Annotated in this window: 53 protein-coding genes (1 of these 53 only partly in view); 23 read left to right on the forward strand and 30 right to left on the reverse strand. The window is 54.7% G+C overall.

The window, feature by feature from the left end; genetic code table 11:
* Both betC and betI read right to left on the reverse strand, forming a co-directional pair.
* Positions 1–505: the beginning of a choline-sulfatase gene (gene betC / locus IEX10_RS16135; protein WP_188677710.1), read on the reverse strand. It extends 1004 nt beyond the left edge of the window; only the first 505 of its 1509 coding nucleotides appear in the window; its start codon is at positions 503–505; its stop codon lies beyond the left edge, outside the window.
* A gap of 8 nt (positions 506–513) precedes the next feature.
* Entirely contained in the window at positions 514–1101 is a 588-nt protein-coding gene (gene betI / locus IEX10_RS16140) for a transcriptional regulator BetI (protein WP_188677712.1), read from the reverse strand.
* A gap of 202 nt (positions 1102–1303) precedes the next feature.
* Between betI and IEX10_RS16145 the strand changes: the two genes are divergently transcribed.
* A complete protein-coding gene (locus IEX10_RS16145) occupies positions 1304–1852 on the forward strand; it encodes a peroxiredoxin (protein WP_188677715.1) in 549 nt (182 codons plus the stop codon).
* A gap of 446 nt (positions 1853–2298) precedes the next feature.
* Here IEX10_RS16145 and IEX10_RS16150 read toward each other — a convergent pair whose 3' ends face one another.
* The 3 genes from IEX10_RS16150 to IEX10_RS16160 form a co-directional block, all read right to left on the reverse strand.
* Positions 2299–3732, reverse strand: coding sequence for an NAD(P)(+) transhydrogenase (Re/Si-specific) subunit beta (locus IEX10_RS16150; protein ID WP_188677718.1), 1434 nt, complete (start codon positions 3730–3732; stop codon positions 2299–2301).
* 15 nt (positions 3733–3747) lie between these two features.
* Complete coding sequence (locus IEX10_RS16155) at positions 3748–5322, reverse strand: Re/Si-specific NAD(P)(+) transhydrogenase subunit alpha (RefSeq protein ID WP_188677720.1); 1575 nt, start codon at positions 5320–5322, stop codon at positions 3748–3750.
* 371 nt (positions 5323–5693) lie between these two features.
* Complete coding sequence (locus IEX10_RS16160) at positions 5694–6434, reverse strand: YebC/PmpR family DNA-binding transcriptional regulator (RefSeq protein WP_188677723.1); 741 nt, start codon at positions 6432–6434, stop codon at positions 5694–5696.
* A gap of 165 nt (positions 6435–6599) precedes the next feature.
* Between IEX10_RS16160 and IEX10_RS16165 the strand changes: the two genes are divergently transcribed.
* Complete coding sequence (locus IEX10_RS16165) at positions 6600–7196, forward strand: LysE family translocator (protein ID WP_188677726.1); 597 nt, start codon at positions 6600–6602, stop codon at positions 7194–7196.
* 85 nt (positions 7197–7281) lie between these two features.
* Positions 7282–9060 (forward strand): SLC13 family permease, encoded by a 1779-nt coding sequence (locus tag IEX10_RS16170; protein ID WP_188677729.1) that lies wholly within the window; start codon positions 7282–7284, stop codon positions 9058–9060.
* A 12-nt stretch (positions 9061–9072) separates the two neighbouring features.
* Here IEX10_RS16170 and IEX10_RS16175 read toward each other — a convergent pair whose 3' ends face one another.
* The 5 genes from IEX10_RS16175 to IEX10_RS16195 all read right to left on the reverse strand — a co-directional run bounded on the left by IEX10_RS16175 (position 9073) and on the right by IEX10_RS16195 (position 14518).
* Positions 9073–10851: an SLC13 family permease gene (locus IEX10_RS16175; protein ID WP_229678598.1), complete on the reverse strand. Its 1779-nt coding sequence runs from the start codon at positions 10849–10851 to the stop codon at positions 9073–9075.
* Between the two features lie 92 nt (positions 10852–10943).
* Positions 10944–11759: a TIGR00282 family metallophosphoesterase gene (locus IEX10_RS16180; protein ID WP_188677732.1), complete on the reverse strand. Its 816-nt coding sequence runs from the start codon at positions 11757–11759 to the stop codon at positions 10944–10946.
* A gap of 38 nt (positions 11760–11797) precedes the next feature.
* Positions 11798–12361, reverse strand: a complete 564-nt coding sequence (locus IEX10_RS16185; protein ID WP_188677735.1) for a 5-formyltetrahydrofolate cyclo-ligase — start codon at positions 12359–12361, stop codon at positions 11798–11800.
* 297 nt (positions 12362–12658) lie between these two features.
* The gene (locus IEX10_RS16190; protein ID WP_188677738.1) at positions 12659–13228 is read right to left on the reverse strand and encodes a carboxymuconolactone decarboxylase family protein; all 570 of its coding nucleotides are present in this window, start codon (positions 13226–13228) and stop codon (positions 12659–12661) included.
* 393 nt (positions 13229–13621) lie between these two features.
* The gene (locus IEX10_RS16195; protein WP_188677741.1) at positions 13622–14518 is read right to left on the reverse strand and encodes a LysR family transcriptional regulator; all 897 of its coding nucleotides are present in this window, start codon (positions 14516–14518) and stop codon (positions 13622–13624) included.
* Between the two features lie 134 nt (positions 14519–14652).
* On the opposite strand from IEX10_RS16195, the gene IEX10_RS16200 reads away from it, so the two are divergent.
* The 4 genes from IEX10_RS16200 to IEX10_RS16215 all read left to right on the forward strand — a co-directional run bounded on the left by IEX10_RS16200 (position 14653) and on the right by IEX10_RS16215 (position 18110).
* On the forward strand, positions 14653–15204 hold the full coding sequence (locus IEX10_RS16200; protein ID WP_188677743.1) for a carboxymuconolactone decarboxylase family protein: 552 nt from the start codon (positions 14653–14655) through the stop codon (positions 15202–15204).
* A gap of 84 nt (positions 15205–15288) precedes the next feature.
* Entirely contained in the window at positions 15289–15765 is a 477-nt protein-coding gene (locus tag IEX10_RS16205; protein ID WP_188677746.1) for a nuclear transport factor 2 family protein, read from the forward strand.
* An 18-nt stretch (positions 15766–15783) separates the two neighbouring features.
* On the forward strand, positions 15784–16410 hold the full coding sequence (locus IEX10_RS16210) for a glutathione S-transferase family protein (protein WP_188677748.1): 627 nt from the start codon (positions 15784–15786) through the stop codon (positions 16408–16410).
* A gap of 59 nt (positions 16411–16469) precedes the next feature.
* Positions 16470–18110 (forward strand): FAD-binding oxidoreductase, encoded by a 1641-nt coding sequence (locus IEX10_RS16215; protein ID WP_188677751.1) that lies wholly within the window; start codon positions 16470–16472, stop codon positions 18108–18110.
* Positions 18111–18159: 49 nt separating this feature from the next.
* Here the strand turns inward: IEX10_RS16215 and IEX10_RS16220 are convergent, their stop codons facing one another.
* Positions 18160–19536 carry an aminotransferase-like domain-containing protein gene (locus IEX10_RS16220; RefSeq protein ID WP_188677754.1) on the reverse strand — a complete coding sequence of 459 codons (1377 nt, stop codon included), beginning with the start codon at positions 19534–19536 and terminating at the stop codon, positions 18160–18162.
* A 336-nt stretch (positions 19537–19872) separates the two neighbouring features.
* Here IEX10_RS16220 and IEX10_RS16225 point away from each other — a divergent pair, with 336 nt between their 5' ends.
* The 8 genes from IEX10_RS16225 (at position 19873) to IEX10_RS16260 (ending at position 25425) form a co-directional block, all read left to right on the forward strand.
* Positions 19873–20883, forward strand: coding sequence for an AraC family transcriptional regulator (locus IEX10_RS16225; protein WP_188677756.1), 1011 nt, complete (start codon positions 19873–19875; stop codon positions 20881–20883).
* A 251-nt stretch (positions 20884–21134) separates the two neighbouring features.
* Positions 21135–21449, forward strand: coding sequence for a hypothetical protein (locus IEX10_RS16230; protein WP_188677758.1), 315 nt, complete (start codon positions 21135–21137; stop codon positions 21447–21449).
* Positions 21450–21618: 169 nt separating this feature from the next.
* Positions 21619–22476, forward strand: coding sequence for a cysteine hydrolase family protein (locus IEX10_RS16235; protein ID WP_188677761.1), 858 nt, complete (start codon positions 21619–21621; stop codon positions 22474–22476).
* Between the two features lie 37 nt (positions 22477–22513).
* Positions 22514–22999, forward strand: a complete 486-nt coding sequence (locus IEX10_RS16240) for a YHS domain-containing (seleno)protein (protein ID WP_188677764.1) — start codon at positions 22514–22516, stop codon at positions 22997–22999.
* A 106-nt stretch (positions 23000–23105) separates the two neighbouring features.
* Positions 23106–23492: a DoxX family protein gene (locus IEX10_RS16245; RefSeq protein ID WP_188677767.1), complete on the forward strand. Its 387-nt coding sequence runs from the start codon at positions 23106–23108 to the stop codon at positions 23490–23492.
* Positions 23493–23594: 102 nt separating this feature from the next.
* Complete coding sequence (locus tag IEX10_RS16250) at positions 23595–24077, forward strand: acyloxyacyl hydrolase (RefSeq protein ID WP_188677770.1); 483 nt, start codon at positions 23595–23597, stop codon at positions 24075–24077.
* 125 nt (positions 24078–24202) lie between these two features.
* Complete coding sequence (locus IEX10_RS16255) at positions 24203–24604, forward strand: SRPBCC family protein (protein ID WP_188677773.1); 402 nt, start codon at positions 24203–24205, stop codon at positions 24602–24604.
* The gene (locus tag IEX10_RS16260) at positions 24601–25425 is read left to right on the forward strand and encodes an RNA polymerase sigma factor (RefSeq protein ID WP_188677776.1); all 825 of its coding nucleotides are present in this window, start codon (positions 24601–24603) and stop codon (positions 25423–25425) included. The genes IEX10_RS16255 and IEX10_RS16260 overlap by 4 nt, the downstream gene beginning before the upstream one ends.
* 231 nt (positions 25426–25656) lie before the next feature.
* Here the strand turns inward: IEX10_RS16260 and IEX10_RS16265 are convergent, their stop codons facing one another.
* Positions 25657–29793, reverse strand: a complete 4137-nt coding sequence (locus tag IEX10_RS16265) for a Calx-beta domain-containing protein (RefSeq protein WP_188677778.1) — start codon at positions 29791–29793, stop codon at positions 25657–25659.
* 737 nt (positions 29794–30530) lie between these two features.
* Here IEX10_RS16265 and IEX10_RS16270 point away from each other — a divergent pair.
* Positions 30531–30983 carry an MmcB family DNA repair protein gene (locus tag IEX10_RS16270; RefSeq protein WP_188677781.1) on the forward strand — a complete coding sequence of 151 codons (453 nt, stop codon included), beginning with the start codon at positions 30531–30533 and terminating at the stop codon, positions 30981–30983.
* 220 nt (positions 30984–31203) lie between these two features.
* On the opposite strand, the gene IEX10_RS16275 is transcribed toward IEX10_RS16270, so the two are convergent.
* The 14 genes from IEX10_RS16275 to IEX10_RS16340 form a co-directional block, all read right to left on the reverse strand.
* Positions 31204–32847 (reverse strand): FAD-binding dehydrogenase, encoded by a 1644-nt coding sequence (locus IEX10_RS16275; RefSeq protein WP_188677785.1) that lies wholly within the window; start codon positions 32845–32847, stop codon positions 31204–31206.
* 103 nt (positions 32848–32950) lie between these two features.
* Positions 32951–35140 carry a calcium-binding protein gene (locus IEX10_RS16280; protein ID WP_188677788.1) on the reverse strand — a complete coding sequence of 730 codons (2190 nt, stop codon included), beginning with the start codon at positions 35138–35140 and terminating at the stop codon, positions 32951–32953.
* Positions 35141–35333: 193 nt separating this feature from the next.
* Positions 35334–36521, reverse strand: coding sequence for a type III PLP-dependent enzyme (locus IEX10_RS16285; protein WP_188677790.1), 1188 nt, complete (start codon positions 36519–36521; stop codon positions 35334–35336).
* 291 nt (positions 36522–36812) lie between these two features.
* Positions 36813–37592: a succinate dehydrogenase iron-sulfur subunit gene (locus IEX10_RS16290; RefSeq protein ID WP_188677793.1), complete on the reverse strand. Its 780-nt coding sequence runs from the start codon at positions 37590–37592 to the stop codon at positions 36813–36815.
* A 114-nt stretch (positions 37593–37706) separates the two neighbouring features.
* Positions 37707–38036 carry a hypothetical protein gene (locus tag IEX10_RS16295; RefSeq protein WP_188677796.1) on the reverse strand — a complete coding sequence of 110 codons (330 nt, stop codon included), beginning with the start codon at positions 38034–38036 and terminating at the stop codon, positions 37707–37709.
* Entirely contained in the window at positions 38033–38320 is a 288-nt protein-coding gene (locus IEX10_RS16300; protein WP_188677798.1) for a hypothetical protein, read from the reverse strand. Before IEX10_RS16300 ends, IEX10_RS16295 begins: the two co-directional genes overlap by 4 nt.
* 28 nt (positions 38321–38348) lie before the next feature.
* Positions 38349–38660, reverse strand: coding sequence for a hypothetical protein (locus IEX10_RS16305; RefSeq protein ID WP_188677801.1), 312 nt, complete (start codon positions 38658–38660; stop codon positions 38349–38351).
* A gap of 9 nt (positions 38661–38669) precedes the next feature.
* Positions 38670–40475: a succinate dehydrogenase flavoprotein subunit gene (gene sdhA, locus IEX10_RS16310; protein WP_188677804.1), complete on the reverse strand. Its 1806-nt coding sequence runs from the start codon at positions 40473–40475 to the stop codon at positions 38670–38672.
* A 15-nt stretch (positions 40476–40490) separates the two neighbouring features.
* Positions 40491–40871, reverse strand: a complete 381-nt coding sequence (gene sdhD / locus IEX10_RS16315) for a succinate dehydrogenase, hydrophobic membrane anchor protein (protein WP_188677807.1) — start codon at positions 40869–40871, stop codon at positions 40491–40493.
* Between the two features lie 12 nt (positions 40872–40883).
* Complete coding sequence (sdhC, locus tag IEX10_RS16320) at positions 40884–41270, reverse strand: succinate dehydrogenase, cytochrome b556 subunit (RefSeq protein ID WP_188677810.1); 387 nt, start codon at positions 41268–41270, stop codon at positions 40884–40886.
* A gap of 314 nt (positions 41271–41584) precedes the next feature.
* Positions 41585–42619: a MaoC family dehydratase gene (locus IEX10_RS16325; RefSeq protein WP_188677813.1), complete on the reverse strand. Its 1035-nt coding sequence runs from the start codon at positions 42617–42619 to the stop codon at positions 41585–41587.
* A gap of 1 nt (position 42620) precedes the next feature.
* Entirely contained in the window at positions 42621–42824 is a 204-nt protein-coding gene (locus IEX10_RS16330; protein WP_101654712.1) for a DUF1737 domain-containing protein, read from the reverse strand.
* A complete protein-coding gene (locus tag IEX10_RS16335) occupies positions 42821–43393 on the reverse strand; it encodes an NnrU family protein (protein ID WP_188677816.1) in 573 nt (190 codons plus the stop codon). Before IEX10_RS16335 ends, IEX10_RS16330 begins: the two co-directional genes overlap by 4 nt.
* Positions 43394–43404: 11 nt before the next feature.
* Positions 43405–44277, reverse strand: coding sequence for an HpcH/HpaI aldolase/citrate lyase family protein (locus IEX10_RS16340; protein ID WP_188677867.1), 873 nt, complete (start codon positions 44275–44277; stop codon positions 43405–43407).
* Between the two features lie 353 nt (positions 44278–44630).
* Between IEX10_RS16340 and IEX10_RS16345 the strand changes: the two genes are divergently transcribed.
* Both IEX10_RS16345 and mdh read left to right on the forward strand, forming a co-directional pair.
* Positions 44631–44942: a hypothetical protein gene (locus IEX10_RS16345; RefSeq protein ID WP_188677818.1), complete on the forward strand. Its 312-nt coding sequence runs from the start codon at positions 44631–44633 to the stop codon at positions 44940–44942.
* Between the two features lie 277 nt (positions 44943–45219).
* The gene (gene mdh / locus IEX10_RS16350) at positions 45220–46182 is read left to right on the forward strand and encodes a malate dehydrogenase (RefSeq protein WP_188677821.1); all 963 of its coding nucleotides are present in this window, start codon (positions 45220–45222) and stop codon (positions 46180–46182) included.
* A gap of 472 nt (positions 46183–46654) precedes the next feature.
* On the opposite strand, the gene IEX10_RS16355 is transcribed toward mdh, so the two are convergent.
* A complete protein-coding gene (locus tag IEX10_RS16355; RefSeq protein WP_188677824.1) occupies positions 46655–48238 on the reverse strand; it encodes a winged helix-turn-helix domain-containing protein in 1584 nt (527 codons plus the stop codon).
* Between the two features lie 133 nt (positions 48239–48371).
* Here IEX10_RS16355 and IEX10_RS16360 point away from each other — a divergent pair, with 133 nt between their 5' ends.
* On the forward strand, positions 48372–49427 hold the full coding sequence (locus IEX10_RS16360; protein ID WP_229678600.1) for a PLP-dependent cysteine synthase family protein: 1056 nt from the start codon (positions 48372–48374) through the stop codon (positions 49425–49427).
* Positions 49424–50890, forward strand: coding sequence for a pyridoxal phosphate-dependent decarboxylase family protein (locus IEX10_RS16365; RefSeq protein ID WP_188677830.1), 1467 nt, complete (start codon positions 49424–49426; stop codon positions 50888–50890). The genes IEX10_RS16360 and IEX10_RS16365 overlap by 4 nt, the downstream gene beginning before the upstream one ends.
* Positions 50891–50992: 102 nt before the next feature.
* Here IEX10_RS16365 and IEX10_RS16370 read toward each other — a convergent pair whose 3' ends face one another.
* Genes IEX10_RS16370 through IEX10_RS16380 form a run of 3 tightly spaced genes read right to left on the reverse strand, consistent with a single transcriptional unit; the run spans position 50993 to position 54001 of the window.
* Complete coding sequence (locus tag IEX10_RS16370) at positions 50993–52000, reverse strand: ABC transporter substrate-binding protein (protein ID WP_188677833.1); 1008 nt, start codon at positions 51998–52000, stop codon at positions 50993–50995.
* A complete protein-coding gene (locus tag IEX10_RS16375; protein WP_188677837.1) occupies positions 51979–53343 on the reverse strand; it encodes a sensor histidine kinase in 1365 nt (454 codons plus the stop codon). The genes IEX10_RS16370 and IEX10_RS16375 overlap by 22 nt, the downstream gene beginning before the upstream one ends.
* Complete coding sequence (locus tag IEX10_RS16380; protein ID WP_188677839.1) at positions 53333–54001, reverse strand: response regulator transcription factor; 669 nt, start codon at positions 53999–54001, stop codon at positions 53333–53335. Before IEX10_RS16380 ends, IEX10_RS16375 begins: the two co-directional genes overlap by 11 nt.
* Before the next feature lie 107 nt (positions 54002–54108).
* Here IEX10_RS16380 and IEX10_RS16385 point away from each other — a divergent pair, with 107 nt between their 5' ends.
* The 3 genes from IEX10_RS16385 (at position 54109) to IEX10_RS16395 (ending at position 57153) form a co-directional block, all read left to right on the forward strand.
* Positions 54109–55095 (forward strand): tripartite tricarboxylate transporter substrate binding protein, encoded by a 987-nt coding sequence (locus IEX10_RS16385; protein WP_188677842.1) that lies wholly within the window; start codon positions 54109–54111, stop codon positions 55093–55095.
* Positions 55096–55157: 62 nt separating this feature from the next.
* A complete protein-coding gene (locus IEX10_RS16390) occupies positions 55158–55640 on the forward strand; it encodes a tripartite tricarboxylate transporter TctB family protein (RefSeq protein ID WP_188677844.1) in 483 nt (160 codons plus the stop codon).
* A gap of 1 nt (position 55641) precedes the next feature.
* On the forward strand, positions 55642–57153 hold the full coding sequence (locus IEX10_RS16395) for a tripartite tricarboxylate transporter permease (protein ID WP_188677847.1): 1512 nt from the start codon (positions 55642–55644) through the stop codon (positions 57151–57153).
* Positions 57154–57481 lie beyond the last annotated feature (328 nt).

Below are 57481 nucleotides of genomic sequence, written 5' to 3' on the forward strand. Positions count from 1 at the left end.
TATAGGCGACCTCATCGTCGTATTCCATCTGGTTAGAAATTTCGGCCACGCCCGCCCCTGTGACCGAACCCATGTTGTGATACCACCAATCGATCCGCTCTCCGGGTTTGCGATAATCCGGTGTCCAGCCGAAATCCGCAGGATAGATGTCAGTGGTCAACCGCTCTTCAAACCCGTGCATCTGGTCAGGCCCGACAAAGTGCATTTTGCCAGAGAGACAAGTCTGATAGCCCGCCCGACGCAGGTGGTGGGCATAGGTTGGAATGTCGGATGCAAATTCGGCCGCATTGTCATAAACCCGTGTGCGGCTGGGCAGTTGGCCGGACATGAAAGACGCCCGCCCCGGTGCACAAAGCGGCGATGCGGTATAGGCATTTTTGAACCGTGTGGAGCGTGCTGCCAGCTTTTTTAGGTTTGGCGCGTGCAACCAGTCAGCAGGACCATCCGGAAACAGGGTGCCGTTCAACTGATCCACCATGAAAATGAGAATGTTCGGTTTGTCCATGATATTTCCTAATTTCCGCTATTTTGCAGCTGTTGCCGCAGGTATTCGTCAACCATTGCCATTACTTCTACACGGGCCGGTGCTTTCTCCTGCAAGGCGTGCCGGATGTAAAACCCGTCAATCATCGCCGCGAGCCCCTGCGCCACATGATTGGCCCGAGACCCGTCCATAAGCTGGGACAGGTTGAAGACCAGATTGGAATGCAGTCGCCGCCCGTAGATATCGAGCAGCCGTTTCGCCTCGGGGACGGTGCGGGCATAGACGTAGAAATTCAGCCACGCCGAGACGACTTCTTCGGCAAAGTTCAGGGGATGAAAGCTGACCGCGATAATCGCGTCGAGCCGTTCTTTCGGCCCCTCTACCAGCTGCAATTCGGAACGGATGTGCTCCCCGTAGGACCGCAGGATATGGCGCATGGCGGCCACGAAAATCTGTTCCTTACTGCCAAAATAGTGATGCGCCAGACCGCTCGACATACCGGCACGTTTGGCAATCTGGCTGACCGTCACGCTCAGCGATCCCGCCTGCCCGATCTCGGCAATCGTTGCATCAATCAACGCCTGACGGCGGACCGGTTCCATTCCAACTTTGGGCATTAAAGACTCAGATCTGTTACCGGCCCAATCTGGAGGTTTTATATTGACTGGTCAATCAACAAAAACCGGAAGGCATTGACTACATGCAAAACTATGGCGCGAAAAGACGCACCCCCTACATACTGTTCTTGTGCGATTGGAACTTTTTAGAAGAGAGGTTAAAAGCCCGTTCGCACTGATTCACTAGAAGAAAGCAAGACCCATGAAACTAGGTTCGAAACTCCCCGAAGTCACTTTTCACAACCGTGTCCGCGATGAATCCATCGGCGGTGAAAATCCCTTCCGTTGGCAGGATCAGACCACTTCAGAGCTGTTCGCGGGCAAAAACGCCCTTCTGATCGGCCTGCCCGGTGCCTTTACACCAACTTGTTCCACCCGCCAGCTGCCGTCCTTCGACGAACTGGCCGAAGAATTTGCGGATGCCGGTATCGACACGATCTACTGTGTATCCGTGAACGATGCCTTCGTGATGTACCAATGGGGTAAATCGCTCGGCTTGAAAAACATCCGCATGATTCCGGATGGGTCCGGCCACTTTACCCGCCAAATCGGCATGCTGGTGAATAAGGACAATCTGGGCTTTGGCCACCGGTCCTGGCGCTATGCTGCCGTTGTGCGCGACGGTGTTGTAGACGGTTGGTTTGAAGAAGCTGGTCGTTGCGACAATGCGGCAGACGACCCTTATGCCGTTTCCACACCAGAGACTGTTCTGGATTGGCTGCGCGGTCAAACTGCTGAAAAAGCGGCCTGATCTGCCCCTTACACTTGCCACATCCGCCCCTGCAACGGGCGGATGTTCGCAGGGCCAGCCCTGCCTTCACCGCCTAACCGGTGCTCTTTTCCAAAAAACACGCAATTCGCTGCTTAAATGTCACGCAAAGTGGCAGCTTACCCCTTGGGCGCTGCGCAAGGCAGCCTCATTCCTGACACATTCACACCTCAATTCTGAACGCCTGAGAGTTATTGAAAACAACCTGATTTAAGTAAGGGCTGAGATATGAATTTTCTGATTGGAATGGCGATCGGCGGCATGGTCGCATGGCTTGTTATCGCCGTGCTGGAAACCACATGGGACGATATCTTCCCCGAGCAGTAGCACGCCTGTCCCAACACCCATACCCCATAAAAAAAGCGCCTGTAGATCGTAATCCACAGGCGCTTTTGTTTGAGTAGGGCGGATTTTCACCCGCCCCGGCTTTAGGAAATATTCGCCAGAAGCTGGTTCACACTGTCCTTGGCATCACCGTAAAGCATCCGTGTGTTCTCTTTGAAGAACAGCGGGTTCTCGATGCCGGAATAGCCTGTCCCCTGCCCGCGTTTGGACACGATGACGTTCTTGGCTTTCCAGACCTCCAGTACCGGCATCCCCGCGATAGGGGAGTTCGGATCCTCTTGTGCAGCTGGATTAACGATGTCGTTGGAGCCGATGATCATAACCACATCCGTTTCAGGGAAGTCGTCGTTGATTTCATCCATCTCCAGCACGATGTCGTAAGGCACCTTAGCCTCGGCCAGCAGCACGTTCATGTGGCCCGGCAAACGCCCTGCAACAGGGTGGATACCAAAACGCACGTTCTTGCCTTTTGCCCGCAGACGATTGGTCAGTTCCGATACGGCTTGCTGGGCTTGCGCCACCGCCATGCCATAGCCCGGAACGATGATCACAGAGTCCGCATCATCCAGCTGTGCAGCAACAGTTGCAGCATCAGTTGCGATCTGCTCACCCTCAACAGCCATTTGTTCACCGGCAGGACCACCAAAGCCCCCAAGGATCACGCTGATGAAAGAGCGGTTCATCGCCTTACACATGATGTAGGACAGAATCGCACCCGAAGAACCAACCAACGCACCGACCACGATCAGCAGATCGTTGCCAAGGCTGAAACCAATCGCCGCAGCTGCCCAACCGGAGTAGCTGTTCAACATGGACACAACCACAGGCATATCCGCGCCGCCGATCCCCATGATCAGGTGATACCCGATAAACAAAGCTGCCAGTGTCATGATCGCCAGCGGGACAAAACCACCGGTGTTGAAGTACCAGACCAGACAGATCAGCGACAGCAGTGCTGCCCCTGCGTTCAGCATATGACCACCCGGCAGTTTCGTTGCAGCACTGCCCACACGGCCCGCCAGCTTGCCATAGGCAATAACCGAACCTGTAAACGTGACCGCACCGATAAAGATGCCAAGGAAGACTTCAACCCGCAGGATGGAAATCTCCAGCGCGTCTTTCTTGGCCAGCAGGGCTGCGAAACCCTCTAGGCTTTTCTTGGCGGTGTCATCCATCGCCAATACGTTGCCCATTTCTATATGCGCGTTAAAGCCTACAAAGACCGCCGCAAGCCCCACGAGAGAGTGCATCGCCGCAACCAGTTCCGGCATTTGTGTCATCTGCACGCGGTTGGCCAGTTGCCAGCCGATCACGCCGCCACCGGCGATCAGGACCAAAGACAGCAGCCACAGCCCCGAACCGGGGCCGACCAGCGTTGCAAAAACAGCCAGCGCCATCCCTGCAATGCCATACCAGACAGCGCGTTTTGCGCTTTCCTGACCGGACAATCCGCCCAGTGACAGGATGAAAAGAACAGCCGCAACAACGTAAGCGGCGGTGGTAAATCCAAATTCCATAGTACCTTCCTCCGATTACGATTTCTGGAACATGGCGAGCATTCGCCGTGTCACCATGAAGCCGCCAAAGATGTTAATACCGGCCATAAAGACCGAGAGTGCCGCCAGCAGGATCACAAGGAAACTCCCCGATCCGATCTGCATCAAAGCGCCCAGAATGATGATCGACGAAATCGCATTCGTGACCGCCATCAGTGGTGTGTGCAGGCTGTGCGCCACGCCCCAGATGACCTGAAAGCCGACAAAGACCGCCAGAACAAACACGATAAAGTGCTGCATAAAGCTCGCCGGAGCCACAAGGCCCACGCCAAGGATCAACGCACCGCCAACCGCCAGCAGAGTAACCTGATTGCGGGTCTCGGTCCGGAACGCAGCCGCTTCTGCAGCCTTTTTCTCTTCCGCTGTCAGTTCTTTGACTGCTTCCTTGGGCTTTTGCGCCGCGATCGCCTTTACCTTCGGCGGCGGTGGCGGGAAGGTGATATCGCCTTCAAAGCTCGCCGTGGCCCCTCGGATCACATCGTCTTCCATGTTGTGATTGACCACACCGTCTTTTTCCGGTGTGAGATCAGTCATCATGTGACGGATATTGGTGGAATAAAGGGTCGAAGACTGCGCAGCCATACGCGATGGGAAATCCGTGTAACCCACAATGGTCACACCATTTTCCGACACGATCTTTTCATCAGGAACTGTCAGGTCACAGTTGCCGCCCCGCTCTGCTGCAAGGTCGACCACCACGGAACCTGCCTTTTGCAAGGCCACCATATCGGCGGTCCACAGCTTGGGCGCATCACGGCCCGGAATAAGCGCGGTAGTGATGACGATGTCCATCTCCGGCGCCAGTTCGCGGAACTTGGCAAGCTGGGCCTCGCGGAATTCGGGGCTGGAGGGGGCCGCATAGCCGCCAGTCTCAGCACCGTCCTTGGCGTCCTCCTCAAATTCAAGGAACACAAATTCTGCGCCCATGGATTCAATCTGTTCGGCCACTTCGGGGCGCACGTCAAATGCATAAACCTGTGCGCCAAGCGACGTCGCAGCACCAATTGCCGCCAGACCGGCCACACCGGCACCGACAACCAGAACCTTGGCAGGCGGAACCTTACCCGCAGCTGTCACCTGACCGGTAAAGAAACGGCCAAAGTTGTTACCCGCTTCCATCACCGCCCGGTAGCCCGCGATATTGGCCATAGAGGACAGCGCGTCCATCTTTTGCGCCCGCGAAATACGTGGAACCATGTCCATCGCAATCACATGAGCACCTTTTTTATTGGCCGCTTCCAGCAGTTCGGTGTTCTGCCCCGGATAGAAGAAAGAAATCAGCGTCTGACCCTTGCGCAGACGTTTCAGTTCGATCTCCTCTGGGGGGCGAACCTTGGCGACAATATCGGCCGTTTTATACAGCGCCGCAGCGGTTTTCACCACTTCCACGCCAGCCGCTTTGTAATCCTCGTCAGAGAAACGCGCCTTTGCGCCCGCCCCTGCTTCGATGACACATTCATAGCCAAGCTTTTGCAACTGTCGTGCAGAGTCCGGCGTCATTGCCACTCTTGCTTCGTTCTCGAAAATCTCTTTGGGAGTTCCGATGCGCATGACAAACCTCCTTTGTTCAAGCGTTGCGACCGGGTCTCCGCCCCGAACGGGCAAAACCGGCGCACATTTATACATCACTGAATTTGGATAACAGGATTCGATCACGAGTACATGCGGCAATCTGCCCGAAAACCCCATATATCTCCCTAATTTCTGCATAAATAACGGGCGAATCCCCAGCAAAGCCAAAACGCAGAGTTCTAACGTTACGTCGTGAATTGCGTAGACACCTTAAAATTTATGCAAAGAAACCGACCAACAAGGGAAATATTGTTAGGCAGCGAATCAAAAATACGCGCAACCTTCTCACGAAAAAAGGCCACGGAGTCCTCCGCAGCCCTGTTTCAATGTTCCAAAAATACTCAGGAAACTTACAGCTGTTCCATGATCTCGTCAGAGATTTCAAAGTTCGCTGTCACGTTCTGAACATCATCATCGTCTTCCAGCGCAGAAATCAGACGCATTAGTTTTTCTGCCCCTTCAAGATCCAGTTCGGTCGTGGTTGTCGGCTTCCAGATCAGTTTGGAGGATTCAGATTCTCCCAGCTTTTCTTCCAGCGCATTACTGACTTCGTTCAGATCGGTGAACTCGCAGTAGATTTCATGGCCTTCTTCCGTGCTTTCCACATCTTCCGCGCCCGCTTCGATTGCAGCTTCGAAAACAGTATCCGCATCGCCCACCGCAGCAGGATAAGCCACCAGCCCTTTACGCTCGAACATGAAGGAGACGGCGCCGGTTTCAGCCAGATTGCCACCGGATTTTGTGAAGGTGGAGCGCACGGTTGATGCGGTGCGGTTTTTGTTGTCGGTCATGGCTTCGACAATTACGGCGACACCAGCGGGGCCATAACCCTCGTAGCGGATTTCCTCGTAATTCTCGCCGTCTTGTGCCGACGCCTTGTTGATAGCGCGATCAATCACGTCCTTGGGGACGGATTTACCTTTGGCTTCTTTTACAGCCAACCGCAGACGCGGGTTTTTCTCGGGATCGGGGTCGCCCATCTTGGCGGCAACGGTGATCTCTTTGGCCAGCTTTGAAAACAGCTTGGAGCGCACAGCGTCCTGACGTCCCTTGCGGTGCTGGATATTTGCCCATTTGGAATGGCCTGCCATGTTTCCTCCGGCGTAAAATATGTCTTTGGGGTGTCTATAAATGCTCCCCCGTAAAGGGGCAAGCGCCTCGACAAACTTGCAAAACACCCCTTTTTGGGGGTCGCAACGGCTTTGCGCAGATATTACCCGTTTCCCCTCAGCGCTATTCCAGCAATAAAGCACCTTATGGATTACGCATTAATACCCGCTTTGGCCGGTTTCGCCTTTGTCTCCTCGATCACACCGGGGCCAAATAACTTGATGCTAATGGCATCCGGGGCCAACTTCGGTTTTGCGCGGTCTATTCCCCATATGCTGGGGATCGGGATCGGGTTTACCGTGATGATCCTACTGGTGGGTCTGGGGCTGATCGGTCTGTTTGATCTGTTTCCGCTCTCCTACACTCTGCTGAAAATCTTCAGCATCGCTTATCTGTGCTGGCTGGCCTGGAAGATTGCCAATGCAGCCCCGCCAAAGGCCGGAGAGTCCGGCGGCGTTCCGATGACTTTCATTCAGGCGGCGCTGTTCCAATGGGTTAATCCCAAAGCGTGGTCCATGGCCCTGACGGCAATCACGGCCTACGCGCCAGAGCGCACGGTCGGGTCCATCGTGCTGGTCGGGCTGGTGTTCGGGATTATTAACCTGCCTTGTGTCAGCACATGGACCGTCATGGGTCAGCAAATCCGCCGCATACTAAATCGGCCCCGCTGGCTGCGGGCATTCAATATCTTTATGGCGCTGTTGCTGGTGCTCTCTGCCCTTCCCGTTTTGTTGATAAAGTAGACTCACTGCGCTCCGCGCGGGGATATTTGGGGAAAATGGCGCCGAAAAGGATGACCTCCCGTGGATCGGGAGCTAAGTCTTGAGTATGACCACTGATCAAATCCTGCTGTTCGTCATCTTTGCCTGTGTCTTCGGCCTGCTGCTTTGGGGGCGGTATCGCTATGATCTTGTCGCCTTTGGCGCCCTGCTGGTCGGGGTATTGATCGGCGTTGTCCCCGCAAACGAGGCGTTTTCCGGTTTTGGCCATCCCGCGACACTGGTGGTGGCCTTGGTGCTGATTGTGTCCGCAGGTTTGGTCAATTCAGGCGCAGTGGGGCTGATCACCCGGGCGCTGGTGGACAGCTCTCGCGGGCTTGGCGCACATATTGCGATCATGGGAAGCGTGGGTGCGGTTCTGTCGGCTTTTATGAACAATGTCGCAGCGCTCGCCCTGCTGATGCCGGTCGATCTGCAAACTGCGAAAAAGGCCAAGCGGGCGGCGCGTTTGTCGCTGATGCCCCTGTCTTTCGCCACTATTCTTGGGGGGATGGTGACGATGATCGGCACACCGCCCAACATTATTATCGCCACCATCCGCGAGGATTCGCTGGGCGAGGCTTTCAAGATGTTCGACTTTGCACCAGTCGGTCTGGTGGCCGCGATCAGCGGATTGCTGTTTGTTTCAACCATCGGCTGGCGCCTGATCCCGCAGATGGATGACGGATCGCCGGTGGAAAAGTTGCTGGACAATGCCAATTACATCGCCGAACTGACTGTCCCGCATGACAGCGATTTGATCGGAAAGACGCCTTTTGATCTGTCAGAGGAAGCCGAGAAAGCCGACATCGCCATTATCGGTGTGATCCGCGAAGGGCGGCGGCTTTATGGTAACGCCCGTTATCGCAAGCTGCTGGCCGGTGATGCGCTGGTGCTTGAGGCGCGGCCCGAAGCGCTGGACGAGTTTCGCAGCGCTGTGAAACTGGATTTCGATGAAGAACGCCGTCAGGAAAAGGTCAAAGCCGCTGGCGAGGGGCTTGCCCTGACCGAAGTCGTCGTGACCGAGCACAGCCGGATTGCGGGGAAGTCCTCTCTGTCTATCGGTTTGAACTGGCGCCAGAATACCATCCTGATGGGGATTTCACGCAACGGCAAACCGATCCGCAGTCAGGTGCGGCGCACCAATATTCAAGCGGGTGACATCCTGTTGCTGCTGACGCCCAAAGCAACGCAGAACCACGTAGTGGACTGGCTCGGCTGCCTGCCGTTGGTTGAACGTGGCTTGCAGGTGACGCAGGACGAAAAGACCTGGCTCGCCATTGGTATTTTCGCGGCCGCTGTTGTCGCGGCCTCCTTCGGGCTGGTCTATCTGCCAGTCGCGCTTGGCGTGGTGGTGGCTTTGTTCACCCTGACCCGCATCGTCCCCTTGAACGAGGTCTATACCCACGTGGAATGGCCTGTCGTTGTGTTGCTCGGCTCTATGATCCCGCTTGGCGTTGCGCTGGAAACCTCGGGCGGGACGGAGCTGATTGCCAACTCCTTGATCGGGCTGACGGAAGGGATGCCTGCTTGGGTGATCCTGACCGTTCTGATGATCGTGACCATGACCCTGTCAGATGTGCTGAACAACACAGCGACCACCATCGTGGCTGCCCCCGTGGGGATCAAAATGGCGCAAAGCCTTGGGGTGAACCCTGATCCTTTCCTGATGGCCGTGGCGGTTGCGGCGTCCTGTGCGTTCCTTACCCCGATCGGGCATAAGAACAACACGCTGATCCTCGGCCCCGGTGGCTACCGTTTTGGAGATTACTGGCGCACGGGTCTGCCGCTGGAAATCCTGATCGTGGCCGTCAGCATCCCTGCAATCCTGTTCTTCTGGCCGCTCTGACGCCCCCTGCCCTTACAACTCCCAGAACAGCGGGATCAGCGCACTGGCCAACAGGCCGACCGTGATATTCAGCGGCACGCCGATCTTTAGGAAATCGGTAAAGGCATAGCCCCCCGGACCGTAAACCAGCGTATTGGTCTGATAGCCAATCGGCGTGGCGAAAGACGCACTCGCCGCGACCATCACCGCAATCACCAGCGGGCGCGGATCAATCCCAAGCACCGTAGCCAGCGCAATCGCAATCGGTGTCACCACCACAGCCACCGCGTTGTTGCTGACCAGCTCGGTCAAAACTGACGTCAGCAGGTAAATCGCCCAGATCACAAAGAACGGCGGCAATCCGTGCAGAAGTGGCGCAACCCCGTTGGCCAGCAACGCCACCGCGCCAGATTCCTGCAAGGCGGACCCGATCCCCAGCATAGCAAAGATCAGCGCCAGCAAACGCCCGTCGATGGAGCTGAAAGCCTCATCCGCATCTATACATCGCAGCATCAGCACCGCAGCCACTGCCACAAGGGACAGCGCAAATATCGGCGCAACGCCGAGGGCCGACAGGATCACCACACCAGCCAGCATCAGGATCACAATCGGGGCATAGGCACGGCGGAACGGGCGCGCTTCGGGCATGGCGAGGTCGACCAGTTCCATTTCCTGTGCAAGGCGCTGGATGTCGTTTGGCGCACCTTCCAGCAGGATCGTGTCGCCCACCTCTACCACAATATTGCCAATCTCGCGGCCAAGGTTCTGGTTCCGGCGATGCACCGCCATCGGATAAACCCCGAACCGTCGCCGCAGATTGAGCGAGGACAAACGCCGCCCGATCATCCGGCACCCCGGTGTGATCAGCGCCTCAACCGTCGTGGTTTCGCGGTGGGACACCTTATCAGCAAGGATGACTTCCTTGTTCTCCTTCAAACCCAAAAGCTCGGTTATGCGCGTGCGAAGGACCACACGGTCACCGGCCACTAGGGTCACATCAGGAAACTGGAAGCGCAGTGTGTTGTCATTGCGCAGCACGTCCATCACACGGCCGCCGTCCCGCTTGAAAGCATCCACTTGCAGCGGATTTTCCCCGATGAGGGCGCTATCTTCGGGGACGACCACCTCGGTGATGAACTTCATGTTGGACTTGTCGCGCAACATCTCGGCCATCGTTTCGCGCTCGGGCAGCAGACGGGGCGCCATGACCCGCAGATAAATCGCACCGTATATCGCAAGGATAATGGCCATCGGCGTGACTTCAAACAGGGAAAACGGCGCCAGTCCGTTGGCCCGCGCGACACCATCCACCAGCAGGTTGGTCGAGGTCCCGATCAGCGTCAACATGCCCCCGAAAATCGCCATATAGCTAAGTGGAATCAGCAGTTTCGAGGCTTTCACCTTCATCATCCGCGCCATTTGCAAAGCTACGGGGATCAGGACCACGACCACAGGCGTGTTATTCATGAAGGCACTGGCCAAAACGGTGAAAATGCCCAACCCCGCCAGCACGGTTTTTGGCCGCGTCGCCCCCACCGTCGTGACCCAGTTAGACAGGCTGTAAAGCGCACCTGTCCGCACCAGCGCCCCTGACATGATGAACATGGCGGCAATGGTCCAAGGTGCAGGATTAGAGAAAACCTCCAGCGCTTTGGCATAGGGTAACACACCGGTAAGCAACAGGAACGCAACACCGCCAATGGCAACGACTTCGGTCGGGTATGTCTCCCGTACGAAGAGGATGAACATGACCACAACAACCCCCATCGACAGCCAAGCATGCCAGGCCTGCGGGATGATTTCTTCAAGCATGTGTTACGCCTTTTAAACTGCTGCGAAGCAGTGTGACCGAAGGGGGCGGTCCGCTCAAGCCTGTTCTTTGTGCACCAGACGAATGTCGCGTATCAGGCGGGTACGGATTGGGACAAAGCCCCGCCAACACGGATCTGGCAAACTTTGGTCGCAGCGCCCGTCCGGTCGTCGGTTTCCACGTAGACCCCAGACAGGGTCGCCTCGTTGTTGGCAGGAGTGAACCGTTCCTTGACCATTCCGGTCACAAAGCGGCGCAGCGGTTCGGTTTTCTCCATTCCGATAACGGAATGATAATCCCCGCACATGCCCGCATCCGATTGAAACGCGGTGCCTTTGGGCAGGATCATCGTGTCGGATGTCGGCACATGGGTGTGTGTCCCCACCACCAAGGACGCGCGCCCGTCGAGCCAGTGCCCCATGCCCATCTTTTCCGACGTTGCCTCGGCGTGGAAATCCACGATCACCGCATCCGCCATACCCCCACGGGGTGCGGTTTTAAGCACCTGATCAAGGGCGGAAAACGGATCGGCAAAAGGTTTTTTCATGAACACCTGACCCAGTGCCTGTGCCACAAAAACCTTGCGCCCGTTTTGCGCAGTAAACAGCCGCGCACCTTTACCGGGCGCTTGCGTTGCATAGTTCAGGGGGCGGATAATGCGGGGTTCTTGTTCGATAAAAGACAGCATTTCCTTTTGATCGAACGCATGGTCGCCAAGGGTCAGGCAATCCGCACCGGCATCCAGCAAAGCGCGGGCGTGAGAGGCGTTCAAACCAGCCCCGCTCGTCGCGTTCTCGCCGTTCACCACAACGAAATCCAGTTTCCAGTCTGTCCGCAAACCGGCCAGCCGCTCCAATATGGCCCGGCGTCCCGCGCGGCCCATGACATCACCTAAAAAGAGTAGTTTCATAAGGTATATGCGATACTGCCAGTGCGCCCGAAGTGCAATTAAAAACGCAGGATCTCGGACTCTGTCACAACCGCGTCGAGCCGGTAATCCGTCGGCTCAACCGGCACCTCGCTGACGTGCTGGGCGCTATAGGCGAAACCGATCCCGACCACAGGTTTCTCCGCGCGTAGTGCCTCAAACGTGCGATCATAAAAACCGCCGCCATAGCCGAGCCTGTAGCCACGGGAATCAAACGTCAGCAGCGGAGAGATCACCAGATCAGGCTGCAAACGCGCCCCGGCTGCTGGAACCAGCGCGCCAAAGGTGCCTTCGACCATTTCGCAATCAGGGGCCCACTCCACAAAAGCCAGCGGCTGGCCCTGAGCGTCGATCACCGGCACACAAAGCTTTTTGCCCTGCGCGTGCAGGTCTTTCATTGCCGGCGTAGGATCAATCTCGGTGCGCATTGCCATATAGGCAGAGATAATCTCGGCCTCAGGGTAACGGGCGATTTCCTCAAGCAGGTTCTCGTTCGCTGCACCGTCCAGCCCCGTATTATGCACCCCGGATCTCGTAGCGAATGCCGCTTTGCGAGCCTCTGCCTTGATTTGTGAAATATCCATCGGGCACCTCGCTTCAATGTTCCTGAAATACTCCCGCCGGATGCGGAATATCCTTTAAATCAAGCGCTGTCACAAATGCCCTGAGATTTCAATCGTTCTTTAAAGAGCGCGGTAGCATCTCCGCGCGGTCCGGAGTTTTCCGGTCAGTGCCATCTGCGTTTTGAACAATGCACCAGTTAAAGGAAGAGTCTCAGAGGGATACTTTTATCGAGAGCCGGTTGAAACTTAAATATTTGAGTCTCAGCGATTCTCTAAACGGGTCCAGTACGAACGATTACTGGACCCGTTTAGTCTGGTTTAAGCTACGGTTTTAAGTGAGCTGGGAGACCATGTGTTTGCAATAAATGGTGCATCCAGTTCAGTGGACGCGATGTGGTTGGTGTAGTTTGACATGACTTTCAGGCTGGTACCCACAATGACTTCCAAAACAGATTGGCGGGTGTAGCCCGCAGCCAGAAACGCTCCAAGTTGCTGTTCGGACGGCCAGCCACGTGTTTCCTGGATTGCGGCTGTGAAGACGCGCAATGCTTCCAGCTTCGGGTTGGATATAGGAGTGTCGGTTCGCAGCGCTTCGATAACATCTGCGGAAACTCCAGCCATTTGGGAAATGGTAGTATGCGCGGCCATGCAATAGGTGCACCCGTTTAAATAGTTGTTTGTCATCAGAATAATCTGGCGTTCTGTTTCGGATAAATCGGATTTATCAAAAATCCCCGAGAGCGTGAGATACCCTTCGAGCATCGCCGGAGCCTCTGCCATAGTGCCCAGAAGGTTAGGAATGAAGCCGTAAGCTTTTGCCGCCTTTTCCAGAAACGGGCCGGACGCGTCCGGCGCAGTAGCAGCTGTATGGGTCATGAAGTCAGTCATTATTTGAATCCTATTTAAGTGACAGGTTGATCCGACCATATGGCGGAACGCCGACGGGGATCGGTTATGTAGGGATTTGGCGCTCCGGCGTGAGGGAATTGGGCAAAAACAGCCGGAGCGCCTGGAACACACGCAAGAGGAACGTGGCATCCCGAGGGGTCAAAAGGCTGGGCGCTACAATTGTCGTAATTGCAATGCGGCTCTTGGGATGCATGATGCGCCGACCTTTCGTCATGGAGAGGTCTTTCGTCTGATACGCTTATGCATCGCCGACCTCTGTTGAAAGGATATAGCCGCCTTGACCACCGACCGTATCGTCCACGCCTGCCATCCGATTGGCAGTTTCTGCCAAATCTGAAGAGAGCCACAATTAAGGGTCAGTACCTGAAAGCGTCAGTTCAAGACCGAATTGGAGTGTAAACGGTTCTTCGCAAAATCAACGAATGCGCGCACTTTCGCAGCGGCTCTGCGGCCCCCAACATGCACAAGGTGAATCGGTAAAGCGTCAGGCTCGGCGTCCTCAAGAACGGTTTGAAGGGTTCCGGCCTCAAGGTCAGGGCCGATTTGATAAGATAGGACCCGAGTGAGTCCCCAGCCTGCCCGTGTAACGTCAATTCCTGCTGCAACGCTGCTGACAGAGAGCCGGGGTTTGACGCGCACCACGTCTTGCGACTGCCCTCCAAAACGCCAGTCTGCCGAAGGGCTGACGCCCGATATTGAAACAATCCGATGGTTTCGCAGGTCAAGAGGGGTGCGCGGGACACCGTTACGTTTGAAGTAATCCGGCGCACCGCAGACAACCCGTCTTACCCGACCTACCTTCACCGCCGCGAGGTTCGATAAAGCCAGCGGGCCGATCCGCACTGCGATATCAAACCCTTCCTCCACCAAGTTCACAACCCGATCCACCATCAGCACTTCGGCATCCACTTCGGGAAACCTTTCAAGGAAATCGGACAATATGGGAGCGACGTAAATACGTCCGAATTCCGCAGAACAGGTAATCCGCAGCAGACCGGATGGCACTGTAGCCGCGCCAGCCGCTGTTGCGTCTGCCGCGCGAAGTTGTTCAAGCACATGTCTGGCGTCCTCCAGATAGGCTTGCCCAATATCCGTGAGCTGAACCGTCCGCGTCGTTCGGGTGAACAGACGCGCCCCGAGACGGGCTTCCAGCGCATTCACACCGCGGGTCACTGACGGCGCACTCAGGCCGGTAACCCGCGCGCCCCCGACGAAGCTTTCGGCTTCGGCGACTGCGACGAATACCTCAAGGGCTTGAATGCGGTCCATTACGGCTCCGATTACTATCAAAATGCAAAATTATGAATTTTACTTTCAGTATATTCTTTTTCGGCACGCGGCAAGTTAGCTATCGAACATCGCCAATACGGCACCTGTACCGAAAAAAATGAAAAGGACTCACGATGCCCCGCATCCCGACACCCGCCGCAATCATCGACGCGCCGACTGAAAGCCACTCCTTGCTGAAAGGCGTGGAAACCGCTCTTGGCTCTGTTCCGAATATGTTCCGCCTGATTGCCAACAGCCCGGCCACACTGGAGGGCTATCTTGGTTTAAATGGTGCCCTCGGCAAAGGGCTCATCAGCCCTGCCACACGTGAACGCATCGCTCTAGCCATCGCGAACCACAATGGCTGTGACTACTGCAACAGCGCCCATTCGTATTTGGGTAAAAATCTGGCAAAACTTGATAACGTAGAGATCGCTGCCAACCGTTCAGGTCGTTCCACAGACGTCAAGGCCGACGCCGCAGTCCGCTTTGCAATTCAGATCGCGCAACAACGTGGTCGGGTAACTGACACCGACGTTTCTGCGGTGCGTCATGCCGGCTATTCTGATGGTGAATTGATAGAGATCGTCGCACATGTCGCGCTGAATGTTCTCACAAATTACATCAACGAAGCTTTCCAGACCGAGATCGACTTTCCGGCCTTCAAAGCTTCCCGTGCTGCTTAACAGGCTTTGTTGAAATCACTCTCCCCTATGGAGGAGGCGTACGTCTCCTTCATATTTTCCCATTCGAAATGAAAGTGCACGAACATGACTGCCCCAGCACCCCGCCATCCCCTTCCGCCATTCAGTCGTGACACTGCGATTGAAAAGGTTAAGCTTGCCGAAGACGGTTGGAACACCCGAAATCCGGCCAAAGTCGCACAGGCCTATACCATCGACAGTAAGTGGCGCAATCGCGCCGAGTTCGTTGAAGGACGCAACGAGGTCGAGGCCTTTCTGTCCCGCAAATGGGCGAAAGAACTGAATTACAGATTGATCAAAGAGCTGTGGGCGCATGACGGCAATCGCATCGCGGTTCGCTATGCGTACGAATATTGTGACGACAGCAACAACTGGTTTCGTGCCTATGGCAACGAAAACTGGGAGTTCGACGAAAATGGTTACATGGCACACCGCCATGCAAGCATTAACGAACACCCGATCGCTCAGAGTGACCGAAAATTCCACTGGCCACTGGGAAAGCGCCCCGACGACCATCCTTCCCTCAGCCATTTCGGCTTTTAGAACAGAAAGAGCTCCTCTATGGAAACGCCTATCAAACTATATCGAAACCCTAAATCGGGTCACTGCCACCGAGTTCAATTGATGTTGTCATTGCTCGATTTGCCATACGAAACCGTCGATCTCGACATGGCAAATGGCGCGCATAAGGCAGCCGATTATTTGCGCCTCAGCCCCCTTGGACAGGTTCCGGCAATCGACGACAATGGAACAACTCTGTCTGATAGCAATGCGATCCTGATCTATCTGGCAGAGAAATACGCAGACTCTGCCGTTTGGTTGGGCAGCACACCACTGGAAAGAGCACACATCCAGCGGTGGCTTTCGATTGCTGCTGGCGAAATCGCTTCAGGACCGGCAGCCGCGCGACTGGTGGCGCTGTTCGGGGCGAATTTGGATCAGGCGGCAGCGATAGCCAAAGCGCACACACTTTTTGCGGCGATAGAAAGCAATCTCGGCGAAAGCCGGTTTCTGGCGACGGACCGCCTGACCATCGCCGATATTGCAGCCTATAGCTATATTGCCCACGCCCCCGAAGGCGGTGTGAGCCTGTCTTCCTATCCCAAAATCCGCGAGTGGTTGGCACGTATTGAATCCACTCCGAGATTTGTAGGAATGGCCCGTTCCCCCGTCCCCGTAACAAGCTGAAGATCTGCGGCGCGTGCTGAAAGCGCGCGCCACTACGCCATCTAACAAGAGATGTTAAAATGAAACCGTTCGAGAACCCCTTCCACACCGGAGAGCAACAGGCACAAAATCGTGCCGGGGCCATTGATGTTGCGAAACAGGTGGCGGGATTCATCAGGCCCTTCATGCCTGACCAGCACCGCGCCTTCTATGAACAGTTGCCTTTTATCGTATTGGCCGGAGCGGATGCGCAAGGCCGGCGCTGGGCAACGCTGGTGGAGGGGCCTGACGGTTTTGTCAAAACGCCCGACGCGAAAACCCTCGCTGTTGAAACACATCCTGCGACAGCGGATCCCTTGGCCGATACGCTGACAAAGGGCGGCGCTGTGGGTGTTCTCGGGATCGAATTGGAAACACGCCGTCGTAACCGCCTTAGCGGGATAGCCCGCAAAAATGGTTCAGGCTTTGCGATTGATATTCAGCAGAGTTGGGGCAACTGCCCCCAGTATATTCACCCGCGCAATTGGCGGCGCCGTCCTATCGACCACAAGGATAACGCATTGTATAGCAAGCAGTTGGATGAGGATCAGATTGCCCGCATCCGCGCGGCTGACACTCTGTTTCTTGGAACCGGACAGACGCTGAGGCCCGAACAGCGGTCCTCGGGGTTTGATGCATCCCACCGCGGCGGCGCGCCAGGATTTGTAAAAGTCGTGAACGACAGGCATCTGGCCATTCCCGATTATCCAGGCAACAATTTCTTCAATACCATCGGCAACTTGCTCTTAGATCCGCGCATTGGACTTGTCTTTGTGGATTTTGAATCCGGCGGCCTGTTGCACATCTCGGGGACCGCCTCCATTGATTGGACCCCGACAGATAACAAGGACGCTGCAGCACAGCGTTTGATCAATGTCACTATAGATGCGGTTGTAGACCGGCCGAATGCTCTGTCGTTAAGATGGACGCGCGATAATGACGGATTGCAAAACCTTATTCTCGAACAAAAAGTGAAGGAGGCTGAAGACATAACTTCTTTTTACTTTGTTCCTGAAAACAAATCCGACCTGACATCCTTCAAAGCCGGCCAGTTTCTGCCAGTCGAACTGGAGGTTCCGGGGCAACGCCATCTTCAACAACGCAGTTATTCCCTATCCGGTTCTCCAAACAGTCCGCAATACCGCCTGACCATAAAGCGCGAACCACATGGCCTAGTCTCCCCATTTGTGCACGATACCCTGCGTGTCGGGGATCGTATCCGCGCCTACCCACCGGCGGGTGATTTCACCCTACCACCGACAGATGCACCGTTGGTCCTAGCAAGCGTAGGCGTCGGCCTAACGCCGTTGCTGTCCATGCTCCATGAAATGGCGTCCACCGATGATGCGCGGCCTGTATGGTTTGTGCACGGCGCCCGAAACGGTGCGAAACACGCTTTGGCAACAGAAGTTCGCGAGCTTCTTGAAAGCCGTTCCAACCTGTTTTCCCACATCTGCTACAGCCAACCGCGGTCGCAGGATATAAGCCAAATCGACTACGACAGTAGCGGACGCATCACATCGGATTTGCTGATAGGTTTGTCACCACAGCCAAACAGCCGGTTTATGCTGTGTGGACCTGCAAGTTTTGTAAGCACTCTAAAACAGGGGCTGGAGAAAGCGGGCATTCCGGAGGAACATATCCGCTATGAAACCTTTGGCCCGCTAAAGGAGGAAGCATGACAGAGTGCATTGACGCGCCGAGAGGTAGTTTTAGCACTGGTTTGATAGGTCATCCGGCCCAGTCAGATTCCAACAGGGATTGTCGAAGTATCTGCAGTTCGTCCTTTAGGCCGGCCTCCGAAATAGGGCCACCCAGACAAACCCGCAATTTTTCGGGAATTTGGCCTGTGGGTATAAAAACATCGCTGGGCATAATGCCGAGTTGCAACCCCGACAGGCGGGCCATTGCCTCAGACCGTGTGAGATTTTCGGGCAGAGAAAGCCAGATATTGAACGCATTCGGGTGCCCGTTCCATTGAAAGTCTGCGAGCACTTCTTTGGCGATATGGTAACGGTCGCTGGCAGCCTTGCGGACCGAAGCTTGCAAAGCCTGTGCGGTCTCGTCCTCGACCCAAGTGCTGAACAGCGCAAGGCTAATTGGAGAAACCATAATATGCGCCGCTCTAACTGCCTTAGAAAATTTACCAAGCAAGATATGGCCGGGCGCCTGAACCAGCGCGAGACGCAGGCCAGCGCCGAACACTTTTGATATGCCCGCCACATACCAACCCAGATGTGGAATCTGACTGGTAATCGGCGCTGGCGTATCGCTCGCTACAAAGCAGTAGGCATCATCTTCTATAAGCGGTGTCGCGTGCTCTTGAAGTATTTCAGCGATTTCGACACGACGCTTTGCCGGAATGGTGTGGGTTGTGGGATTCCGCAGAGTTGGATTGAGATATAGCACTGCATGATCATGCGTTTTCAAGGCATCTGCTAAAGCATTCGGGGCAATACCGTGTTCGTCTTCCTCCAATCCTATCAACGGCAAATTTAATTGTGCTGCAATAGAGCGGATTCCTGTATAGGTAACGCTTTCGCAAAGCACCACTGTACCGGGTTGCCGCAGAACCGTTAGTGCGGCATAGATTGCCGCGTGCGCCCCTGGGGCTACAACCAGCCGGTCCGGCGCGCACTGCAGATTATTTGATTGCATCCAATTCGCCGCAATGAATCTGTCTTTTTCGCCGCCCATCGCTGCTTGATACCGAAGCAGGGGAATCAAATTTGCGGCGACATTATCGACCCCACCCTTCATGCGCGTTATCAGATCAGGTTCCTGCGGCTCGGGAGGCATATTCATGCGCGCATCTTCAGCGTGCTGTCGCAACGGATCCGATAAAACTCCGGCAGCTTGCTGATCCCGCACAAACGTACCGCGTCCCACGTAAGCTTCAACGTAGCCTCGACGAGACGCTTCTGCATAGGCGCGCGATATAGACGATGTGTCCACCCCCAAAGTAAGAGCAACCTGACGTTGAGGTGGCAGCTGATCGCCGGGCTTTAAGCGCCCGGAAGCAATATCAGTGCGAATAGATTCAGCAATTTCAATATAGCGTGGCCTGTCCGAATCCGGAAGTTCTGGCACCCAGTTTTTTGAAGTCATTTCAAGAACCTTCAGTAGATATTAGTAAGCCAAGAGTTACCCATTAGATGGCATTGAAGCAAGATATTCCAATGCCAATTGCGTGACATTGCGTAACTATTGCTTGCATACAATACTAGAATCGAGCGATTATTGCACCAATACACCCGACGCTGTGCGCTAAGCGGGACAGATAAATAGCCTGCTCAGCACATTGTTACGGAGAAATGATTAAGGGCAACGCTCAGAGTTTTTCAGGCCGCGAACGGGCGCTTTTTCCCAGCAAGGAGCGAGGTATCATGATTTTTTGGACTGACACTAAACGCGTAAACAATTCCATCCCGAAGGAGAGGTATTATGTCTAGCGTGACCCACGCGTTTGCCGGCGCAATGGTTGGGGCTGCCGGCATGGTCCTCTCCGACGAAGGCGCAATCCTTGCTGACGGTATTGAAGTTCGCAGCTTGACTGTAGATAGCCACGGCCAGATTTCCGAAACAGAATATTTCGATCTTATCGAGTGGATCAGAGAGACATTCAACGATGATGCGGGGCTAGTCGCATCCTATGCCAGGAAGATCAGGCCGGATGACTTGGGGGCGCTGGGACTGGCGATTAAGACCGCACCAAATTTGCGAGCTTCCCTCAAGCTGGTTGAACGTTATTTCAATCTCGTCGCCGATGGTGTGGTTTACAGACTGGAAGAATCCGTCAGTCAGGCCGTTCTTACCATTAACCACCCTGCCCCGCTCCGCCCCGCGTTGGAGCTGCGCAATGAATGTGCGCTGGCGGCTCTTGCGCTTAACATCAAGCTGTTCGTTGAGCAGGAACTGAGCTTTGAAGCGGTGACATTTCGCCATGCCTGTAGATCCGGCGCGCAAGATTACCGGTCCCACTTCGGCTGCGAAGTTACTTTCGGATCAACTAGGGACGCGATTGTTTTACCTGTAGCCGCTTTGGACTTACCGAACCGGCTCGGCGATGCGGCTGTATGTGATTTTTTGGTTGAGCATCTCAAACAGGAAATGATCAAACTGAACAAGGACACAACCTTGGTTGGGGAATTGACCACTTTGCTGTCCAAGGAACTGAAGAACGGCGCACCCCAAGCATCTAAGATTGCGGCAACTATGGCTATCAGCGAACGCACACTTTACCGCCGACTTGCGCAGGAAGGGCTGACTTATCGTGATGTGCTTGAAGACGCGCAAACGCGTCTTGCGCAGAAGCTGTTGCAGGCGGGAAATTGTTCGATTGCAGAGATCGCTTTCCTGACCGGCTATTCAGAGCAAAGTACTTTCAGCCGCGCATTCAAACGTCGTGTCGGTCATACGCCTGGGCAGTTTCGGGGTCTTTCTGCCCGCGGCTGATCATTGCGAAAAATGTCTGGCAGAGAGTGCCAAGACGATGGCAGACCCTGCCGATACCCATACCGCCAATCACCTTATTAATAGAACTGCAGAGAGAAGCTGGCACGCAGACTTTTCCTTCCCCTTCTCCCCTGGGGGGAACCTAGCCTCTCTCTGCAACTCTCATTGGTCGGAGACCCTCCGATCCCTTTAAGCATCCGTCATTGCCTCGGGAAACCGAAGCTTGGGCAGGTAACCAAGGAGTTAGGCAAATGAATGATTTGGCACACATCGTCGCTCTCTCAGCGAGCGCGGCAGTAGCGGTCGGTGCGCTGGCACTTCCAATCACATTGCCCGCCCCCTACAGCCCGGAAAATCCGGTTGAGATACGATCCAACCGTCCAGCATCACAGCCCGATATCGAAGGCCAGATTGCGGGCAGATGTTATTCGCAGGTGACCCGTGGCGTCCCCCTCCGACAGGGGGGACGTCAATCAAGTTTGCCACCCGAACAAATGCAGCAGCAAAACGCTGGCATTGTTTCGCGCGTGTGCGTGTTCGAGGCTTCAGACCCTCCCCCGCATTAACACCCATTCCCGAATTCGGTGCCGCCAAAGCAGCGCCGTTGCCAGAGGAATACAGTCCTGCCGTCTTCGCAGATGCTGACCAGCAATTTCCCTAGAACCGCAAGGCTGTCGACCGGGCGGCGTGTGAATGAAACGCGCGCTGTCTCAACCTAAACCAAGGAGATCCACAATGGAAAAGAAACACAATGCGACATGCGGGTGCGATGTCACCCCCGAAAAAGTGGACCATGCACGCCGCCGCGTTCTGGCCGGTGCCGCTGGCGTCGCTGCGGCCAGCGCAGCGATGGTCGCAGGCAATACAGCTGTCGCTGCGACGGACGAAGCACGGGCGTATTACGCAGACCCTGCCACCCCGGGCTTGCCGCAAGTAGACATGGCGATTGACAAGGGGCGTACCGCGCTGGTTGTCACAGATCCTCAGATCGATTTCCTGTCAGAAGACGGTGTGACATGGGGTGTGGTCGGCGAAAGCGTGACCGAGCAAGGGACGGTCGACAATATCGAGCGCCTGTTCGCCGCTGCGAAAGCTGCCGGAATGCCGGTGTTTATCTCTCCGCACTATTATTACCCGCACGATCACAAATGGGACTTTGAAGGCACCCTTGAAAAAACCATGCACGGAATTGGCATGTTTGACCGGCCGGGCCCATTGAACCTTGAAAATTTCGAAGGTTCGGGTGCGGACTGGATGCCGCAGTACAAGAAATACATCGAAGACGGCGAAACCATCGTTTGCTCCCCCCATAAAGTTTACAGTCCGGCGCAAAACGATCTCAATCTGCAACTGCGAAAGCGGGGCATCGACAAGGTTATCCTTGCAGGCATGTCTGCGAACCTTTGCACGCAAGCGCACCTCTACGAGCTGCTCGAACTGGGCTACGAAGTCGCCGTTGTTCGCGATGCAACAGCCGGTGCGAAAGTCCCCGAAGGCGACGGCTACCTTGCCGCTATCATTAACTTCCGAATGGTCGCGAATGGCGTCTGGTGGACCGATGACGCTGTAGAACGCATCGCCCGTTCGGCTTGACCCTCCCCAAAATCGTAAACTTAAAAGGATAAATCCAATGAAACCGACCCTTCGCCTTGCCTCTCTGGCATCCGTGGCTTTCATCTCTCTGTCAGCCCCTTTGTTGGCTGCTGACGAATACAATGTCTCAAACGGTCTTACACTGACGGGTAAACCGCTCGGAATGCACGGAATCGATCCGGTATCAATGTTCGGTGGTCAACAGCCCGCCTCCGGAGATGCTGCCTATACCTCTACATACGACGGCATCGACTACTATTTCTCCACTGCAGACGCCCAACATAAATTTGACAGTGACCCCGCAGGGTTTCTTCCCCAGTTCGGAGGCTTTTGCGCCTTTGGAGTGGCAGTCGGGAAAAAGCTGGACGGCGACGTGCGCTACGCGGACATCGTGGATGGAAAGCTCTACCTCTTTGTGAACGCTGCGATCTTTGAGAAGTATCTTGAAGACAAAGAGCGGGTCATCAAAGACGCCTACGCGAAGTGGCCAGAAATCCAGTCTGTTCCTGTGCAGGATTTGTAAAAAAGCAATCTTGTGAGCGCCTGAGCCACGAACTTTCCGTGGCTCAGGTTTTACAGGCAGCTCCCGTGATGAAACGGGTTCCTCAACCTCAATAAGGATAGAAAAAATGAAACATTCAAGCTCACTCGCAATGCTCACGGGGCGAATAAGTATTGCGTTGGTTTTTGTAATATTCGGACTAAACAAGCTCGCCGACTACAGCGCCGTGACCGGCTGGATGGACGCGACGGGCGTTCCCGGAGTTCTTCTGCCTCTCGTAATCATTTTTGAATTTTTCGGCGGAATAGCAATCATCGTAGGGTGGCGTACCAGATATATATCTCTGGCCTTGGCCGGCTTTTGCATTCTTTCCGCAGGGATCTTCCACTCCAATTTCGCACAACAAGCCGAACTTGCAAATTTCATGAAAAACATCGCCATCGCTGGCGGTTTTCTTTTCCTCTTTGCCAATGGCCCAGGTGAGCTTTCACTCGATAGCGGTCGCGCGGACTAAAGTTAAAACACACCGCCAAAAGCGACCTGATGTTAAGGCAGCCCCCCTGACCCGACACGCGCCCGTGCGGTGCCTTCCCAAACGATAGATTGTAGGTCTCCGATGAAAACTCTCGTGCTCATCCCTTTCATTATGCTCGGCACCTGTGCCAGCGCACAAGAGCTGGTCTATGGGCTCGGGGGCGTTCGCTACAGTTCCGATCCTTCACAGAGCGACACACAAGTATCACTGGAGTATCGCACCGCGCCATTCCATCAACGGCGATTTACCAACTTTAGGTGGGGCGGTGCCGTTGTAGGGCACACACGCGGCGACCTTTGGGCCGGACTTGGGATCGTCGTGCAGAAAGAACTGGACGAAAACTGGTTTGTAGAAGGAAGCTTCATGCCCGGGATCTATCATGGAAGTTCGCAGGAAACAAAATTGGGAAATGCGATCGAATTCCGGTCTTTGCTGGCAGTCGGATACAAAGTTTCGGACAAGACATCAATTTCACTCGCGATCGACCACCGCTCCAACGGTGGCCTGTCAGACCATAATCCTGGGGTAAACGGCTTGAGCCTTCGACTGCACCGCAAATACTAACTTTGCTATTTAGTACTCCTGGCCTGGGGCGAAAAAAATTCAGATCAGCGTGTAACACTCTGCAACTCAACCACCTCTTAATACGTATCTGCCGCACTTTCGCGGTGGAAAACTTGGAGATGAAAATGAGAAATTTTGACGTACAATCCACCGACCTTGCCGTTTCAGCAGACGCGGCGTTCGATTACATTTCGCAGCCCACCAACCTGCCAAAATGGACCAACGCATTTTCACGTGCCGATGCCACAACAGCCGATCTGGTGACCACGAACGGCGAAGTTCCCATCAGCTTGCAGACTGTGACCTCGCGTAAGGCAGGTAATGTCGATTGGCTGATGACCTTTCCCGACGGCTCCACGGCCGCGGCTTATTCACGGATCACACCAAATGGAGAGGATGAATCCATTTATTCCTTCGTGCTGATGGCACCCCCTGTTCCCCTTGAGGCAATGGAAGGCGCTCTGGAAGCACAAAAAGCCATTCTGTTAACCGAGCTGGAAAAACTGAAAGGAATTCTTGCCGCATGATCATATTTGATCCCACACAGGTGGTGGCTGCGCGACAGGGAAGTCGCGCAGCCCTCGGAGGGCTTATAAACGCGGCGAAAGGACCGGTTTTCAATCTGGCGATGCGAATGCTTGCCCATCGGGAAGACGCAGAGGACGCCACGCATGAAATTTTGATCAAAATCATCACCCACCTGAGTGATGTGCGAGAAATAGATCTCGCAGGGGCATGGGCTTTTCGCGTTGCCACCCGCCATCTTACCCAAACCGCACGGCTTGGGCGGGTCGAAAAGATGCGGCTTACATTTGAGGATTTCGCCGAGAACTTGAATCACGACGAAAGGGACGGCTCCCACATCGGCCTGACGGAGATAGAACATCAACTTGCGTTGAAAGAAGTGAAAGTGGGGTGCACCTTGGCAATGCTGGTGTGTCTGTCACGGCCCCTGCGCATGGCATATATTCTTGGGGACATCTTTGAATTGACCGACACGGAAGCCAGCGGCGTCCTTGAAATTCAGGCAGGAACTTACCGCCAAAGATTGCGGCGCGCCCGATCTTCTGTCAGCGATTTCATGCAATCAAATTGCAGCATTCATTCCGCGTCCGCCCGTTGCCGTTGTGAAAACCGCATTGCACCCGCCCTGCGGTTGGGACGCATAGAAAAGGGCGCAGCAAACTTGAACAGTGATCAGGCGGCCCAGTTGCATCCCGATGAAATCCGCAAAGACGTAGCCGCGCTCGAAACTGCACGGCGCTCGGTTGCGATCATGCGATCCAACCCGCAATTTGAGACTTCAGTCCCGTCATTGGTAGAACATCTTTTAAACCGGATAATGTAAGAACAGCCAACGTCTGAAAGGCCGTCGGCTCCCCTGGTTCTATAGGTTGTTCAGCCACGACAAATGCGTTGGAGACGTCCAATGGCACCCGAATAACGCAGCCTTCTAGGGCGCCGCGCCGCTCAGCGCGAGATGGGACTTAACTCCCTCGTGACCCTCGGCATCATTGAGCAAACCCGCAACCCGTTGGCTACAGCCCTAGGGCTGTAGCAACAGGCCGCGGGTCCGCGATCACAGCAATAGATCGTCCGCCCGGAAAGTTATCAAATCTGCCATGTCAATCCTGATATCTGCGCTCAGATCATTGTTAAAGTTGACCTCCAGCAATGAATTGACCGTGTCAAATCGCACCTGTCCCGCGTCAGTGAAATCGACATCCTGCCCAATAAAGGTCAGGTCTTGTTTACCAGCCTCACTGCGGTCCCCGTCAATATTCGACAGATTGACAACATCACCTTGGCCACGATTGAAATCCCGGATCGTGTCGCGTTCTTTGGGGCCCGGCAGACTGTCTTTGAAATTGAATTGGAACTCATCGGCGCCTTTACCGCCAACCAAAAGATCAGCGCCTTTACCGCCTAACAGCAAATCGTCACCCTTTGCTCCGACAAGCTTGTCGTTGCCTTTACCACCGATCAGGACGTCGCTGCCGCCGCCCCCCTTCAGAAGATCGTTTTTAGCACCGCCATAAAGCTGGTCATTGCCGTTGCGCCCGATCAATTTGTCTTTGCCGTTTAGCCCGTAAATTCCTTCGGGGTCGCCGGTACCGCGCAACACATCGTCGTTCTTTGTCCCTCTGATGTCATTGTCCAGAATGGTCGCCTCGCCGGTGTTGCTGCCCGTTGGCACAATCAAGGTTGCTGGCAAGCTGCCTTTCTTAAGCACCACCGAAAAGGTTTCATCGTTCTCTGTTCTAAAATCAGAAATGAGATCAACGCTTACAAATGCGCTGGTCTGGCCAGCATCAAAGGTGACTGCGCCTTTGGTTTCGACATAGTCCTTACCCGCCTTTGCCGTTCCGTTCTTGGTCACATAGCGGAATGTTTCGGTCTCGCTGAAAGCTTCGGACAGATTGATCTCGAAAACCGCTTTAGATGTGCCAAAGTCCTGTTCTTCCTCAATTGCGTCTGACACGAAAACCGTTCGATCCAGATTGACGCCATCATCGTCAGAGATGAATGCAGTTTCGCGCAGCCAGCGTGCGTCGTTCGACAGGCTTGCACCTGTCGCTTTGGATACCTCGAAAACCACGGCTTCGTCGCTTTCGATGATCGAGTCGCTCTTCGAGGCCACGCTTACTGATTTTGATGTTTCCCCGGGCGCAAAGGTGATTGTGCCCGACGCCGCGGTGAAATCAACACCGTCTTCGGCTGTTCCTGGCAGCGCGCGGTAATCGACAGTAACCACCGAAGTGGACGCCTTGGACAACGTAACAATCAGCGTGGGCCGACCGCCAAAACCCGATCCAATACTTTCCTGTGCTCCCAGCGCTTCGATCGAGATCGTCGGTTCGCGCCCGCCAGCATCGTCGTCCAGAATATGCGCGACACCGACCGCGCCAGCCCCGTCGTCGCCAAGAATGGCTGTTGGCTTGACTGCAAGAAAGAATACCTCGCTCGGTTCTACGGCACGATCACCGTCAATTTTGACCCTGACATAGGCCGAGGTCTGGCCGGGATCAAATGTGATAGTGCCAGATTTGGCGGTGTAATCCTCGCCCGCGATGGCACTGCCATCCTTGGTGGTGAATTTGAAATTCTGGACGGTGTCGGATGGGCGGGACATTTTGATTTCAAACAGCGCCTCCGTGGTTCCGCCGCGCCCTTCGACGACAACAGGGGACGACACAGAAAGTGCGCGGTCAATGCCAAGCCCGTCGTCATCCAAAATGAATGTGGTTTCGCGCAGAACCTTGGCATCACCGGCAAAAACTGCGCCTTTTATGTCAAAGGCTTCAAGAACAAGGGCCTCGTCGGCTTCGTTGATATTATCGCTGGTGACCCGGATGCTGACGGTTTTCGATGTTTCGCCCGGAGCGAAAACCAGTGTTCCGGAGGTTCCGGGATAATCAATCGACGGCACTGCGTCCGCTCCGATTGTTCGATAATCCACCGAAACGGTATCTACCGCCGCTTCAGACAGGGTGAACGTGTAGCGCACAGTGCCGCCAAACCCGGACCCGATGCTTTCGGTGGCGCTGATGGCATCCAAAGACAGTGTCGGTTCAGGTCCGCCCGCATCGTCGTCTATCAAAGTTGCCGTGCCGACCAGCCCCCCGGATTTGTCGCCAAGTGCAGATGTTGCTCTTAGAACCAAATCGAAGGCTTCGCTAAACTCGACCGCTTTATCGCCTATCAGGTCCACCCGAACGACCGCTTCAGTTTGACCGGGCGCAAAGCTGATCTTGCCGGACTTGCCTATGAAATCCTTCCCTGAATTCGCGCTGCCACTGCGGGTCGTGTATGAAAATTCCAATTCTGTTTCAGAAGGTTGAGACAGCTTAATGACAAACTCTGCCTGTTTCCCGTCATTGTCACCTTCAATGATAACCGGCGAGGAAACTGACATGGCTCGGTCAACGCCGGTGCCGTCATCATCCAGAATAAATGCGGTCTCGCGCAGAACTTTGGCATCGCCTTCAAATACAGCGCCGGCCACATCCGTCAGCTCCAGCGAGAAGGATTCATCTGTTTCCGCGACATTATCACTGTCAACCCGGACATCTACGAACTTCGAGGTTTCGCCCGGCGCAAAGGTAACAGTTCCAATGGCTTCGGGGTAATCAATGCTTGCAAGCGCGGTTTGTGCCAAGGTCCGGTAATTCACCGTAACCGTATCAACCGAGGGTTCGGACAAGATCAGTTCGAAGCTGAGCGTGCCGCCAAATCCTGATCCGATGCTTTCAATTGTGTCGACCGTGTCAAGAGACAGCGTCGGCAGCGCAGAGCCTGCATCATCATCCAAAACTGTTGCGGTTCCAACGATGCCCTCGGCTTTTTCGCCAAGTTGCGAGGTTGCATCGACAACAAGATGAAAAAACTCGGACGGCTCCAAAAGCGCATCACCCTTCACATCAACCACAACAGCCGTTTTTGTCTGGCCCGGTGCGAAACTGATTTTGCCGGATTTGGCTGTGTAATCCTGCCCGCTCACCGCGCTGCCGTTGCGCGTCGAATAGTTGAATTCAAGTTCTGTCTCGGATGGTTCTGAAATCTTGATTTCGAAAACCACCTGTTTGGTGCCAGCGTCCCCTTCTACCAACTTGGCAGAGGACACAGACATTGCACGGTCATTTCCCGTCCCGTCATCATCCAGAATAAATGTAGTTTCGCGCAGTACCTTTGCATTGCCTTCAAAGGTGGCTCCGGCCACATCATAAAGTTCGATAGAAAACGCCTCGTCAGTTTCTTCAATGTTATCGCTGTCGACGCGAATACTGATCGTCTTTGACGTTTCACCCGGGGCAAAGGTCACAACGTCCCGAACCCAAGGATAATCAATCTGGGACACGCCACTTTCGGCAAGGCTGCGATAGTTGACGCTCACCACGTCAACCGCCGGCTCTGACAATGTCAGCTTATAATGGACAGTGCCACCAAACCCCGAGCCGATGCTTTCAACGGCATTAACGCTGTCAATTGATAGGGTTGGCGTGCTGCCCCCTGCGTCATCATCCAGAATGGTGGCCGTGCCGACCAAGCCACCCGATTTGTCAGCAATGGCGCTGTTCGCGCCCACAGCCAAATGGAAAAATTCTGACGGTTCGACCGTGCTGTCCGCGGGTATATCAATGGTTACAATCTTGCTGGTCTGTCCCGGCGAAAAAGTAAGGTTGCCCGTTTTGGCGATATAATCGTCGCCCGCGGTGGCTGTGCCGTCCAGCGTTTGATAATTCAGCGTGATGTTGGATGTGCCCGGCTGTGAAAGTTTCACCTCAAAAAGAGCTTTGCGCGTGCCGCCATCGCCTTCAACAACCACAGGTGAAGACACAAAAACCGAACGGTTTAGCCCGACCCCATCATCATCAAGCACAAAAGCCGTTTCGCGCAGAACCTTGGCATCGCCCTGAAATGTAGCATCCACAGGATCAAAAAGTTCGAGCACAAAGGCTTCGTCCGTTTCATCAATATTATCGCTTAAGACACGGATACTGATGGTTTTTTCATCTTCGCCCGGCGAAAAAACCAATAGTCCGCTGGTGGCTGGAAAATCGATGCTCTGATCAGCTGTTGCCTGAAATGCACGGTAGTTGACTGATACGGTGTCGATAGGAATTTCTGATAAGGATACGGTATAGGTAATTGTGCCACCAAACCCTGATCCAATGCTTTCGTCCGCGTTGACAGAATTAATTGTAATCGTAGTCATAATCTTTCTCCGCTAATGGAAAATTAATAAAGTGGAAAACAGCTGATTCTTATATTCTAGTTAGAATAACTCTAAAGGGCATTTCACACAAAAGATTCGGTTCGCAACGCGAAGCACGCCGTTGATTTGCGAAGGGTTCGGCCCATTGGGAGTGTCGCAAAGATCGGTTTCTTGTGCGTCTGGTTTCACCCTGATCCAATTGGCGCGCTTATGACAATTGATACCAAGATTAAAATGTTGGTCAGTTTCAAAGGAACGTATCACCCAAAACCAGTGATCTTATCTGCGGTGTCCTACCGCAATCACCGATTAAGATATGAAAGCAGGTCGCCCATCGCAAAAGATCGATACTCTTTGGGCCTGACACCATTAGTTCGCAGAATCAAACACTGTCCGACCTTGCCGATAGGACCGCCAAAAGCGAAAGCAGGTGTGGGAAAAGCGGCGGGCCCACTAAACCGCAGGGCGGCACAACCGTGGAAGTATGGGTATTCCCGAGAGCCTGTACAAAACAGGTGGGCACCGGGTGCAATAGACCAGGGTCAGTCACAGAGCCAGCTCCCTCAAGAAACTTATCGGCCACTGGAATAGAACTTCAGCACGAGAAGGGCAGAACCCGCCTCCACACAATCTAGGTCCTTCGGTGCGGGGGGACAAGGGCCGCTTGCAAATAAACCGATAGCGTATAAATCCGCGCCCTCTTGACGAAATGTTCACGTATTGTTCATACTGACGCAATGGAATCGCTCCCCCCTCTTCAGGCCGGTCAACTGATCGCCCGCGGCACCGCCCGCCACCTGCGCCAGCACGATTTTTTGTGCATCGAGGAATTTGTTCCGGTTAGCGGATTGCGTGTAGATCTGATGGCGCTTGGGCCAAAATCGGAACTGTGGGTGATCGAGTGTAAATCGAGCCGTGCGGATTTTTTGTCGGATAACAAGTGGCAGGGTTATCTTGAATGGTGCGACCGGTTCTATTGGGCGGTGCCACCGGATTTTCCAACGGAACTGCTGCCTGAAGATACCGGCCTGATCATCGCGGACGCCTATGACGCCGAGATCATCCGCCCTGCCCCCGAGACCAAACTGGCAGCAGCACGGCGTAAGAAAATGGTGCTGAAATTCGCACGCAACGCTGCGGATCGTCTGCGGCGCTATGTGGACCCGAAACCGGGGCGGGTCTTTACCTGAGATATATCAAAGAGCGGCCATCGGTCTAAATGAAGGTGCAACTGCGCCTTGTCGCGTTTTAGTGGCCAGTGGGGCATATTTAGCTGCGAACACCCTGCAATTATGAAGCTTCATATAAGAAGCTTGTTTAAAGAAGCTTCATTGAAGAAGCTTCATATATGCAGTATGTTAATTCTAATTTCTAAATTCTTTCAGCACCTTACAGACATAAAAACACCCGTCACGCATTTTCACCAGCCAGCTTGCCAGAGAATATACAGCCCCCCAGAAATGTCCCCTCCAGCGCGTTATATCCGTGATAACCGCCACCACCAAAACCGCAAACCTCTCCGGCGGCGTAGATCCCGTCAATCACCCGTCCGTCCCCGTCCAGCACTTGCGACTTCAGATTGGTGTGCAAACCACCCAGAGATTTGCGCGTCAACACGTTCAGGCGCACCGCAATCAGTGGCCCCGCTTCAGGATCAAGAATACGGTGCGGTTTGGCGGTACGGATCAGCCTATCACCAAGATACCCCCGCGCCCCGTGGATCGCCGTCACCTGCGCATCTTTGCTGAATTTATTGTCCAATTCGCGGTCGCGGGCCTCTATCTGCTGGCGGATTTGGTCGTAAGCCAGCGGCACATCGGGCGTAAGCTCGTTCATCCGTGCAACCAAGCCTTGCAGCGTATCCCGCACCACAAAATCCGCGCCATGCTCTTTAAATGCCTCCACCGGCCCTGTCGCCCCTTTGCCCAGACGGGATTTCAGAACCTCCCGCCACCGGCCAGAGGTAAAATCGGGGTTCTGCTCTGACCCTGATAGGGCAAACTCCTTTTCGATGATCTTCTGGGTCAGGATAAACCAGCTGTGTTCGTGTCCCGTGGACAAGATCCGCTTTAGCGTGCCAAGCGTGTCAAAACCGGGTAGAAAAGGAGCCTCCATCCTTTGCCCGAGCGCGTCAAACCACATGGAAGACGGCCCCGGCAGGACGCGAATACCGTGATTGGGCCAGATCGGATCCCAGTTCTGCACTCCTTCACAGTAATGCCACATCCGATCACCATTGATCAGCCCTGCCCCGGCTTCTTGCGCAAGTCGCTGCATCTGCCCGTCCACATAATCCGGCACCCCAGCGACCATCTTTTCAGGCGGCGGGCCAAGCCGGTCCTGTGGCCAATGCCGGCGCACCGCATCATGATTGCCGCCGATGCCGCCACTGGTGATAATGATGCTTTCAGCGCTGGCAACAAAATCCCCGACCACCGTACGAGAGGTCGAAACCCCGCGCGCCGCATCAGTCGGTTCCAATATATCCCCGCTGAGGGTTTTCGCCTTCAGGTCAATTCCGCTAACACGGTGACGAAACTTGAAAGTAATTTGCCCCGCGTCCTGCGCTGCCAGACAAGCCTTTTCAAACGGGGCCACCACACCAGGTCCGGTGCCCCACGTCAGGTGAAACCTCGGAACGGAATTTCCGTGACCGTCTGCCTTCCCACCCCCCCGTTCAGCCCAGCCGACAACAGGAAACCAGCGCATGCCCAGACTGTGAAGCCACTGTCGCATCTCGCCTGCTGCGAAATCCAGATAGGCTTGGGCGAACGCCTTGGGGTTGGCATCTTCGGGTCTGTCAAACTGCGCGGAACCGTACCAGTCTTGTTCCGCCAACACCCGATTGTCGCGGATTTTCATCCGCCGCTGTTCCGGCGTGTCCACCATGAACAACCCGCCGAGCGACCAGAACGCCTGCCCGCCGATGGATTGCGCCCCTTCCTGATCCAGCACCAGCACCTTGCGCCCCCGCGCCGCAGCCTGCGATGCCGCGACCAGTCCAGCCAGCCCGCTGCCAATAACGATCACATCTGTCTGATAGCTCTCGCCCATAATCTTCCTCCCAATTGACAGCAGCCTAGGACCAAGCTGCAAAGGAAGAAAGAAAAACCGAAGCAACCCTGACGTCAGCTAAAAACACACATAAGACGTCCCGCTAGATGAATTGGATATCATTCACCAAAGCAGACAGGTCCGAGACCCCTTCAAGGGTCAGCGTGTCGGACCCGAAAGTGAAGACAATGTCTGATCCGACCACGGAGGCGTGATCGTCTACCACATCCCGCCGGGATTTTGTGCCGGACCAGAGACCTTCATCCAGACGCAGCTTCTCGCGCGCGAAGGCATCAAAATCCGTGATGACATCGTCACCGGAACCGCGCGCAAACTCGAAATGGTCATTGCCCCGCTGCCCGCTAAGCCTGTCGTCACCGGCCCCGCCCTCCAGAACGTCGCGCCCGCCGCCGCCTTGCAGGTCATCGCGACCCGATCCGCCGGATAAGCTGTCGCGGCCTCCTCCGCCAAACAGGGAGTCTGCGCCGCCGCCGCCGCTTAGCACGTCACCACCACCGTTCCCGATCAGCTGGTCACGGCCACCCTGCCCCGAGATGTCGTCCTTACCTTTACCACCCGAAAGATGATCGCCACCGCCCCCGCCTGAAAGGCTGTCATCATCGCCGCCGCCAAACAGGGAATCTCCGCCCCGCCCGCCAAAGAGCAGATCATCACCCTCTTCACCAAACAGGTTATCCCGACCGGCGCCGCCGTCCAGCCTGTCCCGTCCCGACATGGCATAAATCTCGTCGTTACCTCCCCCCCCGAACAGCATATCAGCCGATACACCGCCATCGATGTAATCATTGCCAGGACCGCCATAGATCACATCCTGACCCGCACCGCCCTCCAAGGTATCATCACCCCGTCCGCCGCTGATGGTGTCTTTGCCTAGCCAACCGCCAAGAAAATCTGCACCTTTGGTGCCATCCATCACATCATCGCCACTGGTGCCGATCGTAGAAACATCCAGTCTCTGCATATAAATCCCGGTACCAGAGCCGTCCTGAACCGAGGAGTTCCATGTGATCACCAGCTCCCCGTCCTGCGTCACTGCGATTTCAGGATCAATTTGTGCGTTTGCTGTATTCGTGTTTACCGGATATTCCACCTGCGTTGGCGGGCCGACGGGGGTGCCGTCCTCTGCGTGGCGTACGATATTGATATTAAGTAACGTACTGCTGCCGGTGACATAAGCTGTCACAAAACCACCCTGCGGCAGGGCATGGACTTCGGGAAAGTTTTGGGTGCCGCTGGTCAAGGTGTGAACCATACCAGTATTCAGCGAAGTTCCGTCTCCCTCCACAACACGGTAGTGCAGATCATTTCCAAAACTGCCCGGGCTGACCCAAACCACGACGTAGCGGTTGTCCGGCAGCGCCACCAGTTCGAAAGGCATGTTGTTCTGACTGCCGATCCCTTCGGTGATTTGGGCCAGGCTCGATGGGATTTCCGCACCCGTGTTAAGATAGGATTTTGCGTAAAGCTCTTGGCCGACGAAGTAAGCCACAACAAATCCCCCCCCGCTTAGCGCTTCGATTTGGGGTCTGATTTCTTGTACACCAATTTCATCTGACACCACTAAATCGCTACCAACCAGCGTCGATGTATTCGAATAATTGCGCAGATAGACACCTTGTTCGCTTATTGCGCCCACCTGCCCCTGACTTTGAAAAACGGTGAATACCGTACCGCTGTTCAATTCAGCAGTATCGGCGTTACGCTGGTTTAACGTGGTGTTGTCATTGACGCGAATTTCGTCCCATTCCTTCGTGCCATTGAACTGAAATCGCTGTGCGTAAACACCGACACTGGTGGCGCTGGTTGATCCGTCATTCGCTTCCCACGTAATAACAAAATCATCAGACGCAAATTTCGTTATTTCGAAATCGGCAGCATAGGATGTTTCGTTGATAAGAAACTCACTTGCCGGAGACGTTCCGTCAACTTCAATGAACCGGCCCCAGATATCGCCGCCCGATTGCCAGACGACCATCGCCCGACCATTATCCAAAGCCACAACCTGCGGATTGGTCTGATCGCCCGATGTTGTGACATTCATCGGCAGATCACCGGTTAACGCAGTTCCATCGGCAGACAGAAGTTTAGCGAAAATTCCCAACCCCGAACCGTCTTGAAGGTTGGATTCCCAAGCAACGAAGATGTTCCCATTGGTCAATATCGTGACCTCGGCCTCTCGTTGGTTGGAATTTGTTTCAGAGTTGATCAGGGTTTCACCGCCCAAATCGACAAAGCTGCGGATATATCCCCGCTGTGCAGGGTTCACTGGCATAAACTTAATCCTTTGCTAAAAATATCAGCAAAGGTGCACGAGAAACTTCAAAAAATCAATGTTTTTGCGAAATGGCGCCGGTGGATGGCCGTGCATTCCATACGTAGCTGAAACTTTATCGCGACGAATGAGCGGGTTAGCAACAAAACAAGCCACAGCCCGAAAGCTGTGGCCTTGCATGGGTCGCGGCTGTTCAGATCACAACCACATCCAACGGCGGGAAGCCGTTAAACCCGATCGAAGCATAGGTCGAGGTATAAGCACCACAGTTGCGAATGAGAAAACGGTCACCGGATTTCAGACCCAGCGGCAGGTTCACAGGGCGTTTTTCATACAATACGTCGGCGCTGTCGCAGCTTGGGCCGGCCAGAATGCAAGGTCCGGTCTCTTCCATGTCGCGGTCCGTAATGAACTGATAGCGGATCGCCTCATCCATGGTTTCTGCAAGACCGGAGAATTTACCAATATCAAGGTAGACCCAGCGGTGCATGTCGCTGTCTGATTTGCGCGACACCAGCAGCACCTCGGCAGCGATCATACCAGCCGCAGCCACCAGCCCGCGGCCCGGTTCTGCCATTAGACGGGGTACAGCACCAAACCGGGCGCGGATCAGGTCCATGACACGGGCGGCATATGGCGTCGCCGCTTCGATTTCCTCGCCGTAGAAGGCGGGAAAGCCGCCACCGATGTTGAGCAGCGACAGATCGAACCCTTGGGCGCGCGCCATGTGCCAGATGCCCGCAATCTGGTCGAGCGTTGTTGTCCACATCTCTGCTTTGCGGGTTTGTGATCCGACATGGAAAGAGAAACCAACCGGATCGAGACCCAAATCACGGGCATAGCCCAGCAAGGCCAGCGCCTTGTCACGGGCACAGCCGAATTTGCGGGACAGGGGCCAGTCGGCCTCGGAGGCGTCTACGATCAGGCGGATGTACACCTGCACGCCGGGGGCATGTTCTGCAATCTTTTCAAGCTCTTCTTCGGCGTCGGCTGCAAACAGAGTGATGCCCGCGCCATAAGCGAAAGCAATGTCAGACGCCTTCTTAACTGTGTTGCCAAAGGAAATCCGCGAAGGGTCTGCGCCGTGGGACAGGCACATTTCGATTTCAGCGCGGGAGGCCGCATCAAAACCGGACCCAAGTTGCACCAGCCGCGCCAGAATAGCGTCAGCCGGATTTGCTTTGACTGCATAGTGAATGTGGGCGTTCCCCAGACCAGCGGCCAGCGCATGATACTGGGCTTCGACCTGATCAATGTCCAGGACCAGTGTCGGACGGTCGAACCGTGCTGTGCGCAGGAAGGTTTCCAGACGCAACTGTCGGTGAACAGAAGGGGCAGTTACAGGTTTAGCGACCGCGAAGTCGGCGACAAAAGCATTCATGATGCATCTCCACTAGAACCGGCCATTTATGACCGCTCATTTCCAAAGGAGACGTTACCGTCGCTACATAACCGTGCGGTTAGACCATCGTGCCAGAGGCGCGTGCGTTGGCGTCTTGAACGGGCATATGGGGCCAAATATGAGTCGTGGCAAGAATAATAATCACGCCGATTGTATTTTCCTGTCGCCGCCGGCCCCGAGCCACCCAAGCCCCTTGATTACCCACAAAAAAGGCAGCCGCGCTGTGCGACTGCCTTTTAATTCGGTCGGGGGAAACGAACGTTCCGTCCCTTACATGGTGCGTTCGACCATCAGCTTCTTGATTTCGCCAATCGCTTTCGCAGGATTCAGACCTTTCGGGCAGGTCTGCGCGCAGTTCATGATCGTGTGACAGCGGTACAGTTTGAACGGGTCGTGCAGATCGTCCAGACGCTCACCCGTGGCTTCGTCACGGCTGTCGATGATCCAGCGGTAAGCGTGCAGCAAGGCCGCTGGCCCGAGGTATTTGTCGCCGTTCCACCAGTAGCTTGGGCAGGACGCAGAACAGGACGCACACATCACACATTCATAAAGACCATCAAGCTTCTTGCGGTCTTCAATCGACTGGCGCCATTCCTTTTGCGGACGGTTGGTTTTGGTTTCCAGCCACGGCATGATGCTGGCGTGCTGGGCGTAGAAATGGGTCAGATCGGGGATCAGATCCTTTACAACCGGCATGTGCGGCAGCGGGTAGATTTTCACCTCGCCCTTCACCTCGTCCAGACCATAGATACAGGCCAGCGTGTTGATCCCGTCGATGTTCATCGCACACGATCCGCAAATCCCTTCGCGACAAGACCGGCGGAACGTCAGCGTGGGGTCGATTTCGTTCTTGATCTTGATCAGCGCGTCCAAAATCATCGGGCCGCAGGCATCCATATCAAGGTAATAGGTATCAACGCGCGGGTTTTCCCCGGTTTCCGGATCAAAACGATAGATCTTGAACGCCCGCACATTGGTGGCGCCTTCGGGTTTTGGCCATGTCTTGCCAACAGTCATACGGGAGTTCTTGGGAAGGGTGAGTTCTACCATTTTATGCGTCTTCCTAACTGCGCGTTCGATCTTCGCGTGCGTGTCGTTTTCTTATCATTCTGGCTGGGGAGGGTTCCAGTCCATCTTCATCGGTCTTGGTTCGGGGGCGTCCGCCTAGCCATAGGCTGGCAGGCTGGGAATATCATCTGGTGCAGTGCTGCCCTTTGCGGGACGATTGCGATATTGCGCGCGGTAACAGTCTGCGTAGTATTGGTTCACAGCGGCCTGATCCGGCAGCACCGCCTGCAACCCGATCTGGATACGGCCAGTGTCATCCGCAATCACCAGAGGCCGTCTGGCATAGCTTTTTGCCTCTTGCGTGCAATAGGCCTGAACCTGCGCCTGCTTCTCAGCTTTGGACACATCGGGCGTTTGATCCTCTGTCACCGGAGTACAGGCGACCCCCAGTGGGACAAGAGCAAGTAAACCAAAAAATCGCATCATTTGAACAAGTTCCTTAAAACTGTAGGCGCAGGATCGCGGTATTTGACGGGTGCGTTGGGGTATTGTTTGGAATAGGCCCAGACGCAGGCACGATAATCGGTTTGAACACGATAGGGCGGCGGTTCGTCACCGTATAGCCCCCAAGGCTTGCGGCCAAATTTTACCGCCCGCTCGGTGCAAACCTCAACAGCCTGTTCCAGCGTCATTTGCGCCTGACGGGCCGCGGCCCCCTGCCCTGCACCAAGCGCAACCAGCAGCAAACCGGCGGTCAGTGTTTTTGTCATCCCATGCCCCATGTGATCCCCCATCCTGTCAGTCTCGCACCACGATACCCAGCCGCGCCGTTCCCGAGATCCGTAGACCCGGTGCCACTTTGGGCTGCGGCGGATAGTGGCCGGACTTGGCGTAGACGCAGGTCCGGTACTGACGGTTCAGCTTCTCACGGGACGGGGTGTTCGCCCCGCCATCCGCGATCTTCCGGCTGTATCGCAGGGATTGCGTGTCGCACTGCGCAATTGCGGCGCTTAGGGGTATCCGCTGGCGAGACTCCGCCATGCTGGCAAGGCCAAGGCTCAGGCAGAGCCCGATCCTCAAACTGCGCAGCACTGGATACCCTTTGGTCACGAAACGCTCCTAGTAAACCCGCGCTTTGGGCGCGATTTTCTTCAGCTCGATGCCGCCTTCTTTTTCCGGCGTAAGCGGATCAACATGAACATTACGATAGGTCAGTTTGACTTCATTTCCAGAAACCCGCGCCAGCGTGTGCTTGCGCCAGTTCTTGTCGTCGCGATCGGGATAGTCCTCATGGGCGTGGGCGCCACGGCTTTCCTTACGCGCCTCGGCCCCGACAATCGTTGCCAGAGCGTTTGGCATCAGGTTATCGAGTTCCAGCGTCTCCATCAGATCGGAGTTCCAGATCAGTGAACGGTCGGTGACTTTGATGTCATCCATCTTGGCCGCAACCGCTTTCATCTTGTCCACGCCCTCGGCCAGCGTCTTGTCGGTTCTAAAGACCGCCGCATCCGCTTGCATGGTTTTTTGCATCTCAAGGCGCAGTTCCGCAGTCGGCACAGAGCCGTTTGCATTGCGCATAGCATCAAACCGGTCCATCGCTTTTTCAACGGAAGCCATGTTCAGCGGACGGTTGCTTTCTTTGGGATCAACGATTTCACCCGCTTTGATCGCGGCTGCGCGGCCAAAGACCACAAGGTCGATCAAGCTGTTTGAACCAAGACGGTTCGCCCCGTGAACAGACGCACACCCTGCCTCACCCACAGCCATCAGGCCGGGGAAGATCTTGTCGTGGTTGCGGCTGGTCGGGTCGAGCACCTCGCCCCAATAGTTGGTCGGAATACCGCCCATGTTGTAGTGTACGGTCGGCAGCACCGGAATGGGTTCCTTGGTCAGATCCACACCCGCAAAAATGCGCGCGCTTTCGGAAATACCGGGCAACCGTTCGGCCAGTGCTTCGGGTGGCAGGTGGTTCAGGTGCAGGTGGATGTGATCCCCATCCTTGCCGATCCCGCGCCCTTCGCGGATTTCCATTGTCATACAGCGGGACACAACATCACGGCTGGCAAGGTCTTTATAGGTCGGCGCGTACCGCTCCATAAACCGTTCGCCTTCGGAGTTGGTCAGATAACCGCCCTCCCCCCGTGCGCCTTCGGTGATCAGACAGCCCGAACCGTAGATGCCGGTGGGGTGGAACTGCACGAATTCCATGTCCTGCAACGGCAGGCCTTGGCGTGCAACCATACCACCACCATCACCTGTGCAGGTGTGGGCAGAGGTCGCCGAGAAGTAAGCGCGGCCATAGCCACCCGTCGCCAGAACAACCGTTTTTGCGTTAAAGCGGTGGATCGTACCGTCATCCAGCTTCCAAGCCAGCAAACCCTGACAAGAGCCGTCTTCCGCCATGATCAGGTCGAGCGCGAAATACTCGATAAAGAACTCGGCGTTGTTTTTCAGCGACTGGCCGTAAAGCGTGTGCAGAATGGCGTGGCCGGTGCGGTCAGCCGCAGCACAGGTGCGCTGTACTGGCGGGCCTTCGCCAAATTCGGTCGTGTGGCCACCAAACGGACGCTGATAGATTTTACCCTCTTCGGTGCGCGAGAACGGCACGCCGTAGTGGTCCAGCTCATACACAGCCTTGGGTGCTTCACGGGCGAGGTATTCCATCGCATCCGTATCACCCAGCCAGTCAGACCCTTTCACAGTGTCATACAAATGCCACTGCCAGTTGTCCGGCCCCATGTTGGACAGGGACGCCGCAATGCCACCCTGTGCTGCAACCGTGTGGGAACGTGTCGGGAAAACCTTCGTGACACAGGCAGTTTTCAAGCCCTGCTCGGCCATGCCAAGCGTCGCACGCAGGCCAGCGCCACCGGCGCCAACAACTACAACATCATAAGTGTGGTCTACATATTCATAAGCGGACATAAATTCGGTCTCCGATCAGCCGGCAAAGGCGATTTTGGCAACAGCAAAGGCACCAGCGGCCCCTAGGAAGTAACAGATCAGGCGAGTCGCAACCAAGGAAATGGCCAGCGTCGCCTTACCGTGGACATAGTCGAGCAGGATTTCTTTCGCCCCGTCCGCAAGATGTTTGAACGCCACCAGTAGGAAAAGGATCACAACAATCGCTTTAAACGGGTTCTGGAAAGCAGCAACAACTGTGCTGTGCTCCTCACCGATCAGCGATCCGACAATCCAAAGGAACAGAACAGCAAGAGGCACCAGCGCAACCGAAAGCACACGGCCCGAAAACCACTCGTGCACGCCTTCATTTGCGGTCCCAAGACCGATGACACGGCCAAGATCAGTTTTATAAGACATATCGTGCGCCCCTTAGATGAAAAAGAACAGGCTGATGACGGTCAGCACAAAGCTGCCAATCACTACGCCCCATCCGGTGGAATTGACTGTTTTCAGCTCATAGCCGATGCCGAAATCCATGACCAAGTGGCGCAGACCGCCAAGGAAGTGGAACCACAGCGCCCAAAGGGACCCCACGAGGATCAACAGGCCCAACCATGAGGTCAGGAAACCGTTTGCCATCTCGTAATATTCAGGGCCGGAGGCCGCAGCCATCAGCCACCACACCACCAGAAAAGCGGCCAGTACCATGCCTGCCCCTGTAATCCGGTTCGCGATGGACACGAACATGGTAATGCTTAGTCGATAGATGGATAGATGTGGGGATAGCGGGCGATTGCCACGGTTCACGTCTGCCATGAGGCACCTCTTGATCAGCTTGCTGAGGCTTTGTTAGCAAAGAATTCTGCGGAGTCATAGGGAAGCGCGCAATTATTTGCGCCCCTACTGTGCGGTTTTTTGACCATTTAGCCATGATTTAACGAATTTGTGATCACAGCAATATTTACGTGATCACAAAAACAACGCCCCGCACCGACAGTCCACACCGTTGCCTTCGGCGAGGATATTTGACGAAAATGGAGCCCTGCCAACCTTATCCTGAACGGCAGGGCTCTTTTTGGGGAAAATATCCAAATGCGAACCGCCCCGCCAAACGGCGCGGTTCAGCGGGGTCAGGACGGCATCAAAGCCCAATAGTCCAGATCAAGCAGCACGTCGGGACGGTATTTCCCATCCTCCCCGCGCAGGGTCATTTCTGCACTGTCTCCTTTGGTTGCCACCAACCGCAGCCGTACTGCGCTAACGCCATTGGCCGAAGTCTCTGCAATGTCGAGCACTTCGGACCAAGCGCGGATCGTGTCACCGGACAGGCAGGGGTTCGCGTGCGCACCTGCGTTGATGCCCGCAATCATCTGCGCATTGGCCAGACCGTTGAACGACAAGGCACGCGCCATAGAAATCACATGCCCGCCATAGATCAGCCGCGTGCCATCAGGGCGGGCCGATGTATCAAAATGCACCTTCGCCGTGTTCTGCCACAAGCGGGTGGCGATCATGTGTTCGGCTTCTTCAATCGTTACGCCGTCTACATGGTTGATCTTCTCGCCCACTTCATAATCCGCCGCACGGTGGGGTTCACCGGCGAGCGCATAATCGTAGCCAGAGAAATCCAGCCCTTCGGGGATTGTCAGGTCAGCCGCGTCAATCACGCTGCTGAGTTCCGGCAGAACCGTGTCGGGCGCGGCCGCATCCAGATCCCGTTTGCGCACCATAACCCAACGCTTGTAGTCGATGACGACTTCATCCCGCTGGTTAAAGCCCTTTGAATGCACCCAAACCACGCCACTTTTGCCGTTGGAGTTCTGCTTCAGCCCGATCACCTCGGACGTTGTACGCAGTGTGTCCCCCGCATAAACCGGCTTCAGGAAGTGCCCTTCCGCATAGCCCAGATTGGCCAATGCGTTCAGCGAAACATCTGGCACAGTCTTCCCGAACACCACGTGGAACGCTGCAAGATCGTCCAGAGGGGACGCAGGCAGACCGCTGGCTCGGGCAAATTCATCCGAGGAATACAGCGCATGACGGGCCGGATAGAGCGCATGATACAACGCCCGCTCCCCGCCCGATACAGTACGGGGCACCGCGTGGTGAATGGTTTCCCCGACAGTATAATCTTCAAAAAAGCGGCCTGCGTTCGTTTTAACCATCTTACGCCTGCCCCAGTTTCATGTCCGGCGAATACTCCTGATCGCTTTCTTTTGTGACAGCCTGCGCACAGCGCATCACGCCGTTTGCGCCGTCAAACGCATAGGACGGTGAACCATGCAGCGACCAGCCCTTGGACAAAGCCTCGGTCACGCGGTGGCAAAATTGCGAGGTGTCATCCTCGGTGATCAGACGGTAAACAATCATGCGTAAGTTCCCAGAAATGGATTGTGGCCCAGTGCGACGTGGATGCCGGTTATGATGGCATAAAGCACCAGCGAGATGACCAACAGGCGGATATCGCCTTTGATCGGGCCGGGTTCAGGCCGCGCCCATGTAGGCTCGGCGCGGTTGATAAGAAGGATTTCGGCCACAGCCCAAAGCGCCATAGAACCGAACAGCACCACAGAGGCATAATCGCCGTTGACCAGTAGGTGTGCAAAAGACCAGACGATCACGCCCAGCAGCATCGGGTGGCGGAACCAGCTGCGCATCCTGCCTTTGGACGATCCCGCCCCCAGCAGCATGACAGCAAACAGCATCAGAAGGTTGTTCAGGTGCCCTATACCTGCCAGCGGCGCGTAGACCGGATCATAAGGTTCGGCGCGGTAGCCAATCACCATCAAGACAATGGAGACAACCAGCAGCAATGCAAAGACGCCTCTCGCCGGTTTCTGGCCCATTGCCCGATCCAACGCGGCACGGGCGCTCGGGGCGACCCGTTTGAAGACATGGACAAGAATCCAGATGGCGATGCCAAGGTAGAGAAGCGTCATGGGGGTATCCCTCAGGTTTCACTGGCTGCGATGGCATCCGCTTTGGCCAACAGCGCGCGTGCGGTTACGATATGCAAATTCTCTACAATCTTGCCATCCAGCACTGCAATGCCTTTTCCGCTTTCTTCTGCTTCTTTGAAGGCCGCCATCTGACGTTTGGCCAGTTCGATTTCGGCCTCCGAGGGGCGATAGGCGGTGTTTGTCGGGGCAAGCTGGTCCGGATGCAGCAGGGATTTTCCGTCAAACCCCATCATGCGGCCGTGATCCAGCTCTACCTGCAAGCCGTCCACATCCTTAAAGGCATTATAAACGCCATCAATGCAGATCAGCCCGTAAGCCCGCGCGGCCAGCAGGCACAGACCGATAGAAGCTTGCAGCGCTGTGCGGGCCGGATCGGTTTGCGCACCCAGATCCTTAATCAGATCGTTAGAGCCGAGCACCATGCCCGCCATGCGCGGCGCCGCCGCAATCTCGCGCGCGTTCAACATGGACAGAGGGGTTTCCATCATAGCCCAGATTTTCGTGTGGGCGCAGTTTTCCGCCCCGTCCAAGATTTCTGCCAGCTTTTCAATGTCAGCTGCACCATAGACTTTGGGCAGCAGGATCGATTCAGGTCCGGCGGGCAGAATCGCGGCCAGATCGTCCATCGCCCATTCTGTTTCAAACCCGTTGATCCGCACCAGCAAAGCGCGGTTGCCGTAATTAAGGTCCCGCAACGCATCGGCCACATGCCCCCGTGCTTCAGCTTTGGCTTCGGGGGCGACGGCATCTTCCAGATCGAAGATAATCCCGTCCGTGGACAGTGTTTGCGCCTTCTCCAGCGCGCGGGTCTTGGACCCCGGTATATAAAGAACAGAACGGTACGGGCGGTTTTCAGCGGTCATCTTAGCAGCTCCGGTCATATGCAAAGTCGGTTTCGGGTTCAGGATCAACCACAGTTTCCCCTGCAACACAATAATGTCGCGCAACAATAATACCGAAATGCGCCATAGTTACGCAGCATTCTTGCGCACCCATCACGCACCCTTTTGAAAGTCCGCGCCGTTAACCAATTTTTTCCGCTTTTAGGGTCAGTCTACTCCCACACCTTCACAGGGGAACGGGTCGGCCGGCTGGCCACCTGAATATGGACCGGAAGCAGCCCTGTGATCACATCAGACCAATTTCGGGTCGTCGGCGCGGATCATCAAGAACAAGGCCGGTTTCGCCTGCCCCGTTGAAAGAACGGAGACTACACATGCAGAAATTCCTTTTCGCACTGTCGCTGGGGTTCCTAGGCGTCATTCTGGCCCATAGCCCCGCCTATTCCCAACAGGCAAGTTGTGCCGAACGCACCCAAGTGGTGGAGCGGCTCCAGTCCAAATACGGCGAAACCCGCAGGTCTGTTGGACTGGCCGCAAATAATGGCGTGGTCGAGGTGTTCGCCAGTGACAACAGCGGCAGTTGGACAATTGTGATCACCCTGCCAAACGGTATGACTTGCCTTGTCGCGGCGGGTGACTCCTATGAAACGCTGGATGACGCTTACACTGACGGTGAAAAAGCCTGACCAGCGTAAATCGCGGCGCGAAACCAGCCTTGTGCCGGATCGCGCCGATCACTGAAAGTGCCGAAATCCGAATCAACTGTATACAACGGCATGCAGGTCGTGGCGGATTCACCCCCGCCCCAGCGCCAGCACACTTTTCAACTTATCCTCTTTAGATCAACAGCTTACTCGATCACGTTAAGGATAACTCAGCCAGACCGAACCAAATGAGCCTTGCTCTGCCTACCCAATGGCGGTAGCACACGGTCGAGTTTCACATCACACGGGAGTTTGAAACATGGCGAGAGCAAAGATTGCATTGATCGGCGCAGGCCAGATCGGTGGCACGTTGGCCCACCTGGCAGCCCTTAAAGAACTGGGCGACGTTGTCCTCTTCGACATTGCCGAAGGCGTTCCACAAGGCAAGGCGCTCGACATCGCCGAAGCCGCACCAGTTGACGGCTACGACGCAACCATGAGCGGCGCGAACGATTATGCAGACATCGCAGGCGCAGATGTATGTATCGTAACCGCAGGTGTAGCCCGCAAACCCGGCATGAGCCGTGACGACCTGCTGGGCATCAACCTGAAAGTGATGAAATCCGTTGGCGAAGGCATTGCGAAACACGCACCGAACGCCTTTGTGATCTGCATCACCAACCCGCTGGATGCGATGGTTTGGGCGCTGCGCGAATTTTCCGGCCTGCCTAAAGAAAAAGTCTGCGGCATGGCAGGTATTCTGGACAGCGCACGCTTCCGTCACTTCCTTGCGGATGAGTTCAAAGTCTCCATCAAAGACGTCACAGCCTTTGTTTTGGGTGGCCACGGCGACACAATGGTACCGCTGACACGCTACTCCACAGTAGCAGGCATCCCTTTGCCAGACATGGTAAAAATGGGCTGGACCACACAGGAGAAACTGGACGCTATCGTACAACGCACCCGTGACGGCGGTGCCGAGATCGTTGGCCTGCTGAAAACAGGTTCTGCCTTCTATGCTCCGGCTGCTTCCGCCATCGAAATGGCCGAAGCTTACCTGAAAGACCAAAAGCGCGTTCTGCCTTGTGCTGCAAACGTTGAAGGCGCTTACGGGCTCGACGGGATGTATGTTGGCGTGCCAACCGTGATCGGCGCTGGTGGCATCGAGAAAGTTATCGAAATCGACATGAATAAAGACGAAAAAGCCATGTTCGACAAATCCGTCGACGCGGTGAAAGGTCTGGTCGAAGCCTGTCAGGGCATCGATTCCTCGCTGGCTTAAGCCGCACGACCTTAAATGCAAAAGCCCCGCGAACCATTCGCGGGGCTTTTTTTGTGTGGCGCGGGCAGAAGCCTCCGGCGGTCATATCGTCAAGGCCGTAATGTATAATAATACTTGGTCGGAGTGCATCAAATACAAAAAGCATCTACAATATTATCTTACTTTTCGCGGTTGAAGAATTGCTTTCGCATTGCAGTCGGTAACTCGTACACGTCGCTTCTCGGACGGCCTACCTCACGCGATGGCGGGAATGGTGTTTAATCGCGTAGTCGGACACCACGGGGCGGAGTAACGTCTTTCGTCGCGACCAGAATGTGCGGCAGCTATTAGCAGAAAGTGAAGTTCGTAATGTTACATGAACGGCTCCTAGCGGTCTGTGGTGTCTAGCGCAGCGAAGGTCCGCTCTTAGGTCAAACAACCCAACATCTCTGCGGTTACCGCACCGTTCCGCCCTTCCCATAAACCGAACGGCTTAATGGAGCTCAATTTGTTTCATAGAAATGAAATTTTTACATAACCGCGTCAGAAACCGAGCTTGGCAAGGGCTGTATTCACGGTATTTCTTGCTGGTCCTTGAGGTAGCGGAAACGCCGATAAAAAATCGCTCAATTTGGCGTCCGGGCGGCGCGCGCGCGCGCGCTGCAAACGTGTGGCCGTCTTTCGTATTCCCGCTGGCCTGATGTGTCATGGCTGCCAGCATATCGATCAGAAAATGCGCGCCCGGTGTGCGGGCTGAAAGATCCGCCCAATAAGCGGCCTCTGCCCACTCATATCGGTTGAACCTGACCCAAGCTTTCATCCCATGCATACCATAGAGAAGCGGATCGAGAGGACTGAGCCGTGTTGCCAGATCTGCACGTCGGTCAATATGATCGACGGCACCGTTCAGGGCCTGAACCAACCCCAGTGAATAATGACCTTGGGCATAGTTCGGATTGAGTGTGACCGCGCGCCTCAGGTAATGTGCAGCCGTATCCAGATCTTGCAGTACCCAATGGCTGCGCCCGAGAACGAAGTTTGAAAAAGGGTCGTCCGGTGCCTGCTCCATCGCTTTCTCTGCTGCGCTCAGGGCATCCCGCGCAGCAGCGGCCCGGTTAGATCCAAAGCCGGTGAACGCGCGCTGGAAAGCTACAAAAGAAAGCCCCGCATGCGCACGTGCAAAATCTGGAGCACGGGCAAGCGCTTCCTCAAAGTACTGCGCCGAAAGCGCGTTATCTTTCTCGGTGAACCGGTAGATATGATTGAGCCCCAAATGAAAAAAACTCCATGCATCAAGGGAGTCGATTTCTTGCCTTAAGGCTAGTGATGCTTGGTGACGCGGCACTTGGAATTCGACGGCTGCCACAACTGAATTTGTAACATCAGCTTTAATCTGGAAAATATCGTCAATCGGGCCGGTGTATCGCTCCGCCCAGATTACTTCTCCCGTGTTTGTAGACGTCAAGATCGGGGAAACGACCAAATTGGATCCAGTGATCTCGACCGCACCGGACAGCACGTAACTTACATCCAGTTGCTCGCTCATTAGTTGGGCGTTTGAAAGACCGAGTAGTTGAAAACTCGACGCGCGAGCGATGACTGTCAGCCATTTTGTCAAGGACAGCGATACGATGAGTTCATGGGCAAGGGCTGGGGCGAACACCCTCGCTTGATCTAGTTCCCCGTAGGCCTCAAAGGGTAGCACCGCTATTGAGGGAGCGACGCCCTCATTGGCGGTTGTCGCTGCAGTCAAGCTGGCATCGGCCCTAGTGGTTACAGGCAGGATGAAGCGAAAGCCGCGCCCACGAACCGTTTGAACTGCGTTCTGCAGCACTCCGCTATCGCCAATTGCAGCGCGGGCAGACCGAACACGGCTTGCGATGGCGGCGTCAGAAATATCTGCGCCGTGCCAGATTGCATCTATGATCTCGTCATGGGTTGTGATGCGTTCGCCATTTTTGACCAACAAGCTAAGAAGCAGATACACCTGTCGTTCAAGGGGAATGACGCGACCGTCCGCATGCCGTAATTCGGCTGCCGGTTGGTCCAGTTGAAAATTCCCGAAACAGTAAATCATGACAACCTATTAGCAGAAATCAGGCCCATCTGCACTATTTCTACAGCCATTCTACAAGCTAGCACCGACTGGGCCAGTTATGGTTATTCAATGAAGCGCTAATTCCCACCCAATGAATGTGAAAGGCAATGCTATGATTTATAATAATATTATCGAAACGATTGGCAAAACACCCGTCGTTCGCATCAACAACTTGGCACCCGATCATGTGGAACTGTACGTCAAAGCTGAATTTTTCAACCCCGCGGCCTCCGTGAAAGACCGGCTCGCCATGAGTATTATCGAGGAGGCGGAGATATCCGGTGCTTTGAAGCCGGGCCAAACTGTCGTTGAGGCGACCAGCGGCAACACGGGGATTGGCCTCGCCATGGTTTGCGCGGCCAAGGGTTATCCGTTGGTCATTGTCATGGCCGACAGCTTCTCGGTTGAGCGGCGGCAGTTGATGCGGTTGCTTGGCGCGAAGGTTGTGTTGACCCCGCGTGCAGACAAAGCAATTGGCATGTACAACAAGGCGATTGAACTGGCGGAGGCAAATGGATGGTTTTTGGCGCGCCAGTTTGAGACCTCTGCCAATGCAAAGGTCCATGAGCAGACGACCGGACCAGAGATCATTGCGGACTTTGCGCACAAAAACCTTACGCATTTCGTCACAGGTTTTGGAACTGGAGGCACCCTAACAGGCACCGCGCGTGTCTTGCGCCGAGAGTCGCCAGACACTCGGATCATCCTTTCGGAACCGGGAAATGCTGGCCTGATTGAAAGCGGTATCGCACAAAAGCGAAGCTCAGATGGGAGCCCTGTATCTGGCCACCCCGCGTGGGAGCCTCATCCGTTCCAGGGCTGGTCTCCTGATTTTATCCCTGCAGTCTTACAAGAGGCATTGGACAACAATTTCTTTGACGAGCTGATGCCTGTCGCTGGTCCGGAAGCCATCGCCATGGCGCTGAAACTTGCAGCACACGAAGGTATCTTAACCGGTATCTCCGGAGGTGGCACCGTTTTGGCCGCGGTGCAAGTTGCCGCCAAATCGCCTCCGGGTTCGATCATTCTTGCGATGTTGCCGGATACCGCTGAGCGTTATCTTTCGACACCCATGTTTGACAGCATAGAGCCTGAAATGACGTCGGAAGAACGTGCGATATCGATGTCGACCCCCAGGTCGCAGATGGCGTCAGGACCTGCACAATGAAGGAAGAAGAAACGCTAGACCCTGCCGATTGGGAGGCGATGCGGGCCACCGCTTATCGCATGGTGGACGAAGCAATCAGCCGCCTCTCAGAAGTTCGCGATGCGCCTGTTTGGCAAGACATGCCCGATCCAGTGCGTGCGTCCTATAAAGAACCAATCCCGCTGAACGGTCAGCCGTTGGACAAGGTTTTCGACGAGATCAAGACCAACCTACTGCCCTATCCTATGGGCAACATCCATCCGAGATTTTGGATGTGGTATATGGGGTCCAGCAATTTCACCGGCGCATTGGGTGACTTTCTCGCCGCAGCTTTGGGGTCAAACCTAGGCGGGGGAAACCATGCAGCGGCCCTGATGGACCGACAAGTGGTAGACTGGCTTAAGACCATGACCGGTTTTCCTGCGGAGGCAAGCGGCACTCTAACCAGCGGTGGCTCTGTCGCCAATCTGATTGGCCTCACCGTTGCGCGGAACGAAGCACTGGGTCAGCAGGAAATTCGGGAACATGGATTGGGGAACGCGAATTTGGCTTTCTATGCATCCGATCAAATTCATGGCTGCCATATGACCGCTATGGAGGTGCTCGGCCTTGGCCGTTCATCACTGCGGCTGCTTCCGTGCAAAGGAGACTACACTTTGGATGTTACCGCGTTGCGCCATCAGATTGCCAATGATCGCGCGAACGGGATCCAGCCAGTTGCAATCATCGCAACCGCTGGGACGATTAACACTGGTGCCATTGACGATTTGCCTGCTCTTGCGGATCTAGCGGAAGAGGAATGTCTTTGGTTGCATGTGGATGGTTGTATTGGTGCGCTCGCGGCGATCGCTCCTAAGAACGGTGGAAAGCTTGTGGGTTTAGAACGGGCTGACTCTGTTGCTCTCGATCCGCACAAATGGCTCCACGCTCCGTTTGAGGTCGGCTGTTGTCTTGTTAAAGACAAAGCGCAACATATCGATACGTTCGCACTCAGCCAAGCGTATCTTGAAAAGGAACCGCGCGGCGTAGCCGCTGCCGATTGGCTCCATGATTTTGGCATTCAGACGTCACGCGGTTTCCGTGCGCTAAAGGTATGGATGAGCCTGAAAGAACATGGCGTTGAAAAATTTGGTCGTTTGATTGATCAAAACATTGCTCAAGCTGAGTTCCTAGCGGACCGTATTCGTGCCGATCCGGACATGGAACTGTTGGCAGAACCCGTGCTAGACATCGTTTGTTTTCGCATCTATCCGCCGGGCCTCTCCGAGGCAGATATTGAAGATTTGAACCGTGAGATTATGCTCCGTCTTCAGGAAGGCGGCTTAGTTGCGTTATCGGATACCCGCGTCGGATCCATCTATGCACTGCGCTGTGCCATCGCAAATCATCGCACTCTCTCAAAGGATATAGACATTCTAGTTGATGAAATTCGCCGCTTGTACCCAAAACTGGCCTTGGACTTGCGCGAGGGCAGCAATCAATAGTTGCTAACATTGAACCTAAGAGCCTTTTGGCAATGGCTGTCGCAAGACTAGCCAGATAAACTTCAATCTAAAGGAATGGGCGCAATGGCATGTTTGGCGAACTTATTTCTGAATCACCGCATTTTCCCATTCCCCGATGAACCTGCGCCTTTTGAGCTTGTCGAGAAATGTCATTAGTGCAGGTTCAAGAGCAATCGTGGCGCGTTCAACATCGCTTTCTTGGGCCCTCAGGGAGGGCAGCAAGAAAACGTCATTGGAGTGATCCGATTGCAATCTAATCAAGTGCTGCACAAATTCTACGGCGATCTCGGGTTGTGGTGCATCTTTTGAAACGAGCGCAGTGCGCATCATCGTGGTCGGAAAGTCAGACGGTAAAATAATCTCGATTTGATCTTCGCTTTCAACGCGAACACTGGCGTAGCTTCCAAGGACATTATACGCGACAGCGATGGTCCCATCGGACAGATCGTCGATCATGTCACCCGAACAACAATAAAGGCGAACATCCAAAGCACCCATGACCTCCATTAAACGCCAAAAGGTTTCAGATGCGCGCGCATCTTGGGTCGCAAATAGGTAACCCAAGCCGGATTGTCGTATATCATAAGTGCCAATGTGACCCTTGAAGACATTCGGTCTTGCGCGCAGAGACTCAATCAATTCCTGACGGGATCGCGGTAATGGATGATCTGCAAAAGCCGCTTTGTTCACTACGATTGCAGCGGGTTCTGAAGTGAAGGCAAACAGGCTTTGTCGCCACTGCGCCCAAGGCGGATGCGCGACGTCACTTAAGCGTAACGCCAACCCGTCATTTGCTGTTTTAAGCTGTAAATCCATTGCACTGGAAATGAGCAGATCATATTTATCGGGGTCTGCCCTGAATATCTGATCGATGTCAGCCGTTCCGTTCACCAGATATTCGACGGAAACTTCTGGGTTCTTGCTCAGGAAATCTTCGACAATCGGGGCAAATAGTGAAGTGTCGGTGCTGGAAATAATTCGGAGCGTTCGCTCCGCACCTTCATTCTCGAACAAACGGCGATCTTCCCAGTCTTGGGCAAGTACAAGCTGCGGAAGTATCCAAATCGTTAAAGCAACAATGATGCGCATGCGCCGCCCTCCGCTTGGTTTGAAAGACGCAACGTCCCATTGTGCGCCACTGCGACATCCATCGCGATAGTCAGACCAAGGCCTGACCCAATCGTTCCTTCGGCGTTCATGCCACGCTTGAACCGCATGGCCAACGTATCAAGTTCGCCCTTTGGGAACCCTTTACCACTGTCACAAACGCGGATTTCCACGTTTGGCGTGCAGGTTACATGAATGTCCACGACGCTTTCACTAGGCGAGTATTTCAACGCATTGTCGAGCAGGTTTCGCACTGCATTTTGAAGTAGGATCGCATCACCTTTGTAAGGAACTTGCGCGTCACTGTGCAAGCGAAGGGTGAGGTCTTTCATTTCTGCAATCGGCTTCAAACGCTCGACCAAGTCGTGAATTAAAGCTGAAAGATCGACGTCTTGCTGTTCAAGATGATCGGCGCGAAAGGTGATCATCGCGTGATCCAGTAGTTGCCCAGCGGCGCGCGAACTTTCATCTATCGCCCGCACCATTGAACGCATCGCTTGCCTATTTTCTTCCTTATCCACCCTTTGCAACGTCGCTTCTGCATAAGAACGCACCGTCGCAAGCGGCGTTCGGACACGGTGCGCAGCCTCTGCGATAAAGTCTTCGGATTGCTTTAGGGTGTGATCAAGTCGCGCCATCAAAGAGTTCAACGACGTTACAAGTGGCAACATTTCTGACGGGACTGGCTTGTGAAATGGGCTTAAGTCTTGGGGACCACGACGCGTCACCGAATTGGTAAGGCGGTTCAACTGTCCAATCGTGCTTGATGTCGCCCAGAACGATAACAGCGTTGCCAACAGAAAGAAGCTTGCTCCAAAAATCGCCGCATTTCGCGAGATTTGACGCAAAGTTCCCGCCAGCGCGTCTTGTGTTTGAGCCAATGCCACGCGAATTTGCGTGCGTTTGTCTTTGCCAATCAACGTGCGGCTGGCCGTGACAACACGAACTTGGGTTCCTTGATAGTCGACAGTATTGAAAACAGTTTCGCGCGCTGCGACGCCTGCGATGGCCAGCGTCTCATATCCAGACAAAAACGCATCATCCTGATAGATTGCATAGAAAATTTGATCGTCAAAAGCAGTGCTGAGCATCGAAAAAGCCGCATAGGGAAGGTCGACTTCGACAACATCGCCCTGAATTGCTGCGGCATCCAAGATCGACGTGATCGAAGCAGAAAGAATGCTGTCTTGGCCCTGCTGCGCGACCTGTGTTGCGTAGTTGCGGATCGCGAAAAACAGTAAATACGCAAGGATTGCAGCGCCCCCTACAAGGATCAAAACCAGTCGGTTTCTAAGGGAGCCAGACGTGGCCATATTAGCGGACATGATCGAGCCTATATCCAAGTCCGCGCAGCGTAGTGATCTTCAAACTTGAATTCTCAAGGTGCTTTCTGAGCCGGCCGATATAGACCTCAATCGCGTTTTCGGACACATCATCGTCATAAGAGAACAAACGATCCGAAAGTTTTTGCTTAGAAAAAACCTGCCCTGGCGAATTGATCAAAAGTTCAAAAAGACGCAATTCGCGGTTTCGCAGATTGACGCTTTCACCATTCACCGAAAGAAGTCCAGCAAGCGGGTCGAAAACGATGCCACCCAACTCGATAACGGTTTTGGTTTTGCCGGCTTTGCGGCGAAGAACCGCGCGGCATCGTGCTTCAAGTTCGGCGTGGTCAAAGGGCTTTGTTAGGTAGTCATCCGCTCCTAGGTCGAGCGATCCGATTCGATCAGACACCTGAGAACGCGCGGTCAAAACGATCACGGGCGTGTCGTGATCGCTGGCACGGTGTGCTTTCAGAAAGCTTCGCCCATCCCCATCAGGCAGCATGATATCAAGAAGGATCAGATCGTATTCACCGACTTCAACAAAAGCTCTCGCATCAGCTAAATTTTCTGCATGCTCAATGACATGACCATCCAGACGCATCCGCGAAGATATGGCGTCAGCAAGTTCTTTATTATCTTCAACGAGAAGGAATTTCATGTGCGATCAAGGTTTCTCAAGAGAATGTCAGGTCAGTGTCAGGTTCTTGTGGTTGTATGCACGTAACTGAGCCGCAGTGCGGGCAGTTGTCAATTGGGAGGAAAATCATGACGACTTTTAATCTGGGCCGCAGAGCCCTTATCGCCGCAGCGGTTGCCGCGGTTGGATTTACATCAAGAGTGCAAGCGGATGACCATCAGGTTGTGGACAGCATCCACTTCTTGATTCCAGGTGGCCCCGGAGGCGGCTGGGACGGCACAGCGCGCGGCACGGGCGAAGCACTGACCGGTGCGGGCCTTGTTGGCAGCGCATCTTATGAGAACATGTCTGGCGGCGGCGGTGGCAAAGCCATCGGTTTCTTGATCGAAAACGCGAATAGCAACCAAGGCACGTTGATGGTCAACTCGACCCCTATTGTGATCCGTTCCCTTACAGGTGTATTCCCGCAAAGCTTCCGTGACTTGACGCTTGTTGCAGGCACAATCGGTGACTACGCAGCGATAGTTGTGAACAAGGACAGCCCAGTGAATTCGATGGCAGACCTGATCGCGGCCTACGACGCGGATCCATCTGGTACTGCAATCGGCGGCGGCTCTGTTCCCGGCGGTATGGATCACCTTGTCGCCGCTATGGCAATGGAAGCAGCGGGCAAAGACGCGCTTGACGTGAAATACATTCCATATGACGCAGGTGGCAAGGCAATGGCGGCCCTTCTGTCAGGTGAAATTGCAGCGCTTTCAACAGGTTTCTCTGAGGCGGTTGATCTTGCGAATGCAGGCGAAGTGAAGATCATCGGTGTGACATCTGACCAACGCGTTCCAGCGGCAGCAGACGCGATGACAATGAAAGAACAAGGCATCGACATGAGCTTTGTGAACTGGCGTGGCTTCTTTGGCGCACCGGGTCTGTCAGCGGAAAAGACTGCGGCCTATCAGGATGCAATCGCCAAGATGTACGAAACACCTGAGTGGGAAGCTGTTCGTGCCCGCAACGGTTGGGTCAACATCCACAACCCGGGCGATGACTTTAAAGCGTTCCTAGAGAACCAAGAAAAAGTTATCGGCGATCTGATGAAGAAATTGGGCTTCCTCTAAAAGAAGTCCATTCGGGTAGAGCTGGAAACGGCTCCGCCCATTTTATTTACAGGGGAAAGATTATGGCTCTGGATCGCTGGATCGCACTTATTTTTTTAGGCATATGTCTGGTCTACGGATACACGGCTTGGTTCACGATGGATGCAAATCTCGCGCCCTTCATGAGACGCAACCCGATCTGGCCAAGTACGTTCCCTAAAGCGCTATCGGTTCTCGCTATCGGTGCAAGCCTCGTGATTTTATTCGGAATCGAGAAGTCTGAGCCAAAAGAAGCCGAGATCGACTATCGCCGTTTGCACGAATATAAACTTGGCCAAGCAATTGTGCTTCTTTGCTTGATGGTCGCCTACGCGATCTGTCTGCGCCCTGTCGGGTTCATCATTTCCACAACATCATTTCTATTCTTTGGCGCATTCATTCTGGGCGAACGAAAGTGGCTTTTAATGGCGTCCATCGCAATCATTACCACCATGATCGTTTGGTATCTGGTGCAACAGGTACTGGGCATCTACATGCGTCCATTGCCTGGTTTTCTAGGGGGTTAATATGCTAGAAGGACTTCTCATCGGCCTGCAAACGGCAATGTCATTCCAAAACCTCGCAATGGTCATTGCTGGTTGCCTGATTGGTACGTTCATCGGCATGCTTCCGGGCCTCGGCCCCATGTCCATCATCGCAATCATGATCCCTGTTGCGATCTCCTTGGGAGATCCGTCTGCCGCACTTATCTTGCTAGCAGGCGTGTACTACGGTGCCATCTTTGGTGGCTCCACATCGTCAATCTTGCTAAACGCGCCCGGCGTCGCAGGCACAGTCGCATCCAGTTTTGATGGCTATCCGATGGCCAAACAAGGCAAGGCTGGCAAAGCACTTACCATCGCCGCGATCTCGAGTTTCGCTGGAGGCACTATCGGCGCGATCTTGTTGATGATCTTTGCGCCTATGCTATCGTCTGTCGCCTTGTTGTTCCACTCAGCTGAGTATTTCGCATTGATGGTCGTCGGTCTCTCAGCAATTGCAGCCTTCGCGGGGACAGGCCAAGTCGCCAAAGCAATTTTGATGACAGTGTTCGGATTGATCATGGCGACGGTCGGCGAAGGCACCTTGTTCAGTCTCCCGCGCTTCACAGGCGGGATCATGGATCTGCAAACGGGGTTTGGCTTCATAACACTCGCAATGGCAATGTTCGCGCTGCCTGAGGCTCTCTTCTTGGTGCTGAAGCCTAAAGCAGCAGACAGTGCCGGCGCTGATATCAAAGATCTGCGCATCACTGGCAAAGAGTCACGGGCCATAGCGCCCGTTATTGGTCGCCAATCACTCCAAGGTTTTTTTATCGGCGTTTTGCCCGGTGCCGGCGCGACGATCGCCAGCTTTCTAGGCTACGCTGTCGAGCGCAACCTTGCCAGCAAAAAAGAGCAAGCCGAGTTCGGGAATGGTTCGATTAAAGGTCTCGCTGCTCCTGAAACTGCAAACAACGCGGCCTGCACGGGATCATTCGTGCCATTGCTGACTTTGGGTATCCCCGGATCTGGCACCACGGCGATCCTCTTGGGCGCGCTCATTGCGCTCAATGTCTCACCCGGCCCTCGTTTGATGATTGATGAGCCGCAAATTTTCTGGGCGGTAATCATGTCCATGTTTATCGGCAATTTGGTTCTGCTTATCCTCAACCTGCCACTCATCCCCTACATCGCCAAAATTTTGGCAATCCCACGCAATTTCCTTATCCCATTCATTTTGTTCTTTACGTTGATGGGTGCGTACATTGGACAGAACAATGCAACAGAATTGCTAATTCTCGTTGGGTTCGGCGTCTGTGCAACCGCTTTGAAGTTCGCGGACTATCCGTTGGCTCCACTGTTAATCGGATTTATTTTAGGTGGAATGCTGGAAGATAACCTCTCGCGTTCAATGCAGCTATTCGACGGCATTTCATTCATCTGGGAACGCCCAATGACACTCGGGTTGCTGATCATCGCTGCGATCTTGATCGTCCTACCTAGCTTCAGAGCACGTCGCGCACGATTACGCGCGGAGGGTGTCGCAGATGGCGACTAATAATATTTCTATGTTAGCAGATAATTGAAACCGATCATTGGCATGTTCACGACCACAAACGGCTTTGTTTCTTAGGCTATTATTCACTTTAAGAATTTCGCTGGGCCATGAGCAAAGGACTGCTTTTCTGGTGGCGGCGCGGCATGCGAAACTGCGCTCCTGCCGCAATTATTATGTTTTGAGCGCACGCCGCACAAAAAACGAATTCACACTTCGGGCTTATTTTGTTGAAAAAGTCGCCGTGATCTGAGGGGTTGGCCGCCTCGCGGCGTTCGTCGCGGGCTTATCGTTCCGCCCGTTGTACTGGGCGGCTGGTTGGGCTGTCGTT

This window comes from Neptunicoccus cionae, from assembly GCF_014643735.1.
GTDB lineage: Bacteria > Pseudomonadota > Alphaproteobacteria > Rhodobacterales > Rhodobacteraceae > Amylibacter > Amylibacter cionae.

Bases quoted from the DNA above. Each gene is read 5' to 3' on its own strand.
- IEX10_RS16390 (WP_188677844.1), top strand. From the start codon at position 55,158: ATGGCTCTGGATCGCTGGATCGCACTTATTTTTTTAGGCATATGTCTG.
- IEX10_RS16295 (WP_188677796.1), bottom strand. From the start codon at position 38,036: ATGATGCGATTTTTTGGTTTACTTGCTCTTGTCCCACTGGGGGTCGCC.
- IEX10_RS16250 (WP_188677770.1), top strand. From the start codon at position 23,595: ATGAAAACTCTCGTGCTCATCCCTTTCATTATGCTCGGCACCTGTGCC.
- IEX10_RS16190 (WP_188677738.1), bottom strand. From the start codon at position 13,228: ATGACTGACTTCATGACCCATACAGCTGCTACTGCGCCGGACGCGTCC.
- IEX10_RS16145 (WP_188677715.1), top strand. From the start codon at position 1,304: ATGAAACTAGGTTCGAAACTCCCCGAAGTCACTTTTCACAACCGTGTC.
- IEX10_RS16340 (WP_188677867.1), bottom strand. From the start codon at position 44,277: ATGACCGCTGAAAACCGCCCGTACCGTTCTGTTCTTTATATACCGGGG.
- sdhA (WP_188677804.1), bottom strand. From the start codon at position 40,475: ATGTCCGCTTATGAATATGTAGACCACACTTATGATGTTGTAGTTGTT.
- IEX10_RS16325 (WP_188677813.1), bottom strand. From the start codon at position 42,619: ATGGTTAAAACGAACGCAGGCCGCTTTTTTGAAGATTATACTGTCGGG.
- IEX10_RS16160 (WP_188677723.1), bottom strand. From the start codon at position 6,434: ATGGCAGGCCATTCCAAATGGGCAAATATCCAGCACCGCAAGGGACGT.
- IEX10_RS16290 (WP_188677793.1), bottom strand. From the start codon at position 37,592: ATGGTAGAACTCACCCTTCCCAAGAACTCCCGTATGACTGTTGGCAAG.
- IEX10_RS16360 (WP_229678600.1), top strand. From the start codon at position 48,372: ATGATTTATAATAATATTATCGAAACGATTGGCAAAACACCCGTCGTT.
- IEX10_RS16335 (WP_188677816.1), bottom strand. From the start codon at position 43,393: ATGACGCTTCTCTACCTTGGCATCGCCATCTGGATTCTTGTCCATGTC.
- IEX10_RS16355 (WP_188677824.1), bottom strand. From the start codon at position 48,238: ATGATTTACTGTTTCGGGAATTTTCAACTGGACCAACCGGCAGCCGAA.
- IEX10_RS16395 (WP_188677847.1), top strand. From the start codon at position 55,642: ATGCTAGAAGGACTTCTCATCGGCCTGCAAACGGCAATGTCATTCCAA.
- IEX10_RS16180 (WP_188677732.1), bottom strand. From the start codon at position 11,759: ATGAAACTACTCTTTTTAGGTGATGTCATGGGCCGCGCGGGACGCCGG.
- IEX10_RS16265 (WP_188677778.1), bottom strand. From the start codon at position 29,793: ATGACTACGATTACAATTAATTCTGTCAACGCGGACGAAAGCATTGGA.
- IEX10_RS16200 (WP_188677743.1), top strand. From the start codon at position 14,653: ATGCCCCGCATCCCGACACCCGCCGCAATCATCGACGCGCCGACTGAA.
- IEX10_RS16225 (WP_188677756.1), top strand. From the start codon at position 19,873: ATGTCTAGCGTGACCCACGCGTTTGCCGGCGCAATGGTTGGGGCTGCC.
- IEX10_RS16330 (WP_101654712.1), bottom strand. From the start codon at position 42,824: ATGATTGTTTACCGTCTGATCACCGAGGATGACACCTCGCAATTTTGC.
- IEX10_RS16220 (WP_188677754.1), bottom strand. From the start codon at position 19,536: ATGACTTCAAAAAACTGGGTGCCAGAACTTCCGGATTCGGACAGGCCA.
- IEX10_RS16285 (WP_188677790.1), bottom strand. From the start codon at position 36,521: ATGAATGCTTTTGTCGCCGACTTCGCGGTCGCTAAACCTGTAACTGCC.
- IEX10_RS16165 (WP_188677726.1), top strand. From the start codon at position 6,600: ATGGATTACGCATTAATACCCGCTTTGGCCGGTTTCGCCTTTGTCTCC.
- IEX10_RS16370 (WP_188677833.1), bottom strand. From the start codon at position 52,000: ATGCGCATCATTGTTGCTTTAACGATTTGGATACTTCCGCAGCTTGTA.
- IEX10_RS16185 (WP_188677735.1), bottom strand. From the start codon at position 12,361: ATGGATATTTCACAAATCAAGGCAGAGGCTCGCAAAGCGGCATTCGCT.
- IEX10_RS16280 (WP_188677788.1), bottom strand. From the start codon at position 35,140: ATGCCAGTGAACCCTGCACAGCGGGGATATATCCGCAGCTTTGTCGAT.
- IEX10_RS16245 (WP_188677767.1), top strand. From the start codon at position 23,106: ATGAAACATTCAAGCTCACTCGCAATGCTCACGGGGCGAATAAGTATT.
- IEX10_RS16195 (WP_188677741.1), bottom strand. From the start codon at position 14,518: ATGGACCGCATTCAAGCCCTTGAGGTATTCGTCGCAGTCGCCGAAGCC.
- IEX10_RS16300 (WP_188677798.1), bottom strand. From the start codon at position 38,320: ATGACAAAAACACTGACCGCCGGTTTGCTGCTGGTTGCGCTTGGTGCA.
- betI (WP_188677712.1), bottom strand. From the start codon at position 1,101: ATGCCCAAAGTTGGAATGGAACCGGTCCGCCGTCAGGCGTTGATTGAT.
- IEX10_RS16205 (WP_188677746.1), top strand. From the start codon at position 15,289: ATGACTGCCCCAGCACCCCGCCATCCCCTTCCGCCATTCAGTCGTGAC.
- IEX10_RS16170 (WP_188677729.1), top strand. From the start codon at position 7,282: ATGACCACTGATCAAATCCTGCTGTTCGTCATCTTTGCCTGTGTCTTC.
- sdhC (WP_188677810.1), bottom strand. From the start codon at position 41,270: ATGGCAGACGTGAACCGTGGCAATCGCCCGCTATCCCCACATCTATCC.
- IEX10_RS16365 (WP_188677830.1), top strand. From the start codon at position 49,424: ATGAAGGAAGAAGAAACGCTAGACCCTGCCGATTGGGAGGCGATGCGG.
- IEX10_RS16380 (WP_188677839.1), bottom strand. From the start codon at position 54,001: ATGAAATTCCTTCTCGTTGAAGATAATAAAGAACTTGCTGACGCCATA.
- IEX10_RS16275 (WP_188677785.1), bottom strand. From the start codon at position 32,847: ATGGGCGAGAGCTATCAGACAGATGTGATCGTTATTGGCAGCGGGCTG.
- IEX10_RS16240 (WP_188677764.1), top strand. From the start codon at position 22,514: ATGAAACCGACCCTTCGCCTTGCCTCTCTGGCATCCGTGGCTTTCATC.
- IEX10_RS16345 (WP_188677818.1), top strand. From the start codon at position 44,631: ATGCAGAAATTCCTTTTCGCACTGTCGCTGGGGTTCCTAGGCGTCATT.
- IEX10_RS16260 (WP_188677776.1), top strand. From the start codon at position 24,601: ATGATCATATTTGATCCCACACAGGTGGTGGCTGCGCGACAGGGAAGT.
- IEX10_RS16385 (WP_188677842.1), top strand. From the start codon at position 54,109: ATGACGACTTTTAATCTGGGCCGCAGAGCCCTTATCGCCGCAGCGGTT.
- IEX10_RS16270 (WP_188677781.1), top strand. From the start codon at position 30,531: ATGGAATCGCTCCCCCCTCTTCAGGCCGGTCAACTGATCGCCCGCGGC.
- IEX10_RS16175 (WP_229678598.1), bottom strand. From the start codon at position 10,851: ATGCTTGAAGAAATCATCCCGCAGGCCTGGCATGCTTGGCTGTCGATG.
- IEX10_RS16210 (WP_188677748.1), top strand. From the start codon at position 15,784: ATGGAAACGCCTATCAAACTATATCGAAACCCTAAATCGGGTCACTGC.
- IEX10_RS16230 (WP_188677758.1), top strand. From the start codon at position 21,135: ATGAATGATTTGGCACACATCGTCGCTCTCTCAGCGAGCGCGGCAGTA.
- IEX10_RS16155 (WP_188677720.1), bottom strand. From the start codon at position 5,322: ATGCGCATCGGAACTCCCAAAGAGATTTTCGAGAACGAAGCAAGAGTG.
- sdhD (WP_188677807.1), bottom strand. From the start codon at position 40,871: ATGTCTTATAAAACTGATCTTGGCCGTGTCATCGGTCTTGGGACCGCA.
- mdh (WP_188677821.1), top strand. From the start codon at position 45,220: ATGGCGAGAGCAAAGATTGCATTGATCGGCGCAGGCCAGATCGGTGGC.
- IEX10_RS16235 (WP_188677761.1), top strand. From the start codon at position 21,619: ATGGAAAAGAAACACAATGCGACATGCGGGTGCGATGTCACCCCCGAA.
- IEX10_RS16255 (WP_188677773.1), top strand. From the start codon at position 24,203: ATGAGAAATTTTGACGTACAATCCACCGACCTTGCCGTTTCAGCAGAC.
- IEX10_RS16375 (WP_188677837.1), bottom strand. From the start codon at position 53,343: ATGTCCGCTAATATGGCCACGTCTGGCTCCCTTAGAAACCGACTGGTT.
- IEX10_RS16150 (WP_188677718.1), bottom strand. From the start codon at position 3,732: ATGGAATTTGGATTTACCACCGCCGCTTACGTTGTTGCGGCTGTTCTT.
- IEX10_RS16215 (WP_188677751.1), top strand. From the start codon at position 16,470: ATGAAACCGTTCGAGAACCCCTTCCACACCGGAGAGCAACAGGCACAA.